At 26.6% G+C, this 42,953-nt stretch carries 50 protein-coding genes and 1 pseudogene; 42 read left to right on the top strand and 9 right to left on the bottom strand.

Annotated elements, in window-relative coordinates:
* The 5 genes and pseudogenes from J7M87_RS19655 to J7M87_RS19635 all read left to right on the top strand — a co-directional run.
* A pseudogene (locus tag J7M87_RS19655) lies at window positions 1-575 on the top strand (hypothetical protein); the annotation flags it as partial.
* A gap of 250 nt (window positions 576-825) precedes the next feature.
* Entirely contained in the window at window positions 826-1,581 is a 756-nt protein-coding gene (locus J7M87_RS19650; protein WP_291653843.1) for a DNA adenine methylase, read from the top strand.
* Window positions 1,582-1,603: 22 nt separating this feature from the next.
* On the top strand, window positions 1,604-1,756 hold the full coding sequence (locus J7M87_RS19645; protein ID WP_271816807.1) for a hypothetical protein: 153 nt from the start codon (window positions 1,604-1,606) through the stop codon (window positions 1,754-1,756).
* 112 nt (window positions 1,757-1,868) lie between these two features.
* Window positions 1,869-2,354 (top strand): Cys-tRNA(Pro) deacylase, encoded by a 486-nt coding sequence (gene ybaK / locus J7M87_RS19640; RefSeq protein ID WP_271816808.1) that lies wholly within the window; start codon window positions 1,869-1,871, stop codon window positions 2,352-2,354.
* A 42-nt stretch (window positions 2,355-2,396) separates the two neighbouring features.
* A complete protein-coding gene (locus J7M87_RS19635; protein ID WP_365846395.1) occupies window positions 2,397-2,546 on the top strand; it encodes a hypothetical protein in 150 nt (49 codons plus the stop codon).
* Between the two features lie 201 nt (window positions 2,547-2,747).
* Here J7M87_RS19635 and J7M87_RS19630 read toward each other — a convergent pair whose 3' ends face one another.
* Together J7M87_RS19630 and J7M87_RS19625 are read right to left on the bottom strand one after the other, a co-directional pair.
* The gene (locus tag J7M87_RS19630; protein WP_291653841.1) at window positions 2,748-3,641 is read right to left on the bottom strand and encodes a DUF1002 domain-containing protein; all 894 of its coding nucleotides are present in this window, start codon (window positions 3,639-3,641) and stop codon (window positions 2,748-2,750) included.
* 249 nt (window positions 3,642-3,890) lie between these two features.
* Window positions 3,891-5,573 (bottom strand): DUF2207 domain-containing protein, encoded by a 1,683-nt coding sequence (locus J7M87_RS19625; protein ID WP_291653839.1) that lies wholly within the window; start codon window positions 5,571-5,573, stop codon window positions 3,891-3,893.
* 166 nt (window positions 5,574-5,739) lie between these two features.
* Between J7M87_RS19625 and J7M87_RS19620 the strand changes: the two genes are divergently transcribed.
* Both J7M87_RS19620 and hydA read left to right on the top strand, forming a co-directional pair.
* Window positions 5,740-6,681: a hypothetical protein gene (locus tag J7M87_RS19620; protein ID WP_291653837.1), complete on the top strand. Its 942-nt coding sequence runs from the start codon at window positions 5,740-5,742 to the stop codon at window positions 6,679-6,681.
* 361 nt (window positions 6,682-7,042) lie between these two features.
* Window positions 7,043-8,428, top strand: coding sequence for a dihydropyrimidinase (hydA, locus tag J7M87_RS19615; RefSeq protein WP_291653835.1), 1,386 nt, complete (start codon window positions 7,043-7,045; stop codon window positions 8,426-8,428).
* Window positions 8,429-8,493: 65 nt separating this feature from the next.
* Here the strand turns inward: hydA and def are convergent, their stop codons facing one another.
* Together def and J7M87_RS19605 are read right to left on the bottom strand one after the other, a co-directional pair.
* Window positions 8,494-8,946: a peptide deformylase gene (def, locus tag J7M87_RS19610; RefSeq protein WP_291653833.1), complete on the bottom strand. Its 453-nt coding sequence runs from the start codon at window positions 8,944-8,946 to the stop codon at window positions 8,494-8,496.
* Window positions 8,947-9,183: a helix-turn-helix transcriptional regulator gene (locus J7M87_RS19605; protein WP_291653831.1), complete on the bottom strand. Its 237-nt coding sequence runs from the start codon at window positions 9,181-9,183 to the stop codon at window positions 8,947-8,949.
* Between the two features lie 617 nt (window positions 9,184-9,800).
* On the opposite strand from J7M87_RS19605, the gene J7M87_RS19600 reads away from it, so the two are divergent.
* The 7 genes from J7M87_RS19600 (at window position 9,801) to J7M87_RS19570 (ending at window position 18,108) form a co-directional block, all read left to right on the top strand.
* Window positions 9,801-10,274, top strand: a complete 474-nt coding sequence (locus J7M87_RS19600) for a histidine phosphatase family protein (RefSeq protein ID WP_291653829.1) — start codon at window positions 9,801-9,803, stop codon at window positions 10,272-10,274.
* A 973-nt stretch (window positions 10,275-11,247) separates the two neighbouring features.
* A complete protein-coding gene (locus J7M87_RS19595) occupies window positions 11,248-11,679 on the top strand; it encodes a MarR family transcriptional regulator (RefSeq protein WP_291653827.1) in 432 nt (143 codons plus the stop codon).
* 246 nt (window positions 11,680-11,925) lie between these two features.
* Window positions 11,926-13,665 (top strand): ABC transporter ATP-binding protein, encoded by a 1,740-nt coding sequence (locus tag J7M87_RS19590; protein WP_291653825.1) that lies wholly within the window; start codon window positions 11,926-11,928, stop codon window positions 13,663-13,665.
* A complete protein-coding gene (locus J7M87_RS19585; RefSeq protein WP_291653823.1) occupies window positions 13,652-15,586 on the top strand; it encodes an ABC transporter ATP-binding protein in 1,935 nt (644 codons plus the stop codon). The genes J7M87_RS19590 and J7M87_RS19585 overlap by 14 nt, the downstream gene beginning before the upstream one ends.
* Window positions 15,587-15,762: 176 nt before the next feature.
* On the top strand, window positions 15,763-17,166 hold the full coding sequence (locus J7M87_RS19580; protein WP_291653821.1) for a hypothetical protein: 1,404 nt from the start codon (window positions 15,763-15,765) through the stop codon (window positions 17,164-17,166).
* Between the two features lie 12 nt (window positions 17,167-17,178).
* Window positions 17,179-17,493 (top strand): hypothetical protein, encoded by a 315-nt coding sequence (locus J7M87_RS19575; protein WP_291653818.1) that lies wholly within the window; start codon window positions 17,179-17,181, stop codon window positions 17,491-17,493.
* Window positions 17,494-17,889: 396 nt separating this feature from the next.
* A complete protein-coding gene (locus tag J7M87_RS19570; RefSeq protein ID WP_291653816.1) occupies window positions 17,890-18,108 on the top strand; it encodes a hypothetical protein in 219 nt (72 codons plus the stop codon).
* Window positions 18,109-18,247: 139 nt separating this feature from the next.
* Here J7M87_RS19570 and J7M87_RS20480 read toward each other — a convergent pair whose 3' ends face one another.
* From J7M87_RS20480 to J7M87_RS19555, 3 genes are all read right to left on the bottom strand, one after another.
* The gene (locus J7M87_RS20480) at window positions 18,248-18,607 is read right to left on the bottom strand and encodes a helix-turn-helix domain-containing protein (RefSeq protein ID WP_365846382.1); all 360 of its coding nucleotides are present in this window, start codon (window positions 18,605-18,607) and stop codon (window positions 18,248-18,250) included.
* Between the two features lie 351 nt (window positions 18,608-18,958).
* Window positions 18,959-19,423 (bottom strand): ImmA/IrrE family metallo-endopeptidase, encoded by a 465-nt coding sequence (locus J7M87_RS19560; protein ID WP_291653815.1) that lies wholly within the window; start codon window positions 19,421-19,423, stop codon window positions 18,959-18,961.
* 10 nt (window positions 19,424-19,433) lie between these two features.
* The gene (locus J7M87_RS19555; protein WP_291653813.1) at window positions 19,434-20,114 is read right to left on the bottom strand and encodes a helix-turn-helix transcriptional regulator; all 681 of its coding nucleotides are present in this window, start codon (window positions 20,112-20,114) and stop codon (window positions 19,434-19,436) included.
* A gap of 210 nt (window positions 20,115-20,324) precedes the next feature.
* On the opposite strand from J7M87_RS19555, the gene J7M87_RS19550 reads away from it, so the two are divergent.
* The 17 genes from J7M87_RS19550 to J7M87_RS19470 all read left to right on the top strand — a co-directional run bounded on the left by J7M87_RS19550 (window position 20,325) and on the right by J7M87_RS19470 (window position 33,850).
* Window positions 20,325-20,537, top strand: a complete 213-nt coding sequence (locus J7M87_RS19550; RefSeq protein WP_291653810.1) for a helix-turn-helix transcriptional regulator — start codon at window positions 20,325-20,327, stop codon at window positions 20,535-20,537.
* Between the two features lie 90 nt (window positions 20,538-20,627).
* Entirely contained in the window at window positions 20,628-21,035 is a 408-nt protein-coding gene (locus J7M87_RS19545) for an RNA polymerase subunit sigma (RefSeq protein WP_291653808.1), read from the top strand.
* Between the two features lie 235 nt (window positions 21,036-21,270).
* Window positions 21,271-21,702 (top strand): chloramphenicol resistance protein, encoded by a 432-nt coding sequence (locus tag J7M87_RS19540; RefSeq protein WP_291653806.1) that lies wholly within the window; start codon window positions 21,271-21,273, stop codon window positions 21,700-21,702.
* The gene (locus J7M87_RS19535; RefSeq protein ID WP_291653804.1) at window positions 21,702-22,199 is read left to right on the top strand and encodes a hypothetical protein; all 498 of its coding nucleotides are present in this window, start codon (window positions 21,702-21,704) and stop codon (window positions 22,197-22,199) included. Before J7M87_RS19540 ends, J7M87_RS19535 begins: the two co-directional genes overlap by 1 nt.
* Window positions 22,200-22,207: 8 nt before the next feature.
* Window positions 22,208-22,549 carry a DUF6673 family protein gene (locus tag J7M87_RS19530; protein ID WP_291653803.1) on the top strand — a complete coding sequence of 114 codons (342 nt, stop codon included), beginning with the start codon at window positions 22,208-22,210 and terminating at the stop codon, window positions 22,547-22,549.
* Window positions 22,549-23,148, top strand: coding sequence for a bacteriophage Gp15 family protein (locus J7M87_RS19525; protein ID WP_291653801.1), 600 nt, complete (start codon window positions 22,549-22,551; stop codon window positions 23,146-23,148). The genes J7M87_RS19530 and J7M87_RS19525 overlap by 1 nt, the downstream gene beginning before the upstream one ends.
* A gap of 64 nt (window positions 23,149-23,212) precedes the next feature.
* Window positions 23,213-23,842, top strand: a complete 630-nt coding sequence (locus J7M87_RS19520) for a hypothetical protein (protein WP_291653799.1) — start codon at window positions 23,213-23,215, stop codon at window positions 23,840-23,842.
* A 429-nt stretch (window positions 23,843-24,271) separates the two neighbouring features.
* On the top strand, window positions 24,272-26,146 hold the full coding sequence (locus J7M87_RS19515) for a hypothetical protein (protein WP_291653797.1): 1,875 nt from the start codon (window positions 24,272-24,274) through the stop codon (window positions 26,144-26,146).
* A complete protein-coding gene (locus J7M87_RS19510; protein ID WP_291653795.1) occupies window positions 26,146-26,844 on the top strand; it encodes a hypothetical protein in 699 nt (232 codons plus the stop codon). The genes J7M87_RS19515 and J7M87_RS19510 overlap by 1 nt, the downstream gene beginning before the upstream one ends.
* A gap of 60 nt (window positions 26,845-26,904) precedes the next feature.
* On the top strand, window positions 26,905-27,288 hold the full coding sequence (locus J7M87_RS19505; protein ID WP_291653793.1) for a hypothetical protein: 384 nt from the start codon (window positions 26,905-26,907) through the stop codon (window positions 27,286-27,288).
* 35 nt (window positions 27,289-27,323) lie between these two features.
* Entirely contained in the window at window positions 27,324-29,360 is a 2,037-nt protein-coding gene (locus tag J7M87_RS19500) for a phage tail protein (protein ID WP_291653791.1), read from the top strand.
* A 16-nt stretch (window positions 29,361-29,376) separates the two neighbouring features.
* Window positions 29,377-30,444, top strand: coding sequence for a hypothetical protein (locus J7M87_RS19495; protein ID WP_291653789.1), 1,068 nt, complete (start codon window positions 29,377-29,379; stop codon window positions 30,442-30,444).
* A 45-nt stretch (window positions 30,445-30,489) separates the two neighbouring features.
* The gene (locus J7M87_RS19490) at window positions 30,490-32,130 is read left to right on the top strand and encodes a hypothetical protein (protein ID WP_291653787.1); all 1,641 of its coding nucleotides are present in this window, start codon (window positions 30,490-30,492) and stop codon (window positions 32,128-32,130) included.
* Window positions 32,102-32,401 (top strand): hypothetical protein, encoded by a 300-nt coding sequence (locus J7M87_RS19485; protein WP_291653785.1) that lies wholly within the window; start codon window positions 32,102-32,104, stop codon window positions 32,399-32,401. Before J7M87_RS19490 ends, J7M87_RS19485 begins: the two co-directional genes overlap by 29 nt.
* A 131-nt stretch (window positions 32,402-32,532) precedes the next feature.
* On the top strand, window positions 32,533-32,763 hold the full coding sequence (locus J7M87_RS19480) for a BhlA/UviB family holin-like peptide (RefSeq protein WP_291653783.1): 231 nt from the start codon (window positions 32,533-32,535) through the stop codon (window positions 32,761-32,763).
* 1 nt (window position 32,764) lies between these two features.
* Window positions 32,765-32,971, top strand: a complete 207-nt coding sequence (locus tag J7M87_RS19475) for a hypothetical protein (RefSeq protein ID WP_291653781.1) — start codon at window positions 32,765-32,767, stop codon at window positions 32,969-32,971.
* A gap of 33 nt (window positions 32,972-33,004) precedes the next feature.
* Window positions 33,005-33,850, top strand: a complete 846-nt coding sequence (locus J7M87_RS19470) for an N-acetylmuramoyl-L-alanine amidase (RefSeq protein WP_291653779.1) — start codon at window positions 33,005-33,007, stop codon at window positions 33,848-33,850.
* Between the two features lie 131 nt (window positions 33,851-33,981).
* Here the strand turns inward: J7M87_RS19470 and J7M87_RS19465 are convergent, their stop codons facing one another.
* Window positions 33,982-34,392, bottom strand: a complete 411-nt coding sequence (locus J7M87_RS19465) for a hypothetical protein (RefSeq protein ID WP_291653776.1) — start codon at window positions 34,390-34,392, stop codon at window positions 33,982-33,984.
* A 26-nt stretch (window positions 34,393-34,418) separates the two neighbouring features.
* Here J7M87_RS19465 and J7M87_RS19460 point away from each other — a divergent pair, with 26 nt between their 5' ends.
* The 10 genes from J7M87_RS19460 (at window position 34,419) to J7M87_RS19415 (ending at window position 40,489) form a co-directional block, all read left to right on the top strand.
* Window positions 34,419-34,778 (top strand): hypothetical protein, encoded by a 360-nt coding sequence (locus J7M87_RS19460; protein ID WP_291653775.1) that lies wholly within the window; start codon window positions 34,419-34,421, stop codon window positions 34,776-34,778.
* 247 nt (window positions 34,779-35,025) lie between these two features.
* On the top strand, window positions 35,026-35,202 hold the full coding sequence (locus J7M87_RS19455) for a hypothetical protein (RefSeq protein ID WP_291653773.1): 177 nt from the start codon (window positions 35,026-35,028) through the stop codon (window positions 35,200-35,202).
* Between the two features lie 83 nt (window positions 35,203-35,285).
* The gene (locus J7M87_RS19450) at window positions 35,286-35,555 is read left to right on the top strand and encodes a hypothetical protein (protein ID WP_291653771.1); all 270 of its coding nucleotides are present in this window, start codon (window positions 35,286-35,288) and stop codon (window positions 35,553-35,555) included.
* A 683-nt stretch (window positions 35,556-36,238) separates the two neighbouring features.
* On the top strand, window positions 36,239-36,391 hold the full coding sequence (locus J7M87_RS19445; RefSeq protein ID WP_008677353.1) for a zinc-ribbon domain-containing protein: 153 nt from the start codon (window positions 36,239-36,241) through the stop codon (window positions 36,389-36,391).
* A gap of 475 nt (window positions 36,392-36,866) precedes the next feature.
* On the top strand, window positions 36,867-37,268 hold the full coding sequence (locus tag J7M87_RS19440) for a DUF1259 domain-containing protein (protein ID WP_291653768.1): 402 nt from the start codon (window positions 36,867-36,869) through the stop codon (window positions 37,266-37,268).
* 249 nt (window positions 37,269-37,517) lie between these two features.
* Entirely contained in the window at window positions 37,518-37,724 is a 207-nt protein-coding gene (locus J7M87_RS19435) for a hypothetical protein (RefSeq protein ID WP_291653766.1), read from the top strand.
* A 323-nt stretch (window positions 37,725-38,047) separates the two neighbouring features.
* Window positions 38,048-38,344 carry a hypothetical protein gene (locus J7M87_RS19430; RefSeq protein WP_291653764.1) on the top strand — a complete coding sequence of 99 codons (297 nt, stop codon included), beginning with the start codon at window positions 38,048-38,050 and terminating at the stop codon, window positions 38,342-38,344.
* A gap of 226 nt (window positions 38,345-38,570) precedes the next feature.
* Complete coding sequence (locus J7M87_RS19425) at window positions 38,571-38,939, top strand: phage holin family protein (RefSeq protein ID WP_291653762.1); 369 nt, start codon at window positions 38,571-38,573, stop codon at window positions 38,937-38,939.
* Window positions 38,940-39,096: 157 nt separating this feature from the next.
* Window positions 39,097-40,140: an NADH:flavin oxidoreductase/NADH oxidase gene (locus J7M87_RS19420; protein WP_291653759.1), complete on the top strand. Its 1,044-nt coding sequence runs from the start codon at window positions 39,097-39,099 to the stop codon at window positions 40,138-40,140.
* Between the two features lie 10 nt (window positions 40,141-40,150).
* Window positions 40,151-40,489 (top strand): DUF1653 domain-containing protein, encoded by a 339-nt coding sequence (locus J7M87_RS19415; RefSeq protein WP_291653757.1) that lies wholly within the window; start codon window positions 40,151-40,153, stop codon window positions 40,487-40,489.
* 50 nt (window positions 40,490-40,539) lie between these two features.
* On the opposite strand, the gene J7M87_RS19410 is transcribed toward J7M87_RS19415, so the two are convergent.
* Entirely contained in the window at window positions 40,540-40,941 is a 402-nt protein-coding gene (locus J7M87_RS19410; RefSeq protein WP_291653755.1) for a bacteriohemerythrin, read from the bottom strand.
* 601 nt (window positions 40,942-41,542) lie between these two features.
* Between J7M87_RS19410 and J7M87_RS19405 the strand changes: the two genes are divergently transcribed.
* Complete coding sequence (locus J7M87_RS19405) at window positions 41,543-42,586, top strand: aldose epimerase family protein (RefSeq protein ID WP_291653753.1); 1,044 nt, start codon at window positions 41,543-41,545, stop codon at window positions 42,584-42,586.
* Window positions 42,587-42,953 lie beyond the last annotated feature (367 nt).

Genomic DNA, 42,953 nt, shown 5'->3' with positions numbered 1-42,953 from the left:
GAGTTTCTGCTGCTTTAATAGAAACTTGTTTTATATCTAATCAAGGAGATATGGATAGATACAATAATAATTTTGCTAAAGTATGTAATGCAATTGTAGAAGGAGTAGCAGAGGGATATGGATTAAATAAAAAAAATAATAATAATATAGTTATTACACCTAAACCAGTAGCTCCTACAGAACAACCTAAAGTAATATACAGAGTAAAGACATCCAATGGAAAACAATTAGGGGCATTTAGTGTATTAGAAAATGCTAAGAATATGGCGATTAAAAATAACTCTATAGTTTATGATGAATCTGGAAAGGTTATTTATTCGTATGTAGTTAGTAATAAAAAATATTTAAATTTAAAACCTAATGTATCAAGTTGGAGAGTATATCCATTAGACAAAGCTCCAGTAGTGGGGAATGAATGTGCAAAATTAGCACCTTCTATGTATGGAGGACTATCTTACGAAATATTAGAAGATAAAGGAGATATAAAAATAATTAAAACAGAAATGTTTGGTAAAGTACAGATTTATGCACCAAGAGATAATGACAGTAGCATAACAGAAAATCCAATATATTAATTTTAAGGTTAGTAGGTAGGAGAAATCTTACTTACTAGCTTTTTTTATAGTTATTTACTATAACTATTTTTAATAATATCAATTTGATATTATAATTCTAGCCAAAACATATTGGTTTATAAATAAAATATAAAAGTATCATATAATTAATTTATTGAAGAGGGATTATATTATTATATAAAATAGATATTTACAAGCAAACATACGTTCTTTAAAATATAAATATAAGTATTTTAAAGAAGGTGATATTATGTTAAAGCCACCTATTTGTAGAGTAGGAGGAAAATCAAAATTAAGAAAAACAATTATAGAACAAATACCAGAACATACTTGTTATATAGAATTGTTTTTTGGAGCAGGATGGGTTTACTTTGGAAAGGAACCGAGTAAAATTGAAGTTATAAATGATGTTGATAAAGAGTTAATAAATTTATTTAGAACAATAAAATATCATGCTCCTGAAGTTGAAAGGCTATTGCAATATGAATTTAGTGGACGAGATATATTTGAAGAGTATAAAGATTGTACGTTAGAATATATGACTGAGATTCATAGAGCAATAAGATTTTTATATGTAATAACTCAAAGTTTTGCTGGAAAAGGGAATAATTATGGATATGGAACAATAACTAAGCCAGGACAACAAATATTTTATAAAGATATATTATTAGAACTAAGAGATAGACTTAAAAATACATATGTAGAAAATTTAAGTTTTGAAAAAATTATAGATAAGTATGATAGAGAATATAGTTTTTTCTTTTGTGATCCTCCATATATTGAAACGTGTGGATATGAAAATAAATTTAGAGAAGAGGAACATAAACTATTAGCCGAGAAGCTTAAAGGATTGAAAGGAAAGTTTTTATTAACAATAAATGATCATCCTTTAGCAAGAAAATTATACAAGGGATTTAATATAAAAGAGGTTAAAGTTAATTATTCCATTTCTAAAGAAAAAGAAGCACGTGGAAAATATAATGAGTTAATAATAACTAACTATTAGATAATTCAAGAGGAGATAAAATATGGACGAAAGAATTTTAAGTATAATAGAACAATGTAATAATTTAAAATTAATAGGATATATAAATGGAAAAGATGAAATTATTGAAATAGATATGATTGCAAAATCAATGCTTATTGGTTATTTAGTTAAGAAAAAAGCTCTAAATAAATAATTTTATAAGAAAGAGCAGGGGTGCTCTTTTTTGTATAAGTAGAATAGTTGATTGTATAAGAGCGATTAATTAATGTATAATATAGAATAATTATATAAAGTGGGGTGAAAACATGGGGAAAGAAAAAATTATAAAAACAAATGCTATGAGAATATTAGATTCAAAAAAAGTAAATTATGAAATGATTACTTATGAGAGTAATGATGGTAAAATAGATGGCATTTCGGTAGCACACAAAATAGGAGTAGATGAGACTCAAGTGTTTAAAACTTTAGTGACACAAGGGGCTAGTAAGGAGCTATATGTATTTGTTATTCCGGTAGCAGAAGAGTTAAATTTGAAAAAAGCAGCAATAATATCAGGGGAAAAGAAAGTTGAAATGATTGATGTTAATGAGATGATGAAGTATACCGGATATATTCGAGGGGGTTGCTCACCAATAGGACAAAAGAGAGAGTATAAAACATATATACATGAAAGTGCTAAAGAATTAGATTTTATAATTGTTAGTGCTGGAAAGATTGGGTATCAAATTAAAATAAATCCTAAGGATTTAATATATGTGACAAGAGCGAAATTCGAATCCCTAATAAAATAATTTAGTATATAAATAGAAATTAGAGGTTGCTCACCTATCGGAATGAGAAAATCTTTTGTTACTACAATTGATATATCAGTGGAAGAATTAGAAACATTTATTTTTAGTGCTGGTAAAATAGGATATCAAGTAGAATTGAGTTTAGATGAACTTAAAAAAGTTATCAGATTTCAGTTAGCTGATTTAGTGTAAATAGTTTTACTGTCATCAGTAACATAAATTAATTAGACTATCCTTAGATAATATATAGCTTATATATTGTATATGACCTAAGGTATATTATAAAACTCCAACCTAATTTGAATTCGTTATTTGAATTCATTGGTTGGAGTTTTATGTAGTACACTATAAAATTTTAACTTCCTGTAATATAAGAAGTAAAGTAACGGTTTTTTAATTATTTCCTAAGCTTTTTATCCAATCAAAAAACTTAGAAAAAAAGTTTCCAATTGCATCAAGAAGTCCTTGAAAGAATCCACTATCTTGAATATCTTTACCTGAGTTTTTTAGTGCTTCTGAAATTTGATTACCTATGCTTTTTAAAGTTTCTTTAACGTTATCATAATCTATGTCTAAATCATTTATATTAACCATTAATGCTTTTATTTGTTCTTTTTGATCATCTGATATTTCAACTGTATAATTATTTGTAACATTTTCAACTATTTTTGAAATCTCCTCATTATTTTTTGGAGCTTCTTTTATAACTTTTGTTTTAACATCATTAATAACTTTAGCAGCTTCATCATATCCAATTTCTTCACCTAAATCTGAAGTAGTTTCTATTTCTTCTTGAGCTGTTTTTTTATTTTTTAATGACAACTCTTCACCTTTAGCACTTTCAAAACCCTTTAATATTCCTGATAGTGCAGATGTTCCAGTAACATGAAAAGGTGAGCTTGCTTTTACATCAGCATTAGTTACTCCAGATGTAACTAGAGCATTTGAAAGCATAAGTGGAGTAACTTCTGTTAAATTTTTAGCTGTTACGTGTATTCCACCATCATTAGTAAGTTTAACATATGAAGAGGAATAACAGCCACCTTGATAATTAGATTGATCATTAGGGTCAAGACCTAACTGTTTTATAATATCATCATTAGTTATTCTATCTATGCTGACTTCATTTTCGTTAACTCCAAATTCTTTTAACATTTGGGCTTCTTGTTCATCTGTTAAGTCAATACCCAAAGTTACTCTTTCATTACTTTGTGCTTGTACAGTAGAACTAAATAAAGAAAAAGCAACAGTGCATGCTGTAATTAACTTTAGTATATTTTTTTTCATAATAAAACTCCTTTTATTTATATATAAGATTACTTTACTTTAATATTATTAAAGAAAGTTGAAAAATAGAAGGCTTTTAAGATATATTTAAGAATTTACTAATGAAAAATTAAAATATATGAAATTAGTGCTTATAATACAATAAATAGTTTATTATATATAAAGTAAGCTAAATTATATTAAATATAACTTAGCTTACTTTAATTATTTAATCTATATAACTATATCTAATAAATAAAATTTTTAAATTTAAAAGGCACCAGAATCTCCGCCTCCACCACCTGAAAAATCTCCTCCAGATGAAAAATCATTAAAACTATTGTTACTAAAATCCATACTATTATTGAAATTCGAATCGTTATTATAATTGTAATTGGCAGAATTGTATATTTCATTAAACAAAAATGCATTAGCCATATAACAACTATAAAAAGTAGGGTTAAAACCATTATTAGAAAGGTTATCTCCATTAAGGTCATTTAGATCCATTTCTAAATCATAATAACTTATTCCAAGTGCAGGGGCATATATTATAGATTCTTTTATATTATCTATACTTTTAGTTTTTATAAGTGATAACAAGTATTTTTTATATGCAGACCATTTAAGATATTCATTGTAAGCATCATTATTTAATATTTCTTTATTTTTAATACTTATATAATAATTATGGGATCTTCCATTAAGTCTAACTTCATTTATAAAATCCCAATAGGAATTATTAAATTTTTTAGCTCTTTTTTGGCTATTTTGAATTTCCTTTTTTATGGATTCAAAAGAAAATTCATTATTACTATCTTCATAATTCTTGAACCAATCCATTAATACTTTCAAATGTGAATATTCACATTCTGAGCTATCTTTTATTCTTTTAAACTTAACATTAATAAGTTCATCTTCATCAAATATATTGCTATCTATCATATAAAAACCTTTATTTGCTAGATACATTAATGTAGAAGGAACTATGGCCCAATTAATATTATTTTTATCATATAAATATGCAACCAAAGCAGGACTTGTATTAGTAGGCGGATATGGAAGTTTATCTTCTTGTATAAAAACAAAGTTTGATCTATATTCATTTAAAGTATCATTGAAAATTCTTTTTGAACGTCTGTGTGCAAGATAAAATATTATAGCAATTAATAAAATTAATAAAGATGGAATTAAAATAGGGAATACCATATCAGAAGAATCTTTTTTGACATATTCATTTATATTATTATCTATAATATTTGAATTATTATTATTTTCAAATGGTGAAGTTGTAATTGGAGCTTTAATAAAATCAGCTTGAAATCTTAAATCAATACCTAAATCTGAAGTTAAGTTTTCGCCAGTAATTTTAATTTTATCGGCTGAAGTTTCCGTATTAAAAGTCCCATCACCATAGACTGTATAATATAAGTTATTAGCATTAAAATTAGCTGAATTTAATTTAAGGTTTAGTTCAACATTATTAACTGGATTTTCTGTTGAAGCTGTGTAAAAGCTCCAATTTAAAGAACTAAAATCTTCATATTTCTTTGCAGCAGAGTTTACTAAATACTCAATTTTAAATTTCTTTTCTTCATTACTACTTTTAGAATAAATCTTTACTTGAACCTTATCATCAGCATTTATAATTTCATAACTGTTATTTGATTTATCACTTTTGTTTTCTAAATTATATATTCCAGTAGAATCTTCAATAGTTACATTATTAATAGAATATCCATTAGATTCATTTAAATTTAGATTTAAGTAAATACCATTAAAATCTCCATTAAAACTATAAGTAAATTCATCATTTACTAAAACATCCCCATTGTTTTGTATTTCGGCATTTATAAGTAATTTATCAATTGAATAATACTTATTATCTGCAAATACAGTTATTGGAATTGTTAATGAAAATAATAATGTTAAAAAGAAAATTAGTTTTTTCATTATTTATACCCCCCTTATAAATATTAGAATATCATATTATATGTATTTTCTCCATATAACTAAATAGTATTAAGATAAAATTTAAAGTTTATATTCATTAACGTTTTCATTTAAAGGGAAATAATATATAATAGACTACATAATAACTATAAAGGAGAATATGTTTATGAAAAGAATATTTGAATTAACAACAAGTGATATTGAAGGTTTAAATAAAAATACTCTTAAGGAGATAATTAAAACTTCAGAAGGTAGAACTGTTATGTCAGAGACTATCGTTAGCTATACTCCCTATATAAGAGAAGTATCTAATTTAGAACTTGCTGCAAGCTTTGGGGCAGATATGATAACTTTAAATACATTTAATTTTGAAAAACCTTTTATTTTTGGTATAGATGGTGGAACTAATTTACTTTCAATAGATAACTTGAATAAAATAGGAGATCAAATCAAAGATAATTTAACTAATAAAGATTATATAAAGAATATTAAGAAGTTAGTTGGTAGAATGATAGGAGTAAACTTAGAACCTGTACCAGAAGGTAGTACTTATGAAAGAGGATATACATTAAATAGAGAAAATCTTGAGAAGGTTAAGGAATATGGTTTTGACTATATAGTGTTAACAGGAAATCCTAATACAGGTGTTACTGAAAAAACTATTTGTGACGGAATAAAGCTTGCTAAGGAAATATTAGGGGATAGTACTTTGATAATAGCAGGAAAAATGCATGGAGCAGGTAGTGGAAATATATATGATGAAAATGCTATAAAAAGCTTTATAGATTGTGGTGCAGATGTTGTATTAATACCAGCTCCAGGAACAGTACCAGGATATGATTTAGAGTTAGCAAAGAAAATAATTACTCTTATTCATGAAAATAATGCACTAGCAATGACTACTATTGGTACATCACAAGAGGGTGCAAGCAAAAGTATAATAGAACAAATAGCTTTAAATTCTAAAATGGCAGGAGCAGATATTCAACATATTGGGGATTGTGGAACTTTTGGAATAGCATTACCTGAAAATATAATGGCACTTTCAGTAACAATAAGAGGAATTAGACATACTTACAGAAGAATGTCTCAATCAATATTAAGATAATAAAAATATAAAATAATAAGACGAGGCTGTCGCAGAAAGCTATTTAAAGTAAAATGTAGAATGTAAAATATTGCATTATTAATTGTGTGACAGCTCCGTCTTATTTTTAATAGAATGCTATCTCAGAATTACTTAAATTTGAATTTATGATATGAAATTAAAATTACAGGTGAGATATTTGAAGTCACCATAGTATAAAATGTTTTATCAAAATGATAACTAATTCTCAACTTGATATAAAAATATATCATAAAACTGTTATTACTATTAAATTTAATTTGGCATATTCATTGCTTATATATAATAAATAATGTAAAGAAAAGCTATATTATTTTAAATATAAGAAAGTGAAGTGAAGCTAATGTCATTACTAATAAAGAATGGGATAATTATAACAGCAAGTGAAACATATAAAGGTGATATATATATTGAAGATGGCATTATAAAAGAAATTGGTACTTGTATAAATAAAGAAGCAAATAAAGTAATTGATGCTAAGGATAAATATGTAATACCAGGAGGTGTAGATGTTCATACTCATTTAAATTTAGACGTTGGAATTGCTGTAGCTAATGATGATTTTTATACAGGGACTGTTGCAGCTGCATGTGGAGGAACAACTACAATAGTTGACCATATGGGCTTTGGTCCTAAAGGATGTAATTTAAAGCATCAAGTAGATGTATATCATGGATATGCAGATAATAATGCAGTAATAGATTATAGTTTTCATGGAGTAATTCAACATGTTAATGAAGAAATACTTAATGAAATTGAAAGCATAGTAAAGGATGAAGGGATACCAAGCTTTAAGGTTTATTTAACATATGATTATATGGTAAATGATGAGGAAGTGTTAAGAGTATTAAATAGATTAAAAAAGCTTAATGGAGTTACAACTGTTCATTGTGAAAACCATGGTAGCATAAAGGTGCTAAAAGATTATTATGTGAAAAATGATTTAAAAACTCCTAAATATCACCCTTTAAGTAGACCTGTAGAAGCAGAAGGTGAAGCTGTAAACAGAATGATAAATTTATCATCAATGGCAGGTGATGCACCTTTATATATAGTTCATTTATCTTCAAATTTAGGATTAAGCTATATAAAAATGGCAAGAGATAGAGGACAAAATATATATGCAGAAACATGTCCTCAATATTTAGTTTTAGAAGATAGTAAATATGATTTGGATAATAATGAAGGATTAAAATATATTATGAGTCCTCCTTTAAGAAAAGAAGAGGATATAAATGCTTTATGGAAGGGAATTAAGGATGGATATATACAAACTGTAGCAACAGATCACTGTCCTTTTGCTTTTAATAAAGATAAACAACTTGGAAAAGATGATTTTACAAAATGCCCTAATGGAGCACCAGGAATTGAAGAAAGAATGCCTTTGATTTTTTCCGAAGGAGTAATGAAAGGTAAAATTAACATTAATAAATTTGTTGAAGTTTGCTGTACAAATCCAGCTAAAGTTTTTGGGTTGTATCCTAAAAAAGGTTCAATACAAGTTGGTGCAGATGGAGACATAGTTATAATTGATCCAACTATAGAAAAAGAATTAACTATTAAAGATTTACATTCAAATGTTGATTATACTGCTTATGAAGGAATACAAGTAAAGGGTTATCCTATTTATACAATTTTAAGAGGTGAAATTATAGTTAAGGATAATAACTTTATTGGGGAAAAAGGTAATGGTAGATTTATAAAAAGAGAAATTAAAGAAATTTTATAATAAAAAATAGGAGATAGTTAAAGTATAATATTATATCAATTATAATTTAACTATTTCCTATTTAATTATTTTATATATTCAGTAACAAAATCAGTAAAAAGAATACCATCTAAATGATCTATTTCATGGCAGAAGCATTTTGCTAAATCACCTGTACCTGTTAAAATAATTTTTTTGCCATATTCATTTAATGCTTGAACAGTTACCTTTGCTGGTCTTTTAAGTTTTCCCCATTTATTTGGACAACTTAAGCAACCTTCAATAACTTCTTGTGTTCCTTCTTTTTTTATTATTTTAGGGTTAACAAGCTTTATAAGCCCTTGTCCCATATCCATTACAACCAATCTTTTTAAAATACCAACTTGTGGAGCAGCTAAACCTCCACCATTTTCTGTATTATACATAGTATCAGCCATATCATTTAATATTTGTCTTATTTTATCATCAACAACTAAAACTTCTTTACTTCTTTTTCTTAATATTTCATCACCAAACAATCTAATTTGCCTTAATGCCATTTAAACAACACCTCTACTTTGTTCAGATCTTGATTTTCTCTCACTTTCTTCAAAAAGGAAAACTTCTTCTATATTACTACGAAATACTTTAGCAATATCATAAGCTAACCAAATAGAGGGCTCAAATTTTTCAGTTTCAATAGCATTAATTGCTTGCCTTGAAACACCTACAAGCTTTCCTAATTGCTCTTGAGTTAAACCTAAATCTTCACGAAATTGTTTTAATTTATTTTTCATTAAATATCACTCCTGTAACGTTTACCTTACATTTTTAATTTAGCATTTCTTTGGTTGTGTGTCAAGCTAACCTTACATAAAATATGTAGAAAGTAATAATAATTTATAGGATAATTATTACTACTTGTTATATTACATAATTTGCATAAGAAAAAAATAATGTAAAGTCTAAAGATTTATACAAAATGATTTATCAATGAATAGTCAGAAAATAATATGATATTTCTAACTTTTTTCTTTATAAAAAGAAGAGATTAAAGTATGGCCAAAGATAATGCTTGAAACTACAGTAATATAATCTGCATAAATAAAATTAAAGCATATTGATAAAATACTTAATACAAAAAGTAAAAAATTAATGAGAAGTAGATAAGATTTTTCTTAAAATTTATAGGCTTCATTTAACCTTCTTCCTTATAATAGTTAATATATATAGTAGTTATAATGATATTTCTAGTAAATGGATATTAAATTTAAATATTTATTTTAATTTTATGTTTCTTTAAAGTTTAATTAATATACTAATATCATGTTTAGAGTTAAATGTCATTTAAGTTTAATATCTTGTATTAAGAATATATATGAGATACTTATGAGTTTGGAGAGGAGAATTTATAATGATTACTAATATATATTTGGTAAGACATGCACATTCAAAATATAATTTAGATGAATTAAATAGACCTTTATCTGAAGAAGGAATTAATGAATCAAAGAAAGTAGTAGATTTATTAATAGATAAAAATATCACTAAGATAATATCAAGCCCATATAAAAGAGCTAGACAAACAGTAGAGAAATTAGAAAGACATTTTAAATTAAATATAATAATAAATGATAAATTTAGAGAAAGAAATATTTCAAATGGATATATTGATGACTTTGATAAAGTAATTTCAAAATATTGGAGAGATTTCAATTTTGCTTTATATGGAGGAGAATCAAGCAACTCAGCTCAAAGTAGAGGAGTAGGGGAACTAAAAAATCTTCTAAAGAAATATAAAGGCGAAAATATTGTAATAGGGACTCACGGAAATATTATGGTTCTTATAATGAATTATTATAATAAAAAATATAATTATTATTTTTGAAAACTTTAAGTATGCCAGATATTTATAAATTAACTTTTAAAGATAAAGAATTTTTAAGTAATAATCGTATTTGGAATTAGATTATTAAATGTAGTGGAAGTATTTATCTAATGTATGATGATAAAAAAGAAATTTAAATTTCTAATAAATACATTTATTCTTTAAATTATAAAGGGAGTCGCGTTACGCGACGTCCTTTATTTTATTGGAAATATAATAAAATATTTTTACCAAGCTATTATTTTATAAAGTATCTAGAAAGTGAGCTATATTGCCGGATTAAGATAGTATTTAAATTGACTTTATTTAATTTAAGAAGGGCTGGTAAAACTTTGAGAAATGAGATGTTTACAATGATTTTATAGGGATGTATAATTTAAGAAAGGCTTAAAATCAATGGATTAACATTAACATGAGATGTATTTAAATTCATTAAAATTAACTGGATTTTCAGTTAAATACAGATTAACATTAACATGAGATGTATTTAAATGTAGTAACAGGAAGTCCTCCTGTTCCTAAGATCAGATTAACATTAACATGAGATGTATTTAAATTATTATTTCATCCCTTCCTTCGCAATAATATCAAGATTAACATTAACATGAGATGTATTTAAGTTTTCTGGAGAAAAAAGTTCTTTTGTACCATTTTCTAATTAATGTATAAATGAAACTATATGTATATTTGTAGTTACTGTATAGAATATCAATAGTAACTACAATTAAAGTATTATTATATATTTAAATTGATAAATATAAAAAGTCAAGGGAATAATGAAACGTGATATTCTTGAAACTATAAGGTTAACTATATTATTTTCCAGAAAATCTTTTGTATTTTAAGAGGCAAAATAATTAAAAATAAAATTAAAATAATTAAATATTTATTGTAATCGAATCCAGTAGATTGACAAGAATGCTAAATAGTTTTATAATTAGTTAGAAGTCTAACAAAAGTGTGGGTGTAATTAATGAGTGAAATAAAACACATTGGAAGAAAAATTAATATACTGTCTCATAAAATTAAGAGAAGAATAGGAAAAGTAGCCTTAGAATATGGGATAAGCAGTATGCAAGCAAAAATTCTAGGGTTTATATTTCATCAAGCACCTAAGAGAGACATATTTCAAAAAACAATTGAAGAAGAATTTGATATTAGACGTTCTTCAGTAACAAGTGTACTTTCTTTGATGGAGAAAAATGGATTAATCGAAAGAGTTAGTGTTTGTGAAGATGCAAGACTTAAAAAGATTATATTAACTGATAAGGGAATTGAAATTAATAAATCTGTATACAAAGAAATTGAAATTGTAGAATCTATAATTTCTGATTCTTTAAGTGAAGAAGAACTTGAATTGTTTAACGAAATATTAGAGAGATTAACTAAGAAGATTGCAGATTGATGCAATTTTTTTTAATTGATTAGTTAGAAGCCTAACAAATTAATTATTTTAAATAGTGAATTTTATTTAATTTCTTTAAGCTATTAAAATAATAAATTTAGTTTTTATTATGAGTTAGTATAAATTTAGTTAAGAAAAAGGATTAAATAATTCATATATTATGTTTTATTATTTTGGGTGAAAACTAATAAAAAATAGAATGTTTTTTAATACTAAGGTTAGAAATCTAACAAAAGGAGGAATAGTATGATTAAAAAATTAGCTAGTTATATTAGGGAGTATAAAAAAGATTCAATCTTAACTCCTGTTTTTATTGCATTTGAAGTAATACTTGAAGTAATTATTCCTGTTTTAATGGCTATGATTATTGATAATGGAGTAGAGAAAGGGGATATGAAGTATGTAACTATACTTGGAGTTATCATGTTAGTTATGGCATTTGTATCTCTTACATTTGGAGCTTTAGCTGGAAAAACTGGAGCTAAGGCATCTACAGGATTTGCTAAAAATTTAAGAAAAGGAATGTTTTATAAAATACAAGATTATTCTTTTTCAAATATAGATAAATATTCAACAGCAGGGCTTGTAACAAGATTAACTACAGATGTAACAAATGTTCAAAATGCATATTTAATGATTATTAGAACACTAGTAAGAGCACCATTTATGCTTATAGCTGCAATGGTAATGAGTTTTTATATTAATGCAAAGATGTCTTTAATATTTTTAGGTGCAATTATATTCCTTGCAGTTTCTTTATATTTTGTAATTTCAAATGCTCATCCAATTTTTAAAAAGGTATTTAGAAAATACGATGATTTAAATGCTAGTGTACAAGAAAATTTAACAGGTGTTCGTGTAGTAAAAGCTTATGTAAGAGAAGATCATGAAATTAGTAAGTTCCATAAAGCTTCTCAAAACTTATATAACATGTTTATAAAGGCAGAAAAGATAATAATATTAAATGCGCCTATAATGCAATTTACTATGTACACAATTATCTTATTATTCTCTTGGTTTGGTGCAAGGATGATAGTATCAAATAGCATGACAACAGGGGAACTTATGAGTTTATTCACATATGCTGGTAATATTTTAATGAGTCTTATGATGATGTCAATGGTATTTGTTATGGTTACAATGGCAAAATCAGCAGCAGAAAGAATTGTTGAAGTATTAGAAGAAGAAAGTGATTTGAAAAATCCTGAAAATCCTATATATGAAGTTAAAGATGGTTCTATAGAATTTGATAATGTTAACTTTAGTTATAGTAAAAAAGAAGATAATTTAAACTTAGAAAATATAAACTTAAACATAAACTCAGGTGAAACTATTGGAATCATAGGTGGAACAGGAAGTGCAAAATCAACATTTGTTCAACTTATTCCAAGACTTTATGATGTAACAAGTGGTTCATTAAAAATTGGTGGAGTAGATGTCAGAGATTACGATATTGAAACATTAAGAAATGAAGTGTCTATGGTTCTTCAAAAGAACGTACTTTTCTCAGGAACTATAAAAGAAAACCTAAGATGGGGTAATAAAGATGCTACTGATGAAGAAATAGTGAAAGCTTGTAATGCAGCTCAAGCAAGTGAATTTATAGAAAATTTCCCTGATAAATATGATACTTATATTGAACAAGGTGGTACAAATGTATCAGGTGGACAAAAGCAAAGATTATGTATTGCAAGAGCATTACTTAAAAAGCCAAAAATATTAATTTTAGATGATTCAACAAGTGCAGTAGATACAAAAACAGATGCATTAATTAGAAAATCATTTAAAGAATCCATTCCAGATACTACAAAAATAATTATTGCACAACGTATTTCTTCAGTGGAAGATGCAGACAAGATTATAGTATTAAATGATGGTAAAATTGATGGAATTGGAACTCATGAAGAGTTATTAAAAACAAATGAAATATACAAAGAAGTATATGATTGTCAAGTGAAAGGAGCTGGTGAAGATGAAGCCAAATAATGGACAAAAAGTAAGAAGCCATGGCCCAGGAGCACCAGGGAAAATGCCAGTTGGAAGAAAAAGCAAAAATCCAATGAAGACATTAAATAGACTTTTGGGATATGTCTTTAAAGAATATAAATTTCAATTTTTAATAGTAATATTTTGTATATTAATTAGTTCACTTGCAACTGTAGCAAGTACATTATTTCTAAAGACTTTAATAGATGATTATATAACACCATTTTTAGGTCAATCAAATCCTAACTTTGGACCTCTATTAAAGACAATTGGAATGATGGCTATAATATACTATATAGGAACATTATCAACTTATATATATAATAGAATTATGATAGTTGTGGCTCAAGGAAGTCTTAAAAAAATTAGAGATGACATGTTTAAGCATATGGAAGGTTTACCAATAAAGTATTTTGATACTCATTCTCATGGTGAGATAATGAGTTTATATACTAATGATACGGATACATTAAGACAAATGATAAGTCAAAGCTTACCACAATTAGTATCAGCTGTAATTACAGTAGTTAGTGTATTTTTATCAATGATAGTTTTAAGTTTGCCTCTTACTTTAGTTGCAGTAGTAATGATTTTAGTAATGTTTAAAGTTATAAAAGTAATTGGTGGGAAAAGCGGATTTTACTTTGGAAAACAACAAAAAGATTTAGGAAAAGTCAATGGATTTATAGAAGAAATGATGGAAGGGCAGAAAGTTGTTAAGGTCTTTTGTCATGAAGATGAATCAAAAGTTGATTTTGATAAATTAAATGATGCTTTATGTGATAGTGCTTATAAAGCTAATACTTTTGCAAATATCTTAATGCCTATTATGGGTAATTTAGGTTATATAAATTATGTTCTTACAGCAGTAGTTGGTGGTATTTTAGCAATAGGAAACATTGGAGGATTTACACTAGGTGCACTTGCATCATTCTTACAACTTACAAGAAACTTAAATCAACCAATAGGACAAATGTCACAACAATTTAATGCAGTAATTATGGCACTTGCTGGAGCAGAAAGAATCTTTGAACTTTTAGATGAAAAACATGAAACTGATGATGGCTATGTAACATTAGTTAATGCTAAAGTAAAAGAAGATGGAGAATTAGAAGAAGTAAAAGAACGTACAGGAATATGGGCTTGGAAACATCCTCATAGTGATGGTACTATTACTTACACAAGAATGCTTGGAGATATGGTATTTGATGATGTAGACTTTGGATACGATGATAAAAAGATAATTCTTCATAACATAAAACTATTTGCAAAGCCAGGTCAAAAGGTAGCTTTTGTTGGAGCAACAGGTGCAGGTAAAACTACAATAACTAATTTAATTAATAGATTTTATGATATTCAAGATGGTAAAATACGATATGATGGAATTAACATTAATAAAATTAAAAAAGATGATTTAAGAAGATCACTAGGAATAGTTCTTCAAGATACACATCTATTTACAGGAACAATAGCAGATAACATTAGATATGGTAAGCTAGATGCAACTGATGAAGAAGTATTTGCAGCTGCTAAACTTGCTAATGCTGATACATTTATTAAGCATTTACCACAAGGATACGATACTATGATAACAGGTGATGGAGCTAATTTATCACAAGGACAAAGACAATTATTAGCAATTGCTAGAGCTGCCATTGCAGATCCTCCAGTATTAATACTAGATGAAGCAACTTCAAGTATAGATACAAGAACTGAAGCAATAGTCCAAGAAGGTATGGATAAACTTATGCATGGTAGAACAGTATTTGTTATTGCTCATAGACTTTCTACAGTTAAGAACTCAGATGTAATTATGGTTCTTGAGCAAGGAAGAATAATAGAACGTGGAAATCATGATGATTTAATAGAGCAAAAAGGAAAATACTATCAACTTTATACAGGAGCTTTCGAGCTACAATAAATTTAAAATCTCAAGTATTTATTTACTTGGGATTTTTTTTAATGTTTTAAAAAGTAAATATATTCAATATATAAATTAGTAAACTTACAAATTATATTGTAATATAGAGGGAAAAAATAAAATGTGTAGAATAATTATATATTATAGAGTATTAAATAAAATAAAGGAGAAGAAATTTGAGTACTATAAGTTTAGGTAGAAGTGGAATAGTAGGAATATCCTATAGTGAGACAAGCTTATTAAAAAGTAATCTAATGAGAGCAAATGAAAGAAGAAATAGCGCATCAAACAATATAAATTCAGCAAAAGTAAAATTGCAGGTAAATGGAAGATCAGGTAGAATAAGAGTAGAAACAGATAATTTGCAAAGTTACTACAGTAGTTTGAAAAGTAATAACTCAAAAATAGAAAAAATAATAAGAGATATAGATTACATAGTAAGAAAATTTAAAGAAGTTGATAGTAGATGTGCAAGTAGAGTAAGAGCAATAAGTAGAAGCTATAAAGTCCAATCTTTTATAAGTAAGATTGGAAATTCATTAATATCATTTGGAAACAAGGTGTTTAATGGAGTAAGTAGTTTCTTTAAAGATGGAATGAACATAATAAAAAATATATACAATTCTTCAGTAAGCTGGATTAATAGTTATGGCTTTTATGGAAGCTTAGCATCAGGAAATTTTAATTTAGGAATGTATCCTGGATTAGCTATGGCTGGAATGGGAGTAGGAGTAACAACATTAGGACCTATAATTTCTGGAGGAGTAACAAATAGCAATAAAGGAATTGAAGAATATCTAAAAAAATCTTTCAAGCAAGTTATATTAGGAGAATTTACAAATACTGATGATATAACTTTATTAGGAACTGTTGGTGAAATTGGAGTAGGTTTTACACCTATTGGTATTGCGCAGGATGGAAGAGATCTTGTAAAATGCTTTGTTGATTGGGAATGGTCATGGAAACATGTTGGATGGACGGCATTTGGACTTGTTGCATTAATACCAGGGGTTAGTGAATTGAAAAAGCTTTTTAAAGGATTTGATAATGTTTCTGATATAGCTAAAGATACTTCAAAAGTAGTAAAAAATATAGACAAGATAGACGAGGTTAGTGATACTATAAAGGGGGTTGGTAATGCTAACATTAAATATGATTATAATATGATAGAAAATCCTGGACCATTAGCAAAAATAGATGGACAGCCAGCATCAAATTTCTATGGAGGTAAATATAATATTGAAGTACTTACTGAAGATAGAATATATTATAGAGCAGGTCAAGATGGAAAGCCTTTAGGGCAATGGTTCACTTCTGAACCAGCAGAATCAGTAACAAAAGTTAGAATAGATACAGCAGTAAAAGAACAGTGGATTGACCAAGTTACTGGTGAAATTACAGGGACATCAATTATAGATACAAATTATGCAATAAAAATTCCGAAAGGAACTACAGTATATACAGGTCCTGTTGGGTATCAAGGTGGAGTGTATTTAGGTGGAGAGGATATCATTCAGACATTTATACATGAACCTTGGAAACTGAATGTTGAAGTAATAAATAAGACACCGCTAAAGTAAGGAGAATATAAAATGGATAAATTAAAAGATATTAATGAATTAAAACAATTATTTGAAGAGTTATTATTAATTGTAGATAAATATGGTGATAGTTCAATTAATAATCAAAAAAAAATAATTATGCGTATTATTGATAAAATTGCTGGTATAGATATCAGTAATTCAGAAAAACAATTTATAGAAATACAGAGGGAGTATAAAAATTTATATCCAGCAAGAGGAGGATTATCAGAGTTTTATATTTGGAATGATGATTTTAATGAAAGACAAAAGTTAAATGAACCATTAAGTAAAATAAGAGAGCGTTTATGGGAAATATTGAAATGAAATATAATTGCATTTTTATGTATAATTTAAATTTCAATGTATAATAAACAATAAGAAAACTGCATAAAAAATTCTTAAAACAGAATGTAGTTAAATCAGTAAAATTTAAAGAACATGTCACTGCATAACTTAAATAATGCAGTGAAAGACGATAGAAGGATTAATATTTTAGTAATTGGAGCCATTAATCTTTTTTATCTATATACATTTAAAATCTAAGATAACAAAACTTATGAAAATGCTGTAAGCTGAAAGTTATGGAGAAAATTAAAGTTTAAGAACTCTTTAATGTGTGCGCTATATTTAATAGGGAAAATATTATGGATAGAGCATATAGTATTAAATCTAATAATTTAGATGATAAGTGTGTAGGGGAAATCTATTACAATTAAACTGTTGGATGATAGATTCAAAGAAATAAGGGAAGTAGAAATAGATAGTGATGATGCCATTAAAGATATACTTACTTATTTTAGAGAAAATAATTTGTTAGATATATGTCTTATAATTCGAGGAAAGAAAAAGTTATTAATAAATAATCAATTTGATGGTACGAAAGAAAAAGATAAAGAAAATTTGAGAAAAGCAGAAGATATAGTTTTAAAAAATGATTAATAGTAAAGCACTTAGAGTAATCTAGGTGCCTTATTTTAATATTAATCCTAAAGTTAAAAATAGCAAGCATAGAAACATTAATGTTATATTTAAATCTATTCTTATAAATTCTTTCTTACATTTCGATTTAATCACCTCACTATTTATCAGATTGTAATTCTTTTATGTTGTTTAAATCAGTAAAGTCTTTTCCCTCAGCATATTTAAGAAATCTTTCTAATTCAGTAGATCTTATTTTTAATGAACCTAATTTTAAGGCTAAGAGATTACCATTTTTAATTAGGCTATAAACATAATCGGTGTTAACTTTTAATTTACGAGCTACTTCAGAAACAGTGAAAAGGTCAGTATCTATTTTCTTATTTAATATAATCGGTTGAGATTCAATGGTGTTAGGCTTTTTAGACGTATTATTTAAGCTGGAAGCAACATCTATAATAAAATCTTTAATTTCATTACGTGGAATATTTATTTCTAATTTAATAAACTCTTCTTTCATAATAATCACCTCATTAGAATTCATATCCAAATAAATAGATATTTAAACAAGATATAAAGAAACATTATGTAAAAAAGACTAGAATATAATTTTATTCTAGTCTTAAATTTTGCCGAGATTTTGCCAAGGCTTTTTTGTAATTCATAGATTTAGTAAATATTTATTGTTCATTAAATTTACAAATAAAAACTCTTTAAACTATTGATTTTAAAGGGTTTATAAATAAAACTAAATTTTAATAAGTTTTATTGAATTACAAAGTTTTAATATTACAGAACTCCGCTTACGGCTTGTCTCGCAATGTGAAAAACACTAGGTTAATGCCTAGTGTTTTTCTTTTTAATGGAATATTTAAAAATCTTCAAACTTTTCTATAATCCATAAGGGATCAAAGCTAATAATATAATTGTCTAATTTGTAGAATGCACCAAACTTATCTTTATAATAACATAAAGCTTCATTTAAAAATTCTTCAGTTACACCTAGAGAATCAGCCATCTCATATTTATTTGGTATTCCTTTTTTATAACAATCAATTAAATCCTCAATACTAATAAGTTTTTGATATCCCCATCGTCTAGCAATTATTTCTTGCTTTCGATTACTGATATTATTTTGATCAGTTATGTTTCCAACTGTTTTGTAATAATGACCTAACTCTTCAGCAAGGATACACTTTTTTTCTTTATCAGTTACTAATTTATTATTTATAGCAATACGTACTCCCTTACAGTAACCATCTTTAGTTATTAAATTAGCTTCTTTAACTATTACGCCAAGAGTATCAGCTTCTTTTAGTAAAAATTCATAATCCATAAAATCACCATTAATTATTCCAGAAATCATCATCATCCATTATATTTTCATCATGAATAAAATCCTCCTTAGAAAAGTTGCCATTTTTATCATGGGCAGCTACTGGAGAAAAATCACTAATGAAATTATTATTTATATTTGCAGTCTTTTTAAATTCTAATAATTTTTTGGATTTTTTCCTTTCTAAATCTAATAATAATAATATTTTCTGTGTTAAAAGTTCAAAATAAGAGTCAATATATTTAGATTTTATAGCAGTAGACTCTAAATTAGATTTATTTAAAGGTAAGTTATTTATTTTTTTGAATTCCAGTTCTTCATACTCGGATAGCTTATTTATATTGTCTCTAATAATTTTAAGTGTCGAACTATTATTTAGTTTTAATAAATTTCTTACTAATTCATTTAAATCTGAATCGGTTAAGGTGTTGACATCAAAATTATTCTTAAGTTTTTTATTCTGATCTATTAATTCTAGATTAATAAACTCATTTACATTAATGTTAAAAAAATTAGCTATTTTTTTTAAAAGATCTTCATTAGGTAGAATTCTACCACTTTCAATATCCCCTAAATAAGATCTAGATATATTAAGAGCTTTAGCTAAATCAGATTGAGTAAATTTCTTACCATTTTCTAAACTTACATTACTTCTTAATTGTTTAATTTTAAGACCTAATTTACTAATCATAGTACACTTACCTTTCTATTTTATAATCAAATTATACGTCTTTTACGTCATTTTGTCAAAGAGTATATGTAAAGTTGAGGAAATTAAATTTAAAATAGGATATTTATAAAGTATAAAGAAAAAAGACGTAAAATTCGAATCGACACTTACGTTTTTATGACGTAAAATTGTTTTAATAAAAGATATGTTAAATACAGGGAGGTAATATAAATGGTTGAATTAATAATAGGATTACCATGGTATAAAAAAATTCAGGTTTTAAGAATCGTAAATGGATGGTCTCAAGCAGAGGCAGCTGAAAAATGTTTTACAGTGCAAAAGGCTTTTTGGACTTGGGAATGCGGACAAGTTTATCCAAGAAAAAATAGTAGGAGAGCTATTTCTCAAGCTTTTAAAATTCCTGAAAATGAAATATTTGATTAATAGTAGGAAAAGTTAGATTTAGAAATATATAAATTAAATTTTAAGGAGAAAGTAAGATATATAAGTGAAAAATTAAAGTTATTAGAAAAAATGTTATATGACTATAGGAGAAATAAGATAGAGATTAAAAATCTAAAATTAGATTTAGAGATATTAGAAAATGATTATACGGGTGTTGAAAATATAGGATATGAAGAAAGAAGCAGCAAAACATATAAATTTAATAGTAGCGTAGAGAATGAGATAGTAAGAAGAGAAAAAGAAATGAGAGATATAAAAAGAGAAATTCGATTAAAAGAAATACAGATACAAAGAATAGACGATACAATAGAAGTTTTAAGTGAAAGAGAAAACTATATAATTAAAGAATTTTATTTTAACAATAATCAAATCAAGTATATATCAATGGATTTAAGTTTAGCAGAAACTTATTGTTCAACATTAAAGACAGAGGCTTTAAAAAAGCTAATTAAATATAATATCTTATTAAAATCATAGTATTTTCTAAGGAACTTATAAGATATTAAAAAAAATTAGGTGCTATAATGATATTGTAGAAAATATTGAAAGAGGCACTTGGTACTTAGTACTTTAAGTGGCTCTTTCTACTTTTAAGGAGGTGATTATATTGAAGAAAACTGATAATAAGCTACACTAGTAATTTAAAAGCATTGAATAAAACAATTTGAGAATATTTTAGTTTAGTAATATTTATATTCTCGGGAGGTAGTAGATGATTTTAGATTCAGTTAGAAATTTTATAATGACATGTCCGTATCTTAATGCTATAGATAATGGAGTAAACGTAAATTATTTAGGTGATCAAGCTGGAACATATAGTATTAATCAAGAGCCTGATGAAATTATTATAAAAAAATATGTAAATGGAGATACATTAAGAGAATATAATTTTATTCTTGTTAGTAAAGAGATATATACAGATAATGTAATGAAGAATATAAAAATTTCAAGCTTTTATGAAGAGTTTTTAGATTGGTTAGAAGAGCAAACTAATAAAGGGAATTTACCTAATCTAGGAGAAAATAAAAAAGCAATTTCAGTTGAGGCTATAAATAATGGACATGTATTAAAAGTAGAAAATGATAAAGTTAATTATCAAATAAAATGTAAATTAATTTATTTAAGAGAAGGAGAAATGAAATAATGGGAGTTAAAGAAAGAAAGAGTTATGCAAATTATTTAAATGTAGGAAAGGGAACAGAAGAGTATGTGTTAATGGGAGCAGGCTTTATAGAGTTGAATGAAGCACCAGCAGCACAAACAGTATCTAAGAAATATATTAATGATAAATCAGCTTCAAAGGCAATTATAGGATATGATTGGTCAACAAGCTTTAATACAGATATGATTAGAAGTGAAAAAGCAGTTGAATTTATATGTGAAATTGGTGAAATGCAAAAAATTGGTAGTGATGCCGAAACAGAATATGTTATTGTTGATTTAGATAAAGAAGTATCAGAAGAAGGAATAACAAATACTTATAAAGCAAGAAAATTTAGAGTGGCAGTAGAAGTTGCATCATTTGATAATAATGATGGTCAAATGGCCGCAACAGGAAATCTATTAGGAATTGGTGATATGGTTGCAGGTATATTCAATGTAACTACTAATACATTTACTGTAGATTCATCAGTGAAATAGGAGGCATCATGATAATAAATGGAGTTGAAATAGGGGATTTAAATATTTTTGATGCTGCTGTTGCAGAAAGATATGAAAAAACATTAGAAAAAGTTAATGAATCTCAAAAGGGATTAGAAGGATTGAAAACATCAATTATAATAAGAAAACAATGTGAAACAGTATTCTTTGTATTTGATGAATTATTTGGGGAAGGAACTTCAAAAAAGATATTTGGGGATTCTTTTAATTTAATTACATGCTTAAGTGCATTTGAAACTTTAGTAGAAGAAATAAAAAATAAGAATAAAGAAATAGATAAGATTTCTTCAAAGTATTCTCAAAATAGAGCACAAAGGCGTAAAAAATAATGAATATTTTAATAGATTTATTACCTAATAATGTAGTTATAGAAGATAAAAAGTATAAAATAAATAGTGATTTTAGAATATCAATTCTTTTTGAATTATTGATGCAGGATGACAATTTATCAGAAGAAGATAAACTTTGTTATGCATTAAATTTATACTATCCAACTCTACCCCAAAATATAAATGAAGCAGTAGGAAAAATGTTATGGTTTTATAAATGTGGTAAAGATAATTATAATAATAGCTCATCAAAAAGAAAGAGTAAAGTAATAGAGCAGATATATAGCTTTGAATATGATGATGATTATATATATTCTGCATTTTTAGACCAGTATGGAGTAGATTTACAAGATATAGAATATTTACATTGGTGGAAATTTAAAGCTATGTTTAAGGCTTTAAAAGAGGACAATGAGATAGTTAAGATAATTGGTTATAGGTCTATTGATTTATCCAAGTTAAAAGATAAAAATCAAAGAGAGTATTATAAAAATATGAAACAACTTTACGAAATACCTAAGAGTAAAAATGAATTAGAAAAAATAAATGAAATTGAAGAGGCTTTACTTAATGGTAAGGACTTAAGCAAAATACTATAGAAATGTAAGACAAGCACTTATTTTATAAGTGCTTGTTATTTTTTACAAGAAAGTAGGTGAGAAGATGGATGATAAGAGTAATGATATAATAATTTATAATGAAAATGAAATAAAAAAGTCTTCAGAAAATTTAACTGATGCTTTTGGAGATTCCAGAAAATTTTTATTAATGATTCTACTTGAGTTAAGAAAAGCTGTAGGTGAGGTTGGTAGTGAAATAGTAAGGCTTAATTCTAATTTAAATGATTTTAAAGATGTCTTAGATAATACTTTTTCAGAAGGAAGTAAAGATATTATAGAGTGGAAGAAAGAATCAATTGAAGCATTGAAAGAAGGTGGAGCAGAAGTAGAAAAAGCTTCAATTTCATTTCAATATATAACTAAAAAGGGTTCTGATATTTTTGATAAAATAATTTCTTCAGAAGCAATAAAGGCCATTGGTAATTTTGGAAAAGAAAGTATTAATTTAGCTAGTAATTTACAGGAAGTACAAAATATTATTGAGAGTACTTTTCCTAATGAAGCTGAATCCATTAATAAATGGGCTGAAAATGCAATTAATGCGTTTGGAATGAGTGAAATAGAAGCAAAACAATTTAATATTACAATGGCAGATACATTGAAGTTTATGGGATTCTCTAGTAGTGAAGCAGTTAATATGTCTCAAGGTATTATAGGACTTGCAGGGGATTAAAGTTAGTTCCATATGTTAGTAATAACATATTAAAAATGTGGTGAACTTATAAATATAAGGTGTGCATAAGTTAATTAATATATGTGCTATCGGTGAAAAGCTAAATTATAAGTTTATATTTAATTTATAAAATGCCAATACCGAGCCAAGCTTAAAGAGAAATCTTTTTGAAGGTGTAACGACTAAGATATACGACCTAAGTAGAGGATATAAGGTTATGAAATCTGTAGATTTAAGATGAAAGGCTTAGATTGAAGCGCCACACATCCATGAAAGGATGAAGAGATAGTCTATTCCGTTTTAAATATTACGAAAGTAACGGTAATTAAGTTTAGTAGTTTCTATAATATTGGGCATGAAGAAGCTTTTAATACTATACAAAGTGGAATATTAGGACAAAGTGAAAAATTAGAGAAACTTGGAATTAATATGTCTGAGGCCAACTTAGAAGCTTTTGCATTGTCTAAAGGGATGAATAAATCTTACAGTGAAATGAATGAAGCAGAAAAAGCAACTTTAAGATATAATTATATGTTAAAAGAAACATCTAATATTCAAGGGGACTTTGCAAGAAATAGTGGTTCTTTTGCTAATCAGATGAGTATAGCAAAATTAAATATGCAAGATTTAAGTACTGAAATTGGAAAAATATTATTACCGATTGCAGAAGAAGCCATGAAGAAATTTAATGAATTAGGTGAAAAGTTAAAAGAAGCGTTGAAATCAGAAGAAGTACAAGTTAAATTAAGGAATTTAGCAGATGAAATAGTAGAACTAATTAGTAAAGTAGGAGACTTAGCATTGGATAGTCTTCCTAAACTAATAGATTTGTTTAATTGGATTCTTGATAATGGTGAGTTAATTAAAGGGGTAATAGTTGGAATTGTAGCCGTATTAATGACATTAAAAGCTGTAAGTACAATATCAAATATTATAAGTATTCTATCTAATCCAATTAATTTAATTATAATAGGAATAATTGCATTAGTGTCTGCTATAGTATATCTTTGGAACACAAATGAAGGCTTTAGTAGTGCTATTATTAGCTGTTGGAATGCAATTAAAGACACTGCTTTAGGAGTATGGGATTGGTTGGTGAATTTTTTTACCGTAGATATACCTAGCGCATGGAATATATTGCTAGAATTCTTCCAAGGAGTACCTGATTGGTTTTCTCAGTTATGGGATAGTGTAATAAATACATTTTTATTATGGGGTGAAAATGTAGGTATTTTCTTTAGTGAAACTATACCAATGTGGATTAGTAGTATAATAGAATGGTTTAATGAATTACCATATAATATTGCTTTTACCTTAGGGACAGTATTAGGAAATATAATACAATGGGGTCTTGATATATGGACATACCTAGTTGAAAATATTCCATTATGGATACAAGGAATATCTGATTGGTTTGCACAACTTCCTATAGTGATAGGTCAATGGCTAATGAATATATTATTAAATATATATCAGTGGGGATCAGAATTATATAGCAATGCAATAACATGGATAAGCAATACAGTGAATAACATTATTAGTTGGTTTGCCCAACTTCCAGGTTCAATATGGGTATGGTTAGTGAATGTTATAACCAATATATATCAATGGGGATCAGAATTATATAATAATGCACTTACATGGGTAAGTAATACAATAAGTGGCATAATTAGCTGGTTTGCATCTTTACCAGGTAATATAGCAGCTTGGTTAAGCGCTTGTATAAGTAGCATTGTAAGCTGGGGATATAATATGGTTAGTAATGGGGCTAATGCTGCTAGAGATATGGTTAGTAGTATTATAAATATTATTTCTGGTTTACCAGGTAGAATATATGATATAGGTAGTAATATAGTTCAAGGGCTATGGAATGGTATCGTATCAATGGGGGGATGGATAAAGGAGAAAGTAAATGGATTCTTCTCAGGGATAGTAGATGGTGTAAAGAGTGTTTTAGGAATTCATTCTCCATCAAGAGTTTTTAGAGATGATGTTGGTAAATACATGGCTCAAGGAATAGGAGTAGGATTTGTTGATGAATCAGAAAATATGGAGTCAGAAATTTTAGGTGCTGTATCTAATTTAACATCTAATATGAGGGCAACTGTAGAGTTTGAAACTTCAAAAACATCTTTAGGAATGATGAGTAGCTTAACTGATTCAGGAAGCAATGAAACAACTGTTGATAATAATGATAATGGAGTATTTATAATAAAAAACTATATGGATAGTGATGAAATATCTGAATACACCTATAGAAAAGTAGACAATAAATTTGCATTAGCTGGGAAGAAGGTGAGATAATGCTTATTAATGATATCGATATAAGTAAGTTTAAAGCAAAATTATTGGAAAGGTCTATAGAAAATTCAGAGTTTGATATTAATAGTTTTTGGCTAGATAATTCTAAGGAACCTTTGATTGACAGGAATTTTAATTATAAGTTCAAAAAATTAAGCTTTAAGCTAGATCTTTTATGTAAAAATAGTAATGAACTTGAGATTATAAAAAGCAACTTAATCAAGGAGTTGGCAATTTCAACTATAAAATTTGATGATATAGACTTATATTATAGAGGAGCTATAGATGGAGATATTTCTATTAAGTATATAATGCTAGGTAATGAAACTTTAGATGTAAGTATGTTAGTTATAGCAGAGTCAAAAGAAATAATAGATTATATGAATGGAGTACTTACTAAAACTATCAATTTAAATAGTAATATAGAAACACCTGTAATAATGGAAATAACCCCAACTATATTTATGCAAGATCTAATTATACAAGGACTTAGCGAGGAACCCATAACTATTAAAAATTTAGAGATTAATAAAAAGATAATTTTAGATGGAGAAAAATCTAAAGTTACTCAAAATAATTCTAATAAATTTATGGATACTGATATATGGGAATTTCCTCGATTAGTACCGGGTAAGAATATAATTACATTAAGTAGAAATAATTGTAATATAACTTTAAAGTATAAACCAAGATGGTTATAATATAGCATTAGTAGAAGAGAGCTTTTTAGCTCTTTTTTACTTTAAGAAAGGATGATTAATATGAGAATAAGCAATGAGAAACTATTATCTAGTGTAGATATATTATCTAAACTTATGGATATGGATTTAAATATAAGAGTGAGCTACATTTTAGCTAGAAATATAAGTACAATAGAAAAGGAAATAACAATATATAATAATGAAAGAGAAAAATTAATAAAAAAATATGGAGTTAAGGATGAAAATGAAAATCTAAAATTAAATGAGGATAATACAATTCAATTAAAAAATGAGTGTATAGGTAATTGGAATAGAGATATAAAAGATTTATTAGATTTAGAAATTGACGTTAATATAGAGTTAATAGATAAAGAAGATTTATTTAAATGTAATTGTAATATATCAGCTAGAGAATTAATTTTAATTGATTATATGATTAAATAACAATAAAACTATAAATCATGAAAGGAGGTTTTGGATTGTTACAATTATATGATTTTAATAAAATACTGGTAGAAGGATTAGTGAATTATAAGGATTATAAAATAGAAAGTGTTTTAAATACAGGAGATAAAACACTTTCTTTTTTATATCCAAGTAATTTATCGCAAAATATATTTGAAGAATATTATATAAGAAATAAAACTGATGAATTTGTAATTAAGGAAATTAAAGATGATGGCAAATGGAAATCAGTAGTAGCTGTAATGAATGTGGAAGATTTAGAAGGTAAGGCTTGGACGCATTTTGATTGTACAGAGCAAACTATTGATAAATGTTTAACTTTAGTGGTAGCAGGAACAGGGTGGAGCATAAAAAAGATTGGTACCATAAATAAAAAAAGAACAGTAAGAAAAGCTAATTGTTCTACTTGGGATTTGATACAAGAGGCAAAAAAAGTTTATAGAGTAGAGTTAGAATTTGATACTTTAAATAAAATAGTGAATGTTTATGAAAAAATAGGATCTAAAAAAGGATCATATTTTATAGATTCTCTTAATTTAAAAGAATTAGAAGTAGAAACAAATTCTTACGATTATTATACAAATCTATTAGCAATTGGTAAAGATGATATAAAGGTATTAGTTGAGAACTATCAATATTCTAATAAGGTAAAAACTTTAATATGGAAAGATGAAAAATACACAGATAAGGATTCATTAACTGAGGATGCTATATTAAAGCTAAATGAATTATCAAAACCTTATAAAAGTTATAGAGCTAATATTATAGATTTGTCTAGAATAAGTGATGAGTATAGAAATATTTTATATTATAAACTAGGAGATGTAATAATTCTTATATCAAAGGATTTAAAAGTAAAAGAAGAACAACGTATAGTAAAAATAGTTGAATATCCAGATAATCCTATGAAAAATGATTGTGAAATGGCAAATACAACCATTACTTTTAAAGAATTACAAAAGGAATTTATAGATTCTTCTAAGACTGTAAGCAATATTACTGAAGATAATGGAAAAATTTCAGAAAAAGCAATAAAAGATGCTGTTAATCAAATTACAGTAAATAAGGCAGATATTGATAGTCTTAATGCTGCTGAAGCAAGAATAGGAACATTGGAAACAACAACGGCTAAAATAACTCAGCTAGATTCAATAAATGCTAATATAATTCAATTGCAATCTAGTAAAGCTAATATAACTGATTTAACAGCAGCTAATATAAAAGTGAATGTTATTGAAGGAAATACAGCCAATCTGCAGACTATTTTATCTAAATTCATAAGTGGAGAAAATGGGCAAATACTCCATTTAACATCACAGAATGTATTAATAGATAATGCGGTAATAAAAGATGCTATGATAGATGCTATTAGTGTTAATAAACTATTAGCAGGAGATATTTCAACAAATAAATTTAGAATTAAATCTGATGATGGTGGAATAGAAATTATAGGATCAACACAACAATTTAAAGATAAAAATAATAAAGTTAGAATTCAAATGGGACAAGATACTATGGGAAATTTTAATTTTATTTTACGTGGGGAAGATGGGACTACAACTTTAATAGACCATACTGGGATAAAAGAAAAAGCTATAGCTAATGATTTAATAAAAGAAAATATGGTTGCTTCTAATGCTATAGGAGAAAAACAAATTAATTATAGTTCTTTAATAACAGGATTAAATGAAGGGAACCATGGGCTTATAAAATCTAGTAAGGTTGAACTTGATGAAACAGGGCAGAGCCTTAGCATAGCATTTAATGAACTTAAGACAAATATTAACTATGATGTTGAGATAATAAGTATTAACGGGAATATATTTAAAAATGGTCAAATTTCCACAAAGCTTATAGCCATAGTTAGAAAGGGTAAAGAAGATATTACAAATTCAATAGACGCTAATAGATTTAGATGGACAAGAGTATCGAATGATTTAGAGGGGGATAAAATTTGGAATTCTTCTCATTTGGGAGGAATTAAAGAAATTTTAATAACTAAAGATGATGTAAATGTACGAGCTACATTTAATTGTGAAATATTAGAATAAAGGGAGAGATGTAAAAATGGCAATAGCAACTGGTCAAATATCAATAATAGACTATAATGATGCGCTTACATTAACCGGGTTTATTAGTTCAAATCATCCTAAGACACAAATGTATAATCCGGATAATGCAGGATATACGCCTAACTGGGCAAGTACTAATTTAGTCCTTACACCTAGTTTATATAAACTAGGAACAACAACAGATATTATAACAAGTACGGAAATAACTTCTGTAAAATGGTTTGAAGCAGGTTCTTCTACAGTTATAGCAAGTGCAGGGAATTATACTTTGAGTGGTAGCAAATCACATATTTTAACTATTAAAGCTAATTTATTAGCTGGATTACCAGGAAAGGATTGGATTTGCGAAGTAACTTATAGAGATTCAACAACCAACCTAGATTTACTCCATAAAATGAGCATTAGTTTTAGTAGAGTCGTTAATGGAGGAGGTATAGCAGATGCTATAGCTTGGTCTCCAGATGGGAATGTATTTAAAAATAGTTCAGTTACAAGCTTAAAAGCTCAATGCGATCTTTGGAGAGGTTCAGTGATAGATAATACTAATGTAACATATCAGTGGTATCAACAAGATTCTAGCGTAACAACAGATCAAGGTGGCGGAATTGGTTGGAGAAAGTTAACAGAAGCAGTTAATATGATAACCGGAGTTACTACTAATACATTAACAGTCTTTGCAAATGCTGTAAGTAGTTTTGCAACTTTCAAATGTATTATTAAAGATACAGATTTAACAAGCAATACTTATAATCAAGCATTTGTAGACACAATATCTTTTATAGATAATAGTGATCCCATACAAGTTAGTATTACTTCTACTGGTGGAGATGTATTCAAAAATAGTATGGGTAGTACAGTTCTAACTGCGAAATTATTTCAAGCTGGAAACGAGATAGATACTGCTGGAACTAAATATATTTATAAGTGGTATAAATATGATAAGGATGGAATTTTATCAAGTAACTTTGGTGGAACAGGAATTAATTATAAAACAGGAAAAGCTCTAAATGTAGGAGATGCAGATGTAGATATAAAGGCTACTTTTAGTGTGGAGATATCATAGAGAGGATTCAAATCTTTCTATTTTTCTTAGAAAAGGGAGTGAAAAATGATAAAGGCAATAGGTCAAATAACAATTCGTGATGAAAATGATATAACTATAAGTAATACAGCTCCTATTAAACCTATTAGAGATGAGATGTGGTTAGATACAAGTAAAAGTCCAAGTATTTTAAAAAGGTATAATGGAAGTACGTGGGATGTAGTAAATGATTATAGCGAAGTTATAGAAGATGTAGAAGAAAAAATAATAGCTAACACAACAGCAATAACAGTGGCACAAGGGCAAATAAGTGGATTAATTTCAGAAAATGAAATAGCAAAGGGTGATATAACTACATTAAAGAATAACTACACAAGTATTAAGGCTGCAGTAGATGGAATTAATACCACAGTAGTAGGGCATATAACTTCTATAGGAAATTTAAATTCTAATTTATCTACAATTCAAAGTAGTATAACACAACTGAATAATCAAATAGCTCAAAAAGTAGAACAAACAGATATTGAGACAGCAGTTATGGCAATAGATAAGAAAATAACATCTACTAATACTAAAGTAGCGAGTATAGAAACTAACTTAACATCTATAACAAGTAGAGTAAGTAGTACAGAAAGTTCTATAACTACTATAAATGGTAATATATCTAACTTAACAACTAAAGTAAATACAGTTGAGCAAAAGGTTACAGCTACAGCTATAACAACGACTATAAGTAGTGCTATAAATGCTGGAACAAGTAGCATTAATACAACACAGTTTGTAATGGATAAAACAGGATTTACAATTAAGAATGGTTCTATCAAAATTAAGAATAAGGCTGGACAAACTGTTTTGGAAGGAGACGTTTCAGGTAATATTAATCTTACATCTTATGGTAATAATGTTAAAACTACTTTGGGAAATGGACAATTAACAATTTCAAATAATTCTACTGGTGATTATCTTAATATCTCAGGTAATTCAATATATCTATATGATTATAGTAAAATTGATGAAAGAGCAGGTATTGAGAAATCTACTGCTAATCTTACAATAAGTTGCTGGAGTCAAATGAAATCACCTAGCATAAATTTAAATACAAATACAGTAAACGTTGCTAATGATCTGGTTGTTGAAAAAAATATAACAATATATAATGATCTATATGCTAAACGAATAAGTGGTAATGCTAAAACTGGGAATAATGTGTATTTTGGGAATAATGGGTGTAGGTTAGAAGCAGATTCGACAATGAGATTATATACAAGTTTGGTTGGAAATTCGGATTGTGGGATATATATAAGCCCTGATGGGGCTGTTGGGATAAGATCTTACAACACCGTAAGACATTATTTCAATTCAAATGGTACTAAAATAGGTGGTACTATGGAGATCGGCGGAACTGTGTATGGTATGTCACCAACTGATTCACCACAAACCTTGATAGAATATATAGAGTTTGAGGTAGTAGTAGATAGTGAGAAGTATATTTATTTAGATGAAATATATAAAAAGATGGTTAGTAAATATGTAGTAGTTTCAACTAATCCAGATATAGTTATAATAGAAAAAAATAAGAGTTACTTTAAGGTTATAGGAACTGGAAAAGCAGATTTTATAATAAAAGGGCAAAGAAAGGATGCAGATGAATATTTTAGAATAATGGGAGGATTAGAACATGGCGTTACAGAGGAACAGACAATATAACAATTTAGAAGTTAGTTACTGGAAAATAAGTGGAGTAAATATAACTTATACTGGTAAGATAGCACAGATATTTATTATAGGATTTACAGATGAAGAGAATAGACAAGAGGGAATAGAAAATAAAATTGCCTTTGAAAACTATATATGTAAAGGGGAAGATTTTAATAAATATTTTAATATTTTATCTACAGAAAAGGCTAATCCATTAATTAGTGCTTATAATTATTTAAAAAATAAAGTTGATATATTTATTAATTCGGTAGATATATAAGAAAGTTAGAGGATATATTGTTCACTTTAATGTAACCTATTTACAAAGTAATTAACTACAGAAAACGATAAATTTAGTTGAATAGAACTTACAATAGTAGGTTCTGTTTTTAGTATAGAGGAAGGTGAGACATGGAAAACGAATTATTTAAAGTAATAATAAATAATGGAGCATGGGCAGTATTATTTGTATGGCTTCTTATAGATACAAGAAAAGAAGGGAAAATAAGAGAAGAGAATCTAAAAAACATAATAGATAAAAATCAAGAGATTATAAGTAACCTTGCTGAAAAATTTGATGTAGTTGATAATATTCAACATGATGTTACAGATATAAAAATGAAATTAGATAAGAAAGGATAATATGAATAAGTTTTTAAATAAGATAACTAGTCTAATAGAGGTTAAAAAGATTATAGCTTTATTAGTTATAATTGTATTTTGTATTTTAAGTGCTAGAGAAGTAGTAAGTACAGAACAATTTACAACTGTAGCAATAATGATTATATCTTTCTATTTCGGACAATCTACAGTAAAAGGAACAGTAAAAACTACTAAGGAGCAAGAGTGATCTTGCTTCTTTTATTTTAAGGAGGGATTGATTATGAAAATAGGAATTGATATGGGACATTGTCTAGCTGGATTTGATACTAGTGCAAATGGATTTATAAAAGAAAGTGATGCAAATAGAGATATTGGAAAGCTAGTAATTAGCAAATTAAAAGCAGCAGGACATATTGTTGTAGATTGTACTATAGATAGCGGATGTACTAGCTTAAATGATAGTCTAAATAAAAGAGTTAATAAAGCTAATTCACAACAGCTAGATGTATTTTGTTCTATACATCTAAATGCAGGTGGTGGAAATGGTACAGAAACATATGTAGCACCAAGAAAGTATTTTTCAAAGGATGAATCTTATAATAAGAATATTGATATAGCAAAAAGAGTTAACGATTTAGTTGCTGATAGCTGCAAATTTAATAACAGAGGTGTAAAAATAGAAGAATTTTATGTTATAACTTCTACTAATGCCTTAGCTATATTAGTAGAAGTATGCTTCTGTGATAGTCAAGAAGATGTCAATAAGCTTAACTATGAGAAAGTTGCAAATGCTATAGTAGAAGGCTTAACAGGGGAAATGGTTAATAATCAGCCTGGAAAAAAGAATATAACTAGTAAGCCATCAACTAGTGAATATGAAATTAAAAGATATTCAGAAAGTGGAAAATGCACTATATGTGTAAGTGAGGGAGTATATTTTTATAATAAACCGTATATTTCAGAAATAACAGGATCATATGAATATAATGAGAGTGTGTACTATGATCTAGTAGTCATAACTAATAAATATGTATATATTAGTTGGATTAGCTCTAATACAAGAGTTAGAAGATATATGCCTGTGTTTGATAAAGTGAACAACGAAAGATGGGGAAATTGTATATAGCATAATTTTAAGTCTAGTAGGTAGGAGAAATCTTACCTATTAGATTTTTGTTTTATAAGCATTAAAGATTATCTATAATAGTAAAAAACAGTAGTGCTACCCACACCGGCATCTTCAGCATAAATAGTTATTTAAGCTGACGTATAACCAGCACAATAGAAGTCATTATTTCTCCAAAACATAGGTAAGATATTAGGTTCCTCTCTACTTGTAATCATAGATAGTTGATTATTTTTATATATCCTAACAGTTATTCTAGCAAAATCAAGCGTATCTATTCCGATATTTTGAGTTGAAACTCTTAGTGTATCTGTTCCAATATTAGTTGCTTTTGAATGCACTAATTGGCCTACGCTTATGGTCATTGGCATATTTTCTTGCGATAATTTTAAATCATTATAAACATCAGAGTTTACATCAATATTTGGTAATTCATCGAGGTTAGTAAGTGGTGTAATACTTATGAATTGTCCTTCAATTTCATTTATGATGTTTTCTTGCGGGACCAAAACTGTTGCATTTGCAACTAATGAAAATGACATTATAATAGCAATAGAAAATGCTAATAATGATTTTTTTGAAAATAGCTAAGATGATGAAGAAAATAAATAAAGAAGGTATAATAAGTCTTGAAATAGAAAATGAAGAGGGTATCTTTGAAAAATGTATTAATTTAATTAAAAGGCAATTAAAAGAAGCTAATACCCCACATTATTTTAACTTCATTATTGATTATGAATTTAATAAATTTATTAGGGAAGATAAATTAACTGGAGACGATATTAAAACTATATATGTTATTAAACATATTGCTCCTATGATTTTAGAAAATGATTTAGATTCAATTTTAAGTTTTTCTAGATATTTTTGTGATTATAAGACTTATGATAAAATGTATTTAAATCTAAAAGATTTTATAGAATTTTAAGCATTAATAAAAAGCACTTATATTATTCTAGATGTTTTATTTTAATATTAATCCTATTGATAAAGAAAATAAACATAGAAACATTAAACTTATACTTAAATCTATTCTTATAAAATCTCTTTTTATAGAATAATGTTATTTAAATTAATATCCAATTAAAAAAATTTAAAAGCTTTAGTAAGAATCTTCTACTATGTATAACATAGGCATACAATGTACTACTAAGAAATAAATAGGAGGTGCTAGTATGGCAGAAAGATTAAGGATAATAATAGAGTTTTCTAAGAATAAAGAGAGAGAATTAAGGCTTTATAGTAAATTATTAGAGTACTCTGTGCCATCTGTAGCTGTTAAAGATATGCTATTAGGCTTAATAGCATTACCAGATATAAGGGATACAAATGTAACCATAAAGGAAGAGTAATAGTGGTAGAGTAGGTCCGTACATTACGAACAAGCCTTAAAAAGTATTAAGAAGAAATAATAATAGAAGCGGGGGAGAGTAGATTGAGTAAGGTAATAGAGTTAATTAATTCTATATTTAAAAAGGAAGAAGTATTATTAGATGATAGGTTTGAATTTAGGCTTAATTCTAAAGAAAAGCAACTAAAAAAATATTGTGATTTAAAACATATTTCTGCAAGTGAATTTTTTAGATCTTTAGCTATGAAAGAAATAGATAATTTTATAAGATTAAAAGGTAGAGAATGTATATGTTTAAAAATAAAAAAGAGCCAGTATAAAAATAAGACTTATAGATATAGCTGCACACTATAGAATCCTTAATTAATATACTGACTGATTTAATTATATATTAGAAATGTAATAAGGTCAAAAATAATGTTTTTTGAATATGTTTTATTTAATTGTTAAAAAGACTAGGATAATAATAAATCCTAGTCTTGAGTTTCTATATTTGCCGAGATTTTTCCAAGGTTTTCTTGTGATTCATAGATTTACTAAATTCTATTGTTCATTAAACTTACAAATAAAAACTCTCTAAATTATTGATTTTAAAGGGTTTATAAATAAAATTAAATTTTAGTAAGTTTTAGTGAATTACAAAGTTTTAATATTACAGAACTTCGATTACAGCTTGTCTTGCAATGTGAAAAACACTAGGTTAATGACTAGTGTTTTTCTTTTATCAGGATAAAAAAATTAGTATAAATACAGTTATTCAATAAATCATTAAACTTATTTTAGAATAATAGTTAAAAAGTAAAAAAGCCTGTATAGATATTATGATTATTTATTTATAGTTAATAATATTATCTTATTCTTTATTTTAAAATATGAAATATTTCTAGAATAAAAAAAGTATTGTAAAAAATATTATGATGTGATATAATAAATAAATAGCAAAGAGCTAATAAAAATAGGTTTGATTTAGATAAATAATTTCTCATAAATTAGAGGTTATTATCCATTTGGAATATTTAAATTTAGGAGGAATATTTATGACAGATAAGACAATAACATGCAGAGATTGCGGAAGTGAATTCATATTTTCAGTAGGAGAACAAGAATTCTACAAGGAAAAAGGATTCGATAATGAGCCAACAAGATGTATATCTTGTAGAAGAGCTAAGAAAGAGCAAAATAGAAGATAATTTTTGTTTTAATCGAGAGTTTTAAGTAGAGCTTAAAACTCCTTTTTATTTAAGAATAAAAAAGTGTACCCAATACGGAAAGAGGCAAATAAAGTGAATTTATAAATATCTTTATGATATACCTAAATAAAGAGAAAAGGTTCTTAGTAGCATCCTTTAAAAAGCTACTTTCCATAATAATGAAGGAGTACTTAGAGTAAAATCTAAGTACTTTTTGTTTGTAATTATAAAAATCTTATACAAGGATATATGATAATAATATTAAATATACTTTAGTGAAGCTTTACCAAGATTTTGTTAGTTTTAGCTTTAATAAGTTTGTAAATAAATCATAATTTTAAATAAAGTTACAGTTGAAAATAAAAAAAATATACACAATAATGATTAACAAATATAAACAGAATATCATATTATGTATATATAGATAAACTCATTTTATTTATTATAGGATTTATCTAATTTTGGAGGGAAACTTATGGTAAACTTTTGTAGAACTTGTAATGAATTTGCCAGAATACTTGGTGCTAAGATTCTAAGTACAGATAATAATGTTTGTACAGTAACATTTATGAGAAATATAAGGGCAGAAATATTAGGAAGAAGAACACGATCACCATTAGCTTTATCAGCATTGTTTTCTTTTGAATCTCCCGATAATAATGGTAGAACTCTTAATTTAGGCGAAACAGTTATACTTCAAAATGAAATAAATGACTTTATATCTGCATTAAGAGCAAGAGGAATACTTGTAACTGCATTGCATAATCATTGGCTATTTGATAATCCAAGGCTTATGTATATTCATTTTGAATCAATTGATAGGCCTTTAGATTTTGCGAGAAAGGTTGCCGAGGCTTTAAAGGTGTTAAAAAGATAGTAGTATAGTTTAAATAATTTTAATAGGATATCTATATTTTTAGATATCCTATTTTTGATAAAAAGATTATAGAAAAATAATTTTTTTTGGTATTTAAAAGATATTAAACTAAACACTTTATGTTAGAGGAAGTATTAATACTTGAAAGAGTATCAATTCGGTATTCTTACTGGCATTAATATTTATATTTATTAGAAATATTTTAGTTTTTATTGAAGCATACTAAAATTATAAAGGAGAATGATATTTATGAAAGTAAAGATAGTATGTGATAGGGATAATGAAACAAAGGAAGTAGAATTACCTATGAATGAGGATATATTATTAAAAATTCAAGGGAGTGTACTTGATAGAGATACAATAGGATACATAGCAGGAGCAAATGTTAAATATTATGATGAGAATGGGGATGAGATAGAAAATATATTTCTTCTAAATAAGCAGTTACAAAAATAAATATTTATAAATTTAACTTGATACGAAATAAGTAGCACTTAGGATTGATGTCCTAGGTGCTACTTTTTTAGTGTCTTTTATACCAGGTAGAAAGCAGTATGAAAAAAATCTACCTGGAAAATAATTAACTACTTGATATAGATAATAAATCAAAGACAAGTTTTATGTCAATTAGAACTTTATAAAATTAAAAAATTAGTTTTAATAATAAATTATAGTTATAAAAAGTGCATTTAAATAGTATTAAATAGTATGTAAGAATTATAAATGTAAGGTACTTGTATTAAATAATTTAAGTAATATAAAAAGAGGTGGATTATGGTATGGAAAACTTGATAATATTAATTTTTATTTCCTTGCTAGCAGAAAGTGTTTGGGAAACTTTGAAAATGATATGGCAAAATGGTAAATTATCTATTGATAAAATAGGAGCGCTTTGTATATCTTTAATAATAACTTTTTCAACCAAACTGGATTTGTTAGACCTTTTGAGCATAAAGTCCAATATACCATACTTAGGAATAATGTTGACTGGAATATTAATAAGCAGAGGATCAAATTTTGTACATGACCTTTTAGTTACTATAGGAACAATAAAGATTAATAAGAATGGAAGTTAGTTTTATATAAATAAGAATGATAGTTTAATAATTTTTATATTAATAACTAGAATTGATTTTAATAATATTTTTGATTATTAACTTAAATTTATTTAAATAATAAGAATTATATATTAAAAAATTTATATTTAAATTGAAATTTATTTTTTTAAAATTTAAGAAATAATTTTTTGAATTTAGTTAATACTATAAGAAACTAATAGAATCTTACGAAGGAGGAATTATTATGGGACAAAATAATAATGTAAAAGAAAATAGAAATAGTAGTATTTTGGGATGGATTGGAAGATTGATATTAGTAGCAGTTATTTTAGGCATAACATCCTTTTTTACTCCAGGATTTAGTATTAGCGGGCTATGGTCCTATGTATTAGCAGCAGTAGTTATAACTGTTTTAGATTATTTAGTAGAGGCGTTTATGGGTGTAGATGCTTCTCCATTTGGAAAAGGAGTAAAGGGATTTGTTATTGCAGCTGTAATTTTATATTTAGCACAATTTTTAGTTCCTAATATGAGAGTTTCAATATTTGGAGCATTAATAGCTGCATTAGTAATAGGTGTATTAGATGCTATATTCCCATCAAGAGTTATGTAGAATAAATTAATTTCATAATTATAAAGTAATAGAACTCTCTTAATGGGAGTTCTATTACTTTATAAATCAGGTACTAACTTAAAAGTGAGTACTTGATTTATAAAAGTATATTTTTTATACTAAATATAGATTAAAGTAAGAGGAAAGGTGGTTATATATGAAAGATTTATTTACACCATATAAGATAAAGGGTTTAGAATTAAAAAATAGAATAGTTATGCCTCCAATGTGTCAATATTCAGTAGAAAAGAAAGATGGAATAGCAACAGAATGGCATTATATTCATTATGTAAGTAGAGCAATAGGTGGAACTGGTTTAATAATAGTAGAAATGACAGATGTTGAACCAGATGGACGTATTACTGATTATGATTTAGGATTATGGTGCGATGATCAAATAGAGCCATTAAAAAGAATTATAGATGAATGTCATAGGTATGGAGCAAAGGTTGCAGTTCAAATTGCACATGCTGGTAGGAAAGCAGAAGATGCTGAAATTCCTGTTGCTCCTTCACCAATACCATTTGATGATTCATGTAAAACTCCTAGAGGGTTATCTACAGAAGAAGTAAAGGAAATGGTAGAAAAGTTTAGATTAGCTGTTAGACGTGCTGTTAAAGCAGGATTTGATGCTATAGAAATTCACGGAGCACATGGATACTTAATACATCAATTCCACTCACCATTAACAAATAAAAGAAATGATGAATATGGAAAAGATTTAACAAAGTTTGGCTCAGAAGTTATAAAAGCTGCTAAAAGTGAAATGCCAGAAGATATGCCCTTAATAATGCGTATTTCAGGAAGAGAATATGTTGAAGGTGGATATGGAATAGAAACAGGAATAGAACTTGCTAAAGAGTATAAAAAGGCAGGTGCAGATATGTTCCATATAAGTGCAGGTGGAGAAGGTCCAATAGCAGCAGCAGGAAGACCAGGTACTCATGCTGCTTATCAAGTTCCATATGCAAGAGCTATAAAAGAAGCACTGAATACAGAGGTAATTGCAGTTGGAAAATTAGATGAACCAGATCTTGCAAATGCTATAATAGGTAATGAAGAAGCTGATCTTGTGGCAATTGGAAGAGCTATGTTTAGAAATCCATACTGGCCATTACAAGCCGCTGTAAAATTAAATAAGAAAACTGATTTACCTAAACAATATGAGTTAGGTTTTCCAAGAAGTATTCAAAATAAATAAGGGGAATGACATGAGAGATTTTAAATATCCAGCTATTTATAAGCATTTTAAAAATAATTATTATGCCGTTATGGGAGTTAGTAATATTCAAGAAGATAAAAATATTCTTAATGATAGCGAGGTACTCAAAGCTTTTCATACTGAATTAAACTCAACAATAGATATTTATAAAAAAGAAAATTTATATTTTCACTTAGGGAATTACTCAAAGGAGTTGGTATTATATAAGGCACTTTATGATGATAAGGGAATATATGCAAGGCCTATTGAAATGTTTTTAAGTGAAGTAGATAGAGAAAAATATCCAGAAGTAAAGCAAGAATATAGATTTGAATTATTTAAATATTAATTAAAAATAACTGATAGTATTTTATTATAATTACTATCAGTTATTTTTTGCTATAAGTTTAGATATTTATGAATATTTTTATCTGTTTCTAGTATATGTACTTTAATCCAGTTAGAAACAACATCTAGTATATTATTAATATACTGTTTTTGATCTATATCTATTGAATAGATATCAAAACAATTAATTTGCTCCATAAATGAATCATGAGCAAATTTATGAGATAAGAATTTAGAATATCTATTTTTACGCATAAATTCTTCCTCAGTTTTAAAATGATATATAGTATAATCTTTTAGTTGTTCTAAAATTGCTATTATCTTATCATATTTATCATCATCATGATTTTTAAGTAAGAGCTCATAGCAACTATCAAGAATATCGAATAATTCTTTATGTTGATTATCGATAACCTCTATGTTTACAGAAAATTTTTCGGACCAAGATCCCATATTATACCCCCAGTATAATGTATATGATTCAATTTAAAAATGATATAAAGTTTTATTTGAATTATAAAAGATTATATCGTTTAAATAATATAAAAAATTGAGACATATATTTTAATTTTATATGTTAATAATTCAAGTGTATTCTAAATACTTAGTAAAAATTTATAATATTAGTATAGCTAAAATAACATATAATTTTATTATAATAGGTGGAAATTAAATGTACAATAATAAAAGAAAAATATAACAAAGAAGTTATAAAGAATGAGAAATTAGTAAGATATAATATATTTTATATAATTTAGTATTAAATATATATTTAATATACGTAATATAAAATATAGTAATAATTTACTATATATAAAATATATCTATAGTAAACTGTTATATTATTATAGAAGAAGTAAGAAAATATAGAAACTTTACTAAAAATTTAATTAACTGATTGACTCTTCTATTTTATGGGTATATATTATCAATATGGTAATAAAAATAGGTATAGAAATAATTTATAAATACTTTAACTTAAGCATTAAAGATGTAAATTAACAAATGAAATATAGCATAATAAAATATTTAAATAAGTTTTAGGAGTGAAACTATGGAAATTTTAAAAGTGTTAGTTGGAGAGTTTAAGGGAAAAAATATTGAAAGTTATAATTTAAGGAACTCAAAGGGGTTTGGAATAAATGTATTAAATTATGGAGCTATATTAACAGATTTATTAGTTCCAGATAAAGATGGAATAATCGAAAATGTAGTTATGAAATATAAAGATTTTAATTTGTATGAAGAAAACCCATCATATTATGGAGCTTTAATAGGTAGAACCTCTGGAAGAATAGCAGATGGAAAAGTTGACTTAAATGGTAACGTTTTATCTTTTAATAAAAATTATGGGGCAAATCAAGGACATGGAGGAAATATCGGATTTAATAAGAAATTCTTAAAGGTAAAAACAAATGCTAATGAAAATGAAGCATATGCTGAATTTTATTACTTAAGCCCATCAGGGGAAGAAGGATATCCTGGTAATTTAAATTTAATAGTAAGATATACTATTACGGAAGATAATGAATTCAAAATATCATATAAAGCAATAAGTGATGAAGATACATTGGTTAACTTAACAAATCATAGTTATTTTAATTTGAGTGGAAATTGTAAGGAAGATATATTAAGTCATTACTTATATATAGATAGCGATTTTTTAATTGAGCTTAATGAAAACTCAGTTCCAACTGGAGAAATTATAAATATAGAAGGAACTCCATTTGATTTTACAAACCCTAAAACAATAGGAAGAGATATAGAAGAGGATGACTATCAGCTTAAAATTGGACAAGGATATGATCATCCATGGGTTTTAAATGGAGGAAATGATATAAAACTTAGATTGTATCATAAAGCATCTGGTAGACAAATGGACGTTTACACAAATCAAAATAGTGTAGTATTATACTCACTTAATTTCCCAGATGATGAACTTTTAGATTGTGGTAAAAAGCCAGGAAGAAGAGGTGCATTAGCTATAGAAACTCAATGTCCACCTATAGGAGAGGATAATAGTTTTGTCAAATACTCTATTTTAAGAAAAGATGAAGAATACAACAAAGAAACAATATATAAATTTTCTATTATATAACCTGTAATAAATATATAACTAGAGTATAAATAGTAAGTAGTGGTAAACTGAGCTGTATATTATTAATTAAGCCATATATAATAAGCAGAATGGCTTTATTAAAATAAATTTTGTTATTAGCCGATAAAAATGGAGGTTCTAATTGGAACCTCCATTTTTGCATATATAAAAATAATAGCTAAAAATTTAAATTAAAGTTTAAAAATGTCTTTAAGTAGGTAAAATCAATGGCTTAAAAGGTGCTCGCGTTTTGGTCTGACCCCTAAAAAGTAGACATTGTTAAAAGGGATATATCATTGTGAATTACAAAAATGGCTTCGATATTTAATTGGAGCCATATTTTTTAACCTTTTTTGAAATCTAATAT

The sequence above is a fragment of the Clostridium sp. genome (assembly GCF_017888565.1).
GTDB lineage: Bacteria > Bacillota > Clostridia > Clostridiales > Clostridiaceae > Clostridium.
Note: the sequence above shows the minus strand (reverse complement) of the source record. Positions and strands in the feature narration are given on the sequence as shown.

Bases quoted from the DNA above. Each gene is read 5' to 3' on its own strand.
- J7M87_RS19650 (WP_291653843.1), top strand. From the start codon at position 826: ATGTTAAAGCCACCTATTTGTAGAGTAGGAGGAAAATCAAAATTAAGA.
- J7M87_RS19645 (WP_271816807.1), top strand. From the start codon at position 1,604: ATGGACGAAAGAATTTTAAGTATAATAGAACAATGTAATAATTTAAAA.
- ybaK (WP_271816808.1), top strand. From the start codon at position 1,869: ATGGGGAAAGAAAAAATTATAAAAACAAATGCTATGAGAATATTAGAT.
- J7M87_RS19635 (WP_365846395.1), top strand. From the start codon at position 2,397: ATGAGAAAATCTTTTGTTACTACAATTGATATATCAGTGGAAGAATTA.
- J7M87_RS19630 (WP_291653841.1), bottom strand. From the start codon at position 3,641: ATGAAAAAAAATATACTAAAGTTAATTACAGCATGCACTGTTGCTTTT.
- J7M87_RS19625 (WP_291653839.1), bottom strand. From the start codon at position 5,573: ATGAAAAAACTAATTTTCTTTTTAACATTATTATTTTCATTAACAATT.
- J7M87_RS19620 (WP_291653837.1), top strand. From the start codon at position 5,740: ATGAAAAGAATATTTGAATTAACAACAAGTGATATTGAAGGTTTAAAT.
- hydA (WP_291653835.1), top strand. From the start codon at position 7,043: ATGTCATTACTAATAAAGAATGGGATAATTATAACAGCAAGTGAAACA.
- def (WP_291653833.1), bottom strand. From the start codon at position 8,946: ATGGCATTAAGGCAAATTAGATTGTTTGGTGATGAAATATTAAGAAAA.
- J7M87_RS19605 (WP_291653831.1), bottom strand. From the start codon at position 9,183: ATGAAAAATAAATTAAAACAATTTCGTGAAGATTTAGGTTTAACTCAA.
- J7M87_RS19600 (WP_291653829.1), top strand. From the start codon at position 9,801: ATGATTACTAATATATATTTGGTAAGACATGCACATTCAAAATATAAT.
- J7M87_RS19595 (WP_291653827.1), top strand. From the start codon at position 11,248: ATGAGTGAAATAAAACACATTGGAAGAAAAATTAATATACTGTCTCAT.
- J7M87_RS19590 (WP_291653825.1), top strand. From the start codon at position 11,926: ATGATTAAAAAATTAGCTAGTTATATTAGGGAGTATAAAAAAGATTCA.
- J7M87_RS19585 (WP_291653823.1), top strand. From the start codon at position 13,652: ATGAAGCCAAATAATGGACAAAAAGTAAGAAGCCATGGCCCAGGAGCA.
- J7M87_RS19575 (WP_291653818.1), top strand. From the start codon at position 17,179: ATGGATAAATTAAAAGATATTAATGAATTAAAACAATTATTTGAAGAG.
- J7M87_RS20480 (WP_365846382.1), bottom strand. From the start codon at position 18,607: ATGAAAGAAGAGTTTATTAAATTAGAAATAAATATTCCACGTAATGAA.
- J7M87_RS19560 (WP_291653815.1), bottom strand. From the start codon at position 19,423: ATGGATTATGAATTTTTACTAAAAGAAGCTGATACTCTTGGCGTAATA.
- J7M87_RS19555 (WP_291653813.1), bottom strand. From the start codon at position 20,114: ATGATTAGTAAATTAGGTCTTAAAATTAAACAATTAAGAAGTAATGTA.
- J7M87_RS19550 (WP_291653810.1), top strand. From the start codon at position 20,325: ATGGTTGAATTAATAATAGGATTACCATGGTATAAAAAAATTCAGGTT.
- J7M87_RS19545 (WP_291653808.1), top strand. From the start codon at position 20,628: ATGTTATATGACTATAGGAGAAATAAGATAGAGATTAAAAATCTAAAA.
- J7M87_RS19540 (WP_291653806.1), top strand. From the start codon at position 21,271: ATGATTTTAGATTCAGTTAGAAATTTTATAATGACATGTCCGTATCTT.
- J7M87_RS19535 (WP_291653804.1), top strand. From the start codon at position 21,702: ATGGGAGTTAAAGAAAGAAAGAGTTATGCAAATTATTTAAATGTAGGA.
- J7M87_RS19530 (WP_291653803.1), top strand. From the start codon at position 22,208: ATGATAATAAATGGAGTTGAAATAGGGGATTTAAATATTTTTGATGCT.
- J7M87_RS19525 (WP_291653801.1), top strand. From the start codon at position 22,549: ATGAATATTTTAATAGATTTATTACCTAATAATGTAGTTATAGAAGAT.
- J7M87_RS19520 (WP_291653799.1), top strand. From the start codon at position 23,213: ATGGATGATAAGAGTAATGATATAATAATTTATAATGAAAATGAAATA.
- J7M87_RS19515 (WP_291653797.1), top strand. From the start codon at position 24,272: ATGTCTGAGGCCAACTTAGAAGCTTTTGCATTGTCTAAAGGGATGAAT.
- J7M87_RS19510 (WP_291653795.1), top strand. From the start codon at position 26,146: ATGCTTATTAATGATATCGATATAAGTAAGTTTAAAGCAAAATTATTG.
- J7M87_RS19505 (WP_291653793.1), top strand. From the start codon at position 26,905: ATGAGAATAAGCAATGAGAAACTATTATCTAGTGTAGATATATTATCT.
- J7M87_RS19495 (WP_291653789.1), top strand. From the start codon at position 29,377: ATGGCAATAGCAACTGGTCAAATATCAATAATAGACTATAATGATGCG.
- J7M87_RS19490 (WP_291653787.1), top strand. From the start codon at position 30,490: ATGATAAAGGCAATAGGTCAAATAACAATTCGTGATGAAAATGATATA.
- J7M87_RS19485 (WP_291653785.1), top strand. From the start codon at position 32,102: ATGGCGTTACAGAGGAACAGACAATATAACAATTTAGAAGTTAGTTAC.
- J7M87_RS19480 (WP_291653783.1), top strand. From the start codon at position 32,533: ATGGAAAACGAATTATTTAAAGTAATAATAAATAATGGAGCATGGGCA.
- J7M87_RS19475 (WP_291653781.1), top strand. From the start codon at position 32,765: ATGAATAAGTTTTTAAATAAGATAACTAGTCTAATAGAGGTTAAAAAG.
- J7M87_RS19470 (WP_291653779.1), top strand. From the start codon at position 33,005: ATGAAAATAGGAATTGATATGGGACATTGTCTAGCTGGATTTGATACT.
- J7M87_RS19465 (WP_291653776.1), bottom strand. From the start codon at position 34,392: ATGTCATTTTCATTAGTTGCAAATGCAACAGTTTTGGTCCCGCAAGAA.
- J7M87_RS19460 (WP_291653775.1), top strand. From the start codon at position 34,419: ATGATTTTTTTGAAAATAGCTAAGATGATGAAGAAAATAAATAAAGAA.
- J7M87_RS19455 (WP_291653773.1), top strand. From the start codon at position 35,026: ATGGCAGAAAGATTAAGGATAATAATAGAGTTTTCTAAGAATAAAGAG.
- J7M87_RS19445 (WP_008677353.1), top strand. From the start codon at position 36,239: ATGACAGATAAGACAATAACATGCAGAGATTGCGGAAGTGAATTCATA.
- J7M87_RS19440 (WP_291653768.1), top strand. From the start codon at position 36,867: ATGGTAAACTTTTGTAGAACTTGTAATGAATTTGCCAGAATACTTGGT.
- J7M87_RS19435 (WP_291653766.1), top strand. From the start codon at position 37,518: ATGAAAGTAAAGATAGTATGTGATAGGGATAATGAAACAAAGGAAGTA.
- J7M87_RS19430 (WP_291653764.1), top strand. From the start codon at position 38,048: ATGGAAAACTTGATAATATTAATTTTTATTTCCTTGCTAGCAGAAAGT.
- J7M87_RS19425 (WP_291653762.1), top strand. From the start codon at position 38,571: ATGGGACAAAATAATAATGTAAAAGAAAATAGAAATAGTAGTATTTTG.
- J7M87_RS19420 (WP_291653759.1), top strand. From the start codon at position 39,097: ATGAAAGATTTATTTACACCATATAAGATAAAGGGTTTAGAATTAAAA.
- J7M87_RS19415 (WP_291653757.1), top strand. From the start codon at position 40,151: ATGAGAGATTTTAAATATCCAGCTATTTATAAGCATTTTAAAAATAAT.
- J7M87_RS19410 (WP_291653755.1), bottom strand. From the start codon at position 40,941: ATGGGATCTTGGTCCGAAAAATTTTCTGTAAACATAGAGGTTATCGAT.
- J7M87_RS19405 (WP_291653753.1), top strand. From the start codon at position 41,543: ATGGAAATTTTAAAAGTGTTAGTTGGAGAGTTTAAGGGAAAAAATATT.